General features: G+C 74.4%; 59 protein-coding genes and 2 pseudogenes (1 of these 61 only partly in view). 27 read left to right on the top strand and 34 right to left on the bottom strand.

The window, feature by feature from the left end; all coding sequences use genetic code 11:
• Positions 1-103: 103 nt before the first annotated feature.
• The 4 genes from ACFWIC_RS02550 to ACFWIC_RS02565 all read right to left on the bottom strand — a co-directional run bounded on the left by ACFWIC_RS02550 (position 104) and on the right by ACFWIC_RS02565 (position 3,552).
• Positions 104-334 (bottom strand): hypothetical protein, encoded by a 231-nt coding sequence (locus ACFWIC_RS02550; RefSeq protein ID WP_380515186.1) that lies wholly within the window; start codon positions 332-334, stop codon positions 104-106.
• A 92-nt stretch (positions 335-426) separates the two neighbouring features.
• Complete coding sequence (locus tag ACFWIC_RS02555; protein WP_329878134.1) at positions 427-582, bottom strand: DUF6131 family protein; 156 nt, start codon at positions 580-582, stop codon at positions 427-429.
• A 167-nt stretch (positions 583-749) separates the two neighbouring features.
• The gene (locus ACFWIC_RS02560) at positions 750-3,200 is read right to left on the bottom strand and encodes a SpoIIE family protein phosphatase (protein WP_380515189.1); all 2,451 of its coding nucleotides are present in this window, start codon (positions 3,198-3,200) and stop codon (positions 750-752) included.
• 178 nt (positions 3,201-3,378) lie between these two features.
• Positions 3,379-3,552, bottom strand: a complete 174-nt coding sequence (locus tag ACFWIC_RS02565; RefSeq protein ID WP_329878132.1) for a CsbD family protein — start codon at positions 3,550-3,552, stop codon at positions 3,379-3,381.
• 207 nt (positions 3,553-3,759) lie between these two features.
• On the opposite strand from ACFWIC_RS02565, the gene ddaH reads away from it, so the two are divergent.
• Positions 3,760-4,701, top strand: a complete 942-nt coding sequence (ddaH, locus tag ACFWIC_RS02570; RefSeq protein ID WP_380515192.1) for a dimethylargininase — start codon at positions 3,760-3,762, stop codon at positions 4,699-4,701.
• Positions 4,702-4,729: 28 nt separating this feature from the next.
• A complete protein-coding gene (locus ACFWIC_RS02575) occupies positions 4,730-5,752 on the top strand; it encodes an iron-containing redox enzyme family protein (protein ID WP_380363418.1) in 1,023 nt (340 codons plus the stop codon).
• Positions 5,753-5,780: 28 nt separating this feature from the next.
• Here the strand turns inward: ACFWIC_RS02575 and ACFWIC_RS02580 are convergent, their stop codons facing one another.
• Entirely contained in the window at positions 5,781-5,999 is a 219-nt protein-coding gene (locus ACFWIC_RS02580) for a CDGSH iron-sulfur domain-containing protein (protein WP_380363416.1), read from the bottom strand.
• Between the two features lie 82 nt (positions 6,000-6,081).
• A complete protein-coding gene (locus tag ACFWIC_RS02585) occupies positions 6,082-6,735 on the bottom strand; it encodes a HemK2/MTQ2 family protein methyltransferase (RefSeq protein WP_380515197.1) in 654 nt (217 codons plus the stop codon).
• 489 nt (positions 6,736-7,224) lie between these two features.
• On the opposite strand from ACFWIC_RS02585, the gene ACFWIC_RS02590 reads away from it, so the two are divergent.
• The 4 genes and pseudogenes from ACFWIC_RS02590 (at position 7,225) to ACFWIC_RS02605 (ending at position 8,595) form a co-directional block, all read left to right on the top strand.
• Positions 7,225-7,392 (top strand): hypothetical protein, encoded by a 168-nt coding sequence (locus ACFWIC_RS02590; protein ID WP_329951930.1) that lies wholly within the window; start codon positions 7,225-7,227, stop codon positions 7,390-7,392.
• 123 nt (positions 7,393-7,515) lie between these two features.
• Positions 7,516-7,632, top strand: a pseudogene (locus tag ACFWIC_RS02595) (flavin reductase); the annotation flags it as partial.
• An 88-nt stretch (positions 7,633-7,720) separates the two neighbouring features.
• Complete coding sequence (locus tag ACFWIC_RS02600) at positions 7,721-8,002, top strand: flavin reductase family protein (protein WP_380515311.1); 282 nt, start codon at positions 7,721-7,723, stop codon at positions 8,000-8,002.
• Between the two features lie 44 nt (positions 8,003-8,046).
• Positions 8,047-8,595, top strand: coding sequence for a DUF6328 family protein (locus ACFWIC_RS02605; protein ID WP_380363410.1), 549 nt, complete (start codon positions 8,047-8,049; stop codon positions 8,593-8,595).
• Between the two features lie 198 nt (positions 8,596-8,793).
• Here the strand turns inward: ACFWIC_RS02605 and ACFWIC_RS02610 are convergent, their stop codons facing one another.
• The 6 genes from ACFWIC_RS02610 to ACFWIC_RS02635 all read right to left on the bottom strand — a co-directional run bounded on the left by ACFWIC_RS02610 (position 8,794) and on the right by ACFWIC_RS02635 (position 16,818).
• Positions 8,794-10,041, bottom strand: coding sequence for a beta-ketoacyl-[acyl-carrier-protein] synthase family protein (locus ACFWIC_RS02610; RefSeq protein WP_380515200.1), 1,248 nt, complete (start codon positions 10,039-10,041; stop codon positions 8,794-8,796).
• The gene (locus ACFWIC_RS02615) at positions 10,038-10,304 is read right to left on the bottom strand and encodes an acyl carrier protein (RefSeq protein ID WP_329878117.1); all 267 of its coding nucleotides are present in this window, start codon (positions 10,302-10,304) and stop codon (positions 10,038-10,040) included. Before ACFWIC_RS02615 ends, ACFWIC_RS02610 begins: the two co-directional genes overlap by 4 nt.
• Complete coding sequence (locus ACFWIC_RS02620; RefSeq protein WP_380515203.1) at positions 10,301-11,464, bottom strand: beta-ketoacyl-ACP synthase 3; 1,164 nt, start codon at positions 11,462-11,464, stop codon at positions 10,301-10,303. Before ACFWIC_RS02620 ends, ACFWIC_RS02615 begins: the two co-directional genes overlap by 4 nt.
• Before the next feature lie 152 nt (positions 11,465-11,616).
• Positions 11,617-12,456, bottom strand: coding sequence for an SDR family NAD(P)-dependent oxidoreductase (locus ACFWIC_RS02625; RefSeq protein ID WP_329951925.1), 840 nt, complete (start codon positions 12,454-12,456; stop codon positions 11,617-11,619).
• 110 nt (positions 12,457-12,566) lie between these two features.
• Entirely contained in the window at positions 12,567-13,559 is a 993-nt protein-coding gene (locus ACFWIC_RS02630; RefSeq protein ID WP_380356642.1) for a 3-oxoacyl-ACP synthase III family protein, read from the bottom strand.
• A 172-nt stretch (positions 13,560-13,731) separates the two neighbouring features.
• On the bottom strand, positions 13,732-16,818 hold the full coding sequence (locus ACFWIC_RS02635) for an acyltransferase domain-containing protein (RefSeq protein ID WP_380356633.1): 3,087 nt from the start codon (positions 16,816-16,818) through the stop codon (positions 13,732-13,734).
• A 241-nt stretch (positions 16,819-17,059) separates the two neighbouring features.
• Here ACFWIC_RS02635 and ACFWIC_RS02640 point away from each other — a divergent pair, with 241 nt between their 5' ends.
• Positions 17,060-18,403, top strand: a complete 1,344-nt coding sequence (locus ACFWIC_RS02640; RefSeq protein ID WP_329951922.1) for a hypothetical protein — start codon at positions 17,060-17,062, stop codon at positions 18,401-18,403.
• 372 nt (positions 18,404-18,775) lie between these two features.
• Here ACFWIC_RS02640 and ACFWIC_RS02645 read toward each other — a convergent pair whose 3' ends face one another.
• From ACFWIC_RS02645 to ACFWIC_RS02655, 3 genes are read right to left on the bottom strand one after another with little or no spacing between them, the layout of a single operon-like run.
• Positions 18,776-19,261 carry an NUDIX hydrolase gene (locus ACFWIC_RS02645; protein ID WP_329951921.1) on the bottom strand — a complete coding sequence of 162 codons (486 nt, stop codon included), beginning with the start codon at positions 19,259-19,261 and terminating at the stop codon, positions 18,776-18,778.
• A gap of 43 nt (positions 19,262-19,304) precedes the next feature.
• Positions 19,305-19,580 carry a hypothetical protein gene (locus ACFWIC_RS02650; protein WP_380515208.1) on the bottom strand — a complete coding sequence of 92 codons (276 nt, stop codon included), beginning with the start codon at positions 19,578-19,580 and terminating at the stop codon, positions 19,305-19,307.
• Positions 19,577-19,843: a hypothetical protein gene (locus tag ACFWIC_RS02655; RefSeq protein ID WP_380515210.1), complete on the bottom strand. Its 267-nt coding sequence runs from the start codon at positions 19,841-19,843 to the stop codon at positions 19,577-19,579. Before ACFWIC_RS02655 ends, ACFWIC_RS02650 begins: the two co-directional genes overlap by 4 nt.
• 76 nt (positions 19,844-19,919) lie before the next feature.
• Here ACFWIC_RS02655 and ACFWIC_RS02660 point away from each other — a divergent pair, with 76 nt between their 5' ends.
• From ACFWIC_RS02660 to ACFWIC_RS02670, 3 genes are all read left to right on the top strand, one after another.
• Positions 19,920-20,783 (top strand): helix-turn-helix domain-containing protein, encoded by an 864-nt coding sequence (locus ACFWIC_RS02660; RefSeq protein ID WP_380515212.1) that lies wholly within the window; start codon positions 19,920-19,922, stop codon positions 20,781-20,783.
• Positions 20,776-20,979 (top strand): DUF397 domain-containing protein, encoded by a 204-nt coding sequence (locus ACFWIC_RS02665; RefSeq protein WP_380515215.1) that lies wholly within the window; start codon positions 20,776-20,778, stop codon positions 20,977-20,979. Before ACFWIC_RS02660 ends, ACFWIC_RS02665 begins: the two co-directional genes overlap by 8 nt.
• A 337-nt stretch (positions 20,980-21,316) precedes the next feature.
• Positions 21,317-22,648, top strand: a complete 1,332-nt coding sequence (locus tag ACFWIC_RS02670) for a hypothetical protein (protein WP_380515218.1) — start codon at positions 21,317-21,319, stop codon at positions 22,646-22,648.
• Between the two features lie 387 nt (positions 22,649-23,035).
• On the opposite strand, the gene ACFWIC_RS02675 is transcribed toward ACFWIC_RS02670, so the two are convergent.
• From ACFWIC_RS02675 to rpe, 4 genes are all read right to left on the bottom strand, one after another.
• Entirely contained in the window at positions 23,036-23,914 is an 879-nt protein-coding gene (locus tag ACFWIC_RS02675; RefSeq protein ID WP_380356619.1) for a glycosyltransferase family 2 protein, read from the bottom strand.
• A 218-nt stretch (positions 23,915-24,132) separates the two neighbouring features.
• Positions 24,133-25,092 (bottom strand): pirin family protein, encoded by a 960-nt coding sequence (locus ACFWIC_RS02680; RefSeq protein WP_380515221.1) that lies wholly within the window; start codon positions 25,090-25,092, stop codon positions 24,133-24,135.
• A 157-nt stretch (positions 25,093-25,249) separates the two neighbouring features.
• Entirely contained in the window at positions 25,250-26,191 is a 942-nt protein-coding gene (locus ACFWIC_RS02685) for an alpha/beta hydrolase (RefSeq protein WP_380515223.1), read from the bottom strand.
• A gap of 512 nt (positions 26,192-26,703) precedes the next feature.
• Positions 26,704-27,387 (bottom strand): ribulose-phosphate 3-epimerase, encoded by a 684-nt coding sequence (gene rpe / locus ACFWIC_RS02690; protein WP_329877426.1) that lies wholly within the window; start codon positions 27,385-27,387, stop codon positions 26,704-26,706.
• Positions 27,388-27,798: 411 nt separating this feature from the next.
• On the opposite strand from rpe, the gene ACFWIC_RS02695 reads away from it, so the two are divergent.
• Positions 27,799-28,656: a hypothetical protein gene (locus ACFWIC_RS02695; protein ID WP_329947993.1), complete on the top strand. Its 858-nt coding sequence runs from the start codon at positions 27,799-27,801 to the stop codon at positions 28,654-28,656.
• Positions 28,657-28,937: 281 nt separating this feature from the next.
• Here the strand turns inward: ACFWIC_RS02695 and ACFWIC_RS02700 are convergent.
• Positions 28,938-29,429 (bottom strand): annotated as a pseudogene (locus ACFWIC_RS02700) (DUF4188 domain-containing protein); the annotation flags it as partial.
• A 115-nt stretch (positions 29,430-29,544) separates the two neighbouring features.
• Entirely contained in the window at positions 29,545-30,147 is a 603-nt protein-coding gene (locus tag ACFWIC_RS02705) for a TetR/AcrR family transcriptional regulator (protein ID WP_329947992.1), read from the bottom strand.
• Between the two features lie 209 nt (positions 30,148-30,356).
• Here ACFWIC_RS02705 and ACFWIC_RS02710 point away from each other — a divergent pair, with 209 nt between their 5' ends.
• Positions 30,357-31,163, top strand: a complete 807-nt coding sequence (locus tag ACFWIC_RS02710; RefSeq protein ID WP_380515227.1) for an alpha/beta hydrolase — start codon at positions 30,357-30,359, stop codon at positions 31,161-31,163.
• A gap of 94 nt (positions 31,164-31,257) precedes the next feature.
• On the opposite strand, the gene ACFWIC_RS02715 is transcribed toward ACFWIC_RS02710, so the two are convergent.
• Entirely contained in the window at positions 31,258-32,211 is a 954-nt protein-coding gene (locus ACFWIC_RS02715; protein ID WP_380515230.1) for a helix-turn-helix domain-containing protein, read from the bottom strand.
• A gap of 71 nt (positions 32,212-32,282) precedes the next feature.
• Here ACFWIC_RS02715 and ACFWIC_RS02720 point away from each other — a divergent pair, with 71 nt between their 5' ends.
• Positions 32,283-32,918, top strand: coding sequence for a DJ-1/PfpI family protein (locus ACFWIC_RS02720; RefSeq protein ID WP_329947990.1), 636 nt, complete (start codon positions 32,283-32,285; stop codon positions 32,916-32,918).
• Positions 32,919-33,101: 183 nt separating this feature from the next.
• Here the strand turns inward: ACFWIC_RS02720 and ACFWIC_RS02725 are convergent, their stop codons facing one another.
• From ACFWIC_RS02725 to ACFWIC_RS02735, 3 genes are all read right to left on the bottom strand, one after another.
• Complete coding sequence (locus ACFWIC_RS02725) at positions 33,102-34,088, bottom strand: aldo/keto reductase (protein WP_329947989.1); 987 nt, start codon at positions 34,086-34,088, stop codon at positions 33,102-33,104.
• 90 nt (positions 34,089-34,178) lie between these two features.
• On the bottom strand, positions 34,179-35,060 hold the full coding sequence (locus ACFWIC_RS02730; protein ID WP_380515235.1) for an ABC transporter permease: 882 nt from the start codon (positions 35,058-35,060) through the stop codon (positions 34,179-34,181).
• A complete protein-coding gene (locus ACFWIC_RS02735) occupies positions 35,060-36,082 on the bottom strand; it encodes an ATP-binding cassette domain-containing protein (RefSeq protein ID WP_380356601.1) in 1,023 nt (340 codons plus the stop codon). Before ACFWIC_RS02735 ends, ACFWIC_RS02730 begins: the two co-directional genes overlap by 1 nt.
• Before the next feature lie 104 nt (positions 36,083-36,186).
• Here ACFWIC_RS02735 and ACFWIC_RS02740 point away from each other — a divergent pair, with 104 nt between their 5' ends.
• On the top strand, positions 36,187-36,975 hold the full coding sequence (locus tag ACFWIC_RS02740) for a TetR/AcrR family transcriptional regulator C-terminal domain-containing protein (RefSeq protein WP_329877410.1): 789 nt from the start codon (positions 36,187-36,189) through the stop codon (positions 36,973-36,975).
• Positions 36,976-37,011: 36 nt separating this feature from the next.
• Here ACFWIC_RS02740 and ACFWIC_RS02745 read toward each other — a convergent pair whose 3' ends face one another.
• Positions 37,012-38,727 (bottom strand): serine/threonine-protein kinase, encoded by a 1,716-nt coding sequence (locus ACFWIC_RS02745; protein ID WP_380515239.1) that lies wholly within the window; start codon positions 38,725-38,727, stop codon positions 37,012-37,014.
• A gap of 428 nt (positions 38,728-39,155) precedes the next feature.
• On the opposite strand from ACFWIC_RS02745, the gene ACFWIC_RS02750 reads away from it, so the two are divergent.
• The gene (locus ACFWIC_RS02750) at positions 39,156-39,770 is read left to right on the top strand and encodes a hypothetical protein (RefSeq protein ID WP_380356594.1); all 615 of its coding nucleotides are present in this window, start codon (positions 39,156-39,158) and stop codon (positions 39,768-39,770) included.
• Between the two features lie 393 nt (positions 39,771-40,163).
• On the opposite strand, the gene ACFWIC_RS02755 is transcribed toward ACFWIC_RS02750, so the two are convergent.
• Entirely contained in the window at positions 40,164-40,661 is a 498-nt protein-coding gene (locus ACFWIC_RS02755; protein WP_329947984.1) for a tetratricopeptide repeat protein, read from the bottom strand.
• Positions 40,662-40,798: 137 nt separating this feature from the next.
• Complete coding sequence (locus ACFWIC_RS02760) at positions 40,799-41,344, bottom strand: putative immunity protein (protein ID WP_380356589.1); 546 nt, start codon at positions 41,342-41,344, stop codon at positions 40,799-40,801.
• Between the two features lie 530 nt (positions 41,345-41,874).
• Between ACFWIC_RS02760 and ACFWIC_RS02765 the strand changes: the two genes are divergently transcribed.
• Entirely contained in the window at positions 41,875-42,378 is a 504-nt protein-coding gene (locus ACFWIC_RS02765; protein WP_329877400.1) for a carbonic anhydrase, read from the top strand.
• A gap of 255 nt (positions 42,379-42,633) precedes the next feature.
• Here ACFWIC_RS02765 and ACFWIC_RS02770 read toward each other — a convergent pair whose 3' ends face one another.
• Positions 42,634-43,302, bottom strand: coding sequence for an NADPH-dependent F420 reductase (locus ACFWIC_RS02770; RefSeq protein ID WP_380515243.1), 669 nt, complete (start codon positions 43,300-43,302; stop codon positions 42,634-42,636).
• A 106-nt stretch (positions 43,303-43,408) separates the two neighbouring features.
• On the opposite strand from ACFWIC_RS02770, the gene ACFWIC_RS02775 reads away from it, so the two are divergent.
• Positions 43,409-43,909 (top strand): winged helix-turn-helix transcriptional regulator, encoded by a 501-nt coding sequence (locus ACFWIC_RS02775; RefSeq protein ID WP_380515246.1) that lies wholly within the window; start codon positions 43,409-43,411, stop codon positions 43,907-43,909.
• Positions 43,910-43,992: 83 nt separating this feature from the next.
• Here the strand turns inward: ACFWIC_RS02775 and ACFWIC_RS02780 are convergent, their stop codons facing one another.
• The 3 genes from ACFWIC_RS02780 to ACFWIC_RS02790 form a co-directional block, all read right to left on the bottom strand.
• On the bottom strand, positions 43,993-44,802 hold the full coding sequence (locus ACFWIC_RS02780; protein ID WP_380515249.1) for an alpha/beta fold hydrolase: 810 nt from the start codon (positions 44,800-44,802) through the stop codon (positions 43,993-43,995).
• A gap of 72 nt (positions 44,803-44,874) precedes the next feature.
• Positions 44,875-45,597 (bottom strand): hypothetical protein, encoded by a 723-nt coding sequence (locus ACFWIC_RS02785; protein ID WP_329877392.1) that lies wholly within the window; start codon positions 45,595-45,597, stop codon positions 44,875-44,877.
• A 10-nt stretch (positions 45,598-45,607) separates the two neighbouring features.
• Entirely contained in the window at positions 45,608-45,808 is a 201-nt protein-coding gene (locus tag ACFWIC_RS02790; protein ID WP_329947980.1) for a hypothetical protein, read from the bottom strand.
• Positions 45,809-46,105: 297 nt separating this feature from the next.
• On the opposite strand from ACFWIC_RS02790, the gene ACFWIC_RS02795 reads away from it, so the two are divergent.
• On the top strand, positions 46,106-46,966 hold the full coding sequence (locus ACFWIC_RS02795) for a helix-turn-helix transcriptional regulator (RefSeq protein WP_329947979.1): 861 nt from the start codon (positions 46,106-46,108) through the stop codon (positions 46,964-46,966).
• On the top strand, positions 46,963-47,196 hold the full coding sequence (locus tag ACFWIC_RS02800) for a DUF397 domain-containing protein (protein ID WP_329947978.1): 234 nt from the start codon (positions 46,963-46,965) through the stop codon (positions 47,194-47,196). Before ACFWIC_RS02795 ends, ACFWIC_RS02800 begins: the two co-directional genes overlap by 4 nt.
• Positions 47,197-47,274: 78 nt before the next feature.
• Here the strand turns inward: ACFWIC_RS02800 and ACFWIC_RS02805 are convergent, their stop codons facing one another.
• Entirely contained in the window at positions 47,275-47,898 is a 624-nt protein-coding gene (locus ACFWIC_RS02805; RefSeq protein ID WP_380515253.1) for a hypothetical protein, read from the bottom strand.
• A gap of 137 nt (positions 47,899-48,035) precedes the next feature.
• On the bottom strand, positions 48,036-48,422 hold the full coding sequence (locus tag ACFWIC_RS02810; RefSeq protein ID WP_329947977.1) for a VOC family protein: 387 nt from the start codon (positions 48,420-48,422) through the stop codon (positions 48,036-48,038).
• Positions 48,423-49,012: 590 nt separating this feature from the next.
• On the opposite strand from ACFWIC_RS02810, the gene ACFWIC_RS02815 reads away from it, so the two are divergent.
• The 8 genes from ACFWIC_RS02815 to ACFWIC_RS02850 all read left to right on the top strand — a co-directional run.
• The gene (locus ACFWIC_RS02815; RefSeq protein ID WP_380515314.1) at positions 49,013-49,090 is read left to right on the top strand and encodes a tryptorubin family RiPP precursor; all 78 of its coding nucleotides are present in this window, start codon (positions 49,013-49,015) and stop codon (positions 49,088-49,090) included.
• 95 nt (positions 49,091-49,185) lie between these two features.
• Positions 49,186-50,232, top strand: a complete 1,047-nt coding sequence (locus ACFWIC_RS02820; protein ID WP_329947976.1) for a cytochrome P450 — start codon at positions 49,186-49,188, stop codon at positions 50,230-50,232.
• A 236-nt stretch (positions 50,233-50,468) separates the two neighbouring features.
• A complete protein-coding gene (locus ACFWIC_RS02825) occupies positions 50,469-50,924 on the top strand; it encodes an SSI family serine proteinase inhibitor (protein WP_380515257.1) in 456 nt (151 codons plus the stop codon).
• A gap of 195 nt (positions 50,925-51,119) precedes the next feature.
• Positions 51,120-51,485, top strand: coding sequence for a PadR family transcriptional regulator (locus ACFWIC_RS02830; RefSeq protein WP_329877377.1), 366 nt, complete (start codon positions 51,120-51,122; stop codon positions 51,483-51,485).
• Positions 51,482-52,129, top strand: coding sequence for an HAAS signaling domain-containing protein (locus ACFWIC_RS02835; protein WP_329877374.1), 648 nt, complete (start codon positions 51,482-51,484; stop codon positions 52,127-52,129). The genes ACFWIC_RS02830 and ACFWIC_RS02835 overlap by 4 nt, the downstream gene beginning before the upstream one ends.
• A gap of 254 nt (positions 52,130-52,383) precedes the next feature.
• Positions 52,384-52,749, top strand: coding sequence for a hypothetical protein (locus tag ACFWIC_RS02840; RefSeq protein ID WP_329877372.1), 366 nt, complete (start codon positions 52,384-52,386; stop codon positions 52,747-52,749).
• Between the two features lie 157 nt (positions 52,750-52,906).
• Positions 52,907-53,899, top strand: a complete 993-nt coding sequence (locus ACFWIC_RS02845) for a serine/threonine dehydratase (RefSeq protein WP_380515261.1) — start codon at positions 52,907-52,909, stop codon at positions 53,897-53,899.
• A gap of 144 nt (positions 53,900-54,043) precedes the next feature.
• Positions 54,044-54,119, top strand: the 5' end (the start) of a protein-coding gene (locus ACFWIC_RS02850; RefSeq protein WP_380515263.1) for an alpha/beta hydrolase family protein. The gene runs 1,121 nt beyond the window's last position; 76 of the gene's 1,197 nt are visible here — the first part of the coding sequence; it begins with the start codon at positions 54,044-54,046; its stop codon lies off the right edge, out of view.

Consider the following 54,119-nt stretch of genomic DNA (forward strand, 5'->3'; position numbering starts at 1 on the left):
TCCATCGGCTCTTGGTTCGGGGCCCCCCCGCGGGTCCCGGCCGGTTATCCCCGGGCGGCCGGGGGCGGTGGGGCGGGGCGGCGGCCGGGGCACCGGACGGGGGTCAGTTCCAGGGGTTGGCGGGCTGGTCGTCGATCGCGACCCGGAAGCGGGTGTTGTCGGGGATGGTGCCGTAGGCCCGGAAGGTCCGGCCGCCGGTCCGGGCGGAGTCCGGGCCGTAGTGGCCGTCGTGGTGCTCGGCCTCGCGCCGGCCCGCGCCGAAGGAGGACCGGCAGACGGTGTCGGCCGCGGCACGGCCGTCCCGCCCGGCACGGTCGCCGGGCGGGACGGTCACGGTGCTGCGAGGTCGGACGGGAGCTTCGGTTCCCGGTCGGGGCGGTGCCCCTCACCCCGACCGCTGCGGCCCTCCTCGATGCAGCTCCCCCGTTACCAGTAGTGGCGGCGTCCGCCGACCTCGTGGCCGACTGCGCCCATGATCCAGAGGACCACACCGATGAGAACCAGGACGAGGCCGATGGTCCACAGGATGGAAACACCGGTGACGAACCCGATGACGAGGAGGATGACTCCGAGGACGATCACGACGGTCTCCGTTCCACCCCCCACGTTGTCGCTCTCCGCCGGTGCGGAGGCCCACCCTGCGCCTTTCCCGATCCCTGCCCTTCAATCGGCGATCCCGCCACCGGTTGCGGGGCGGCGGCGCCCGCCGGGTCCGGCCGGGCGGGCGGGCACCGCCCCCGGGTGGGCGCTCAGGTCAGCCGGACGCCGACGACGCAGATGTCGTCGTCCGGGTTGGGGGCCCGGAGCCGGCGCAGCACGTGGTCGAGGCAGCCCTGGAGCCCCGGCGCCCTGTACTCCTCGACCGCCCCGAGCAGCCGCCCGAGTCCTCGGTCGAGGCCCTCGTCGCGCCGCTCGACCAGTCCGTCGGTGAAGAGCAGCACCAGGTCGTCCGGTTCGAGCGTCAGCACGGTGCTGCGGTGGACGGCGGCCGGGTCGGCCCCGAGCAGCGGTCCCGGCGGCGGGTCCAGGTAGCGGGCGACGCCGTCGTGGACCAGCAGGGGCGGCAGGTGCCCGGCCCTGGCCCAGGTCAGGGTGCGGGCGGCGGGGTCGAGCCGGCCGCAGACCGCGGTGGCGACGAAACCGCCGCCGAGGTGGCAGAGCATCCGGTTGAGGAGCTGGAGCAGCCGGTCCGGTCCGGCGTCGGTGAAGGCCAGGCCGCGCAGGGCGTCGCGCAGCTGCGCCATGCCCGCGGCGGCCTGAAGGCCGTGCCCGGAGACGTCGCCGACCACGGTGAGGACCGTCCCGTCGGGAAGGGTGAGGACGTCGTACCAGTCGCCGCCGACCTGGGGGTCGCTCCCGGCCGGCACGTAGCGCGCCGCCACGTCGAGGTTGCGCGCGGGCGGGCCGCCGGGAACGTCCGTGAGCGCGTGCCGGAGCGCCCGGACGGCGCGGTGCTCGACGGCCGTCCGGCGGACCTGCTCGGCGAGCCTGGCGCGGGTGTCGGCGAGCGCCCACTCGGTGTGCCGCCAGGCGGTCACGTCCTGGATGACGCCGCGCACGGCGAGCACGTCGCCGTCCCGGCTCCCGGGGACGGTCTCGGCGATCGCCCGGACCGTCCGGACGGCGCCGTCGGCACGGATCACCCGGAACTCGAACGCGGCGGAGGCGAGCCCGCCCAGCAGGCGTTCCGCGAGGGCCCGGACGGCGGCGCGGTCGGCCGGCGCGACGGCGGCCTCCGCCTCGGCCGGGGCCAGCGTGCCGGGCGCGGGCCGCTCCGGCAGGCCGAGCAGCCGGAAGACCTCGGCCGAGCAGTCGAGCCGCGCCGGGGAGACCTCCCACTGCCAGGTGCCGAGGCCGGCCAGCCGCTGGGCCTGGGCCAGCTGCTGCTCCCGGCGTTCCTGCTCGTCGTGGGTGCGCCAGCTGACCAGGATCCCGTCGAGGAACGGCGTGGCGTGCAGCGTCATCGTGGAGCCGTGGACGGCGCCGCCGACGATCTCGACGTACTGCTCCGCCTCCCTGCGGTAGGGCACACCGGAGGCCGCGACGTCGAGCAGGTGCTGGAAGGCACCGGAGGCGACCATGCCCGGGTAGAGCTCGCCGAGCAACCGGCCGGTGATGTCCTGGCCGGTGCGGCCGGCCAGGTCGACGGTGGCGGCGTTGGCGTGCACGACGCGCAGGTCGGTGACCTTCCCCTCGGGCGCGCGGACGGTGTGCAGGATCAGGACCGGATCGAGGAGGGCGTCCAGCACCGCCCGGAACCACGGCTCCCCGGCGGGCACCGGCCCTCCCTCCCCGCCGGGGACGAGCACCCGCAGCAACTGGGCGGCGCACAGCCGGGCCAGCGCGGACAGGTGGTGCTCGGTGGCCCGGTCCGCGCGGAACGTCCCGGGCCAGCCGAGCTTCATCGCGCCGATCAGCCGCTCGCCGGTGCGCAGCGGCAGTGCGCAGACGGTGTCGCCGGGGACGAGGTCCTCGCCCTTCAGGTCGGGGTACCGCGCGCCGAACTCGGAACGCCTCACCCAGACGGTGGTCCCGCCGCGCGCGGCGTCGGTCAGCGGCAGGGACGTCTGCGGGGGGATGCGCTGCCACTGGCTGAGCTGGTGGGAGGGGACCCCGTGGCTGGCCACCAGCCGCAGCGCGCCGTCGGGCTCCAGCACGGTGAGGGCGACCGCACCGACGCCCAGCGGGGCGAGGGCCACCTCGGTGAGCAGGGCGGCGAGCTCGTCGGGCGACTCGGCCGAGGCGAGCGCGGAGGCGGCCATGTGGTACCGGGCGGCGAAGTCGCCCCGGACCGCGGGAGCCCCGGCCCCGGGCCGGGCCGGGGCCGGGGCGGTCCTCTCCGGCGGGGCCGACGGCCCGGCCGTCGGCGGAGGCGCGGCCGTCGGCGGCGCGGCGCCGGTGGTGTGCCCGTCAGAGGTGTGCCCGTCGGCGTCCGGGACGTGCTCGTCGTGGTCCGGCGGCGCGACGCTGCCGACGAGGTCGGCGGCGAGGTCGGCGAGCTTGCGGTTGCTGTCCTGGGAGAGCCGGACCAGGTGGCCGAACGCCGCGTCCGGGGAGCACGAGATCCGCTCGATCAGGATGCCCTTGGCCTGCTCGATGACGGCGCGCGTGCGCATGGCACGGCGCTGGCCCTCCACCTCACCGCGCAGCCGGTCGATGGTGGCCCGCAGCCGGGCGCTCTCGCTCTCCGGTTCCGACATCCGCGTCCCGCTGGTCCGATCTGCCGAGGCCCCGGTCCGCGCGCGGGCGGCCGGGGCGCGGTGCGAGGCACCGCGTGGAGATTCCAGCGTAGGACGGGCGCGTACTCCTGTCCTTCCTGCGGCCGGGGGCCCGCACCCGGTGACCCGGGACGGGCACCCCGACGACCCGCAGGGGCGGTCAGTGCTTGGTGGCGTCCTTGAGCTTCTCGGCGGACTGCTTGACGTCACTCTTCGCCTGGGTGGCCCGGCCCTCGGCCTTCAGGCCCGGGTCGTCGGTCGCGTTGCCGACCGCTTCCTTCGCCTTGCCCTTCGCCTTCTCGGCGACGTTCTTCATCTTCTTGCCGGCGCTCATGGTGTCGCTCCTCCGTGGTCGGGCCGGCCCTGGTCACGCCGGCGTCCCTGGGCGTCTGCTCCCGTCCGCGGACCTGAAACCGTCCGACCGGCACCGTCTCGGTCCGTCCCGGCCGGCACCGTCCCGGTCCGACTGGACACGCCCGCCGTGGGCAGACGCTCGCCCGGGGGCCGTCGAGGGGCCGTCGAGCCCGGAGGAGTGACCACCATGTCCGACCGAGTACGCACCCCGCGCCGGCGCCGGCTGCTGATGTGCCCGCCCACGTACTTCTCGGTGGACTACGCGATCAACCCGTGGATGGTCCCCGGGCGGCCGGTCGACCGGCCGCGGGCGGTCCGCCAGTGGGAGGCGCTGGTGGGCGTGTACCGCTCGCTGGGGCACCGGGTGGAGTTCGCCGACCCCGTACCCGGACTGCCCGACATGGTCTTCAGCGCCAACGCGGCGACGGTGGTGGACGGCCGGGTGCTGGTCTCCCGCTTCCGCCACCCCGAGCGGGCACCGGAGGCGTCCGCGTTCCTGAGCTGGTTCACCGGCCGCGCGTTCACCGAGGTCACCACGGCCTCGCACATCAACGAGGGACAGGGCGACATCCTCGCCGCAGGCCGCGTCCTGCTCGCCGGGACCGGCTTCCGCACCGAGCCCGCGGCGCACGACGAGGTCCGCCGCCGCCTGGGCCGGCCCGTGATCACCCTGCGGCTGACGGACCCGCGCTTCTACCACCTCGACACCGCGCTGTGCGTGCTCAGCGACACCGAGGCGGCCTACTACCCCGGCGCGTTCGACCGGGCGAGCCGGGCGGCCCTGGAGTCGCTCTTCCCGGACGCCCTGCTCGCCACCCGGGAGGAGGCCGGGCGCTTCGAGCTGAACGCCTTCAGCGACGGCCGTCACGTCGTGCTCCCCTCCACCGCGGACCGGCTGGCCACCCGCCTCTCCGGACGGGGCTTCGACCCGGTCGGCGTCGACATGTCGGAGTTCCGCGGGGCCGGGGGCGGAGCCAAGTGCTGCACCCTGGAACTCGAAGCGGACCGGCCGGTCGGCGCCCGCGACGACGGCGCCCGGACAGGCCGCACCCGCCCGAACGGAACCCGCACCGACCGCACGCGCACCGACGCGGCCCCGCCCGGCACCACCCGCACCGACGCGGCCTGACCGCCGCCCGCGTCCGAAGGAGGTCACCGTGATCGAGACACCCCGACCGCCCGGCCCGCCCGCCGCGCGCGGCCCGCTCTCCGAAGCCGTTCTGACCGCCCTCTCCTCCGGCCGGCCCGGCGGGACGGACCGGCTCCGGCCGCCCCCGGACCGCACGGACGACCCGTGGGGCGAGGACCTGCACCTGGCCCTCTACGTCTGCTACGAGCTGCACTACCGCGGCTTCGAGGGCGTCGACCCCGACTGGGAGTGGGACCCCGAACTGCTGCGGCTGCGCCGCGAGCTGGAACGCCACTTCCTCACCGCCGTACGGGAGGAGACCGGCGAGCCGCCCCCGCTGGACGACCTGCTCGACCTGCTGCTCACCGAACCGCGCACCGGCACCGGCCCCTCCCACTTCCTGCTCGCCCGCGGCGAGCGCCGGCAGGCCCGCGAGTACCTGGTGCACCGCTCGCTCTACCACCTCAAGGAGGCCGACCCGCAGCTGTGGGCGGCGCCCCGGCTGGGCGGGGCGGCGCAGGTGGCCTTCCTGGCCGTCGAGTACGACGAGTACGGCGCCGGACACCCGGACCGGGCCCACTCCCGGCTCTTCGCCGAGATGATGGCGGACTTCGGTCTGGACCCCACCTACGGCCGCTACGTCGACGCGGCGGCCGCCCCGGCGCTGGCGGTGGTCAACCTGATGTCGCTGTTCGGCCTCCACCGGGCGCTCAGGGGTGCGCTGGTCGGACAGTTCGCCGCCGTGGAGATCACCTCCTCACCCGGGTCCGCCCGCCTCGCGCAGGCCTTCGGACGGCTCGGCGCGGGACCGGCCGGCACCCGGTTCTACGAGGAGCACGTGGAGGCCGACGCCGTGCACGAGCAGCTGGTCCGGCACGGCGTGATCGCCCCGCTGCTCGCGGCGGAGCCGGGGCTGGCCGGCGACGTCGCCTTCGGGATCGCCGCGGGTTCGCTCGCCGAGGACCGGCTCTCCGCCCACCTGACGGAGGCGTGGGCCGAGGGGCGCAGCTCCCTCCGCGGCGGGCCGCTGCCGGAGGGGCCGGAGGGGTGAGCGGGTGAGCCGCTCACCCCTCCGGGGGTCACCGCTCCGGGGGGTGCGCCGGGGGCCCCTCGACGGGAGCGGGTGAGCCGCCGGGGCGGTGGCGGCGGTGGCTGGTGTCGCAGAACGGGTAGCGGCGGCTGCGCCCACACGCACAGAGGGCCACCAACGGGCGGTCGGAGCGGACCGTGGCGCCGTCCGGCAGCACGATCTCGACCGGGCCCTCGATCAGCACCGGTCCGCGCTCGACGGGCCGCACCCGCCGCACCCGGTCCGACCGGGCCTGCGGGGCCGGAGGAACCGTCCCGCCGGTCCCCGCCGGCTCCGGCGGTCCGGGCCGCTCAGGCCGGCCACGCACCGCGGATCACCACCAGCTCCTCCTCCCGGTCGCCCGGGTCGATCAGGCCGCGGCTCTCGAACCACGCCGCCCGCCCGGTCATCACCGGCCCGAAGACCTGGCGCCGCCGGGCCACCACCTCGGCCGACAGCCCGGACCGTCCGAGGGCGCGCAGGGTCTCCGGGACGTCGGCGAGCGAGGACTGCACCAGGAGCAGCACCCCGTCGCGCGTCAGCAGGCCGGGGGCCTCCCGGCAGATCCGGTCGAGCAGCAGGCGCCCGTCCGGACCGGCGTCCCAGGCCCGCGCGATGCCCCGCCGGGGGCTCCCGGCCCGCTCGGCGGGCACGTACGGGGGATTGCTGAGCACCAGGTCGAACCGCCGCCCCCGGACGGGTCCGGTGAGGTCCCCGTGGCACAGCCGGATCCGGTGCCGGTGGAGCCAGGCGTTCACGCCCGCGGTCGCCAGGGCCAGCCAGGACACGTCCACCGCCGTCACCCGGGCGCCCCGGTCGGCCGCCGCGAGCGCGAGGGCCCCGGTGCCGGTCCCCAGGTCGAGGCAGCGTGCTCCGCGCAGCGGTCCCTCGCGGGCGAGGCTCTCCGCCAACAGGGCGGTATCGCCCTGGGCCGGGTACACACCGGGTGGTCTGAGCAGCAGCATGCCGCGCGCCTGCCCAGGATCGGCCTGCCCAACCGGACGGCCGCCCGACCTAGGCCCGCCGGGGCCCGCCTAGGCTCGCCGGGGTCCGGCAGGGTCCGGCAGGGCGCTCGTCCGCCGGGCCGGGACCGAACCCGACGGCGCGGGGCCGTGTCGACCGGCGCACCCCGGGTAGACGTGGAGCCCCGGCCACCGGCAACCCGCCGATGGACGTCCTGAAGGGAACCAGAGACCATGACCGTCCCCGTCCCGCCCGGCCCGGACACCCACCCCCCGGCGCCGGGGCCCCCGCTGCCCGGACCGGGTGATCCGACCCCGGGCGGCCCCCGGCCGTTCCCGGCGCCGCCGGACCCGGTGCCCCCGGTGCCGTCGCCTCCGATCCCCGGACCGGGACCCGACCCGGTGCCGCCGCCCGCACCGGCCCCCGGGACGCCCCTGACGCGCTGACCGCGCGGCGGGCCGGACACCGCACGGAACCGAAGGAGGCCGGCCGTGGCGCTCGTACTCTTCCTGATCATCGTCGCGATCGTGCTCGGACTCGTCGGCGTGGTCGCCGACGGGCTGCTCTACCTGCTGTTCGCCGGCATCGCGGTGCTGGCCGTGGCCCTGATCGTCGCCGCGGTCCGGTTCCGGCGCGGGGGCCGGCAGGCGCCGCGCTGAGCCGGGGAACAGAACCGGGGCGCCGAACCGGGGCGCCGAGCCGGGCACGGCCGGGTCCGGGCCCGCCGGGAGGAATCCCGGGCTCGCGACGCGGGCATCACCACCGCGAGAGGAGACGGCACCATGAGCGGGTTCGACGCGTTCACCGCGCTGCTCGACTACCCGGTCCACGTCGTCACCGCGGCGGCCGGCGAGGACCGGGCGGGCTGCCTGGTCGGCTTCGCCGGACAGTGCTCGATCGAGCCGCCCCGGTTCACCGTGTGGATCTCCAAGGCGAACCACACCTACGCCGTCGCGTCGCGCGCCACCCATCCTGGCGGTCCACGCGCTGCCGCGGCGGCGTCACGACCTCGCCGAACTCTTCGGCGGCCGTACCGGCGACGAGGTCGACAAGTTCGCCTCCGTCGCCTGGACCCCCGGCCCGGGCGGCGTCCCCGTCCTCACGGACGCCGCCGCCTGGTTCGCGGGGCGCATCCGCGACCGGGCCGACTGGGGCGACCACGTCGGGTTCCTCCTCGACCCCCTCACCGCCGGTGCCGGAGCCGGCGGCGACCCGCGGGCGCTCTCCTTCCGCGACGTGCAGGACATCGACGCGGGGCACCCCGCATGAACAAGGCCCGGCCGGAACATCCGGCAGCGCCGGAGAGGCCCCCCGTGACCACGGACCGCGACACCGCCGCCCCTCGCTCCGGCCGCGACGAGACGCCCGCAGAGCGGGCGGACCGCCTCTGGACCGACATGCTCCAGGAGGTGCGCGTCACACAGACCGGCGCCCAGATCCTCTTCGGCTTCCTCATCGGCGTCGCCTTCACCCCCCGCTTCGCCGCCCTGCCCGACTTCGACCGCAACCTCTACGTGGCCACCGTCCTCCTCGGCGCCGTCTCCACCGGCGCACTCGTCGCCCCCGTGGCCTTCCACCGCTTCCTCGCCGGCCGCGGCCTGAAGCCCGAACTGATCCACATCGCCGGCCGCCTCATCGCCGTCGGCCTGGTCACCCTGGCCCTGACCATGGCCGCGGCCCTGCTCCTGCTGCTGCGTACCGCGCTGGGTGACACCACCGTCGCCTGGGCCCTCAGCGCCGCCGTCCTGCTGTGGTTCACCACCACCTGGCTCGTCCTGCCCCAGCTGGTGCTGCGCCGGGCCGCCGCCCGCCGTGGGGGCCCCGGCGACGGCCCCGACGACGGCGACGGCCGCAGGGCCTGAGCCCGCCCCCGGGGAGCCGGTCCTCCGGGGCCGCGCCGGTGGTCGATCCGGCACCGGCAGGCAGGTGGTCCGCGACCCTGTCGGACTCGGCCTCGTCCAGGCCCGTCGCGAACCGCGCCAGGATCGCGACCGCCGCCCCCGGAGGCCGATGACCGCCCGGCGGATCGGCCGGTCCGGGGATCGGCCGATCCGGGGTGCTCAAGGCATCCGCGGGCCCGCGGGCACGAAGGCCAACGCCGTGTTGTGGCCGCCGAATCCTGCCGAGATGCTGAGCGCCAGGCGCAGTCGCTGCCGCCGCGGCCGGCCGTGGACGACGTCGATCCGGGCGGTGTCCCGGTCCGGCACCGCGAAGCCCGCGGTGCCGGGCACCGTCTGGTGCTGGAGGGTGAGCACGGTCAGGGCGGCCTCGACGGCACCGGCCGCGCCCATGGTGTGGCCCAGGACCCCCTTGGCGGACGTGACGGACGGGGGGCGGCGGGCGAAGAGGCGCTCGATCAGGCCCGCCTCCGCGCTGTCGTTGAGCCGGGTACCGGTGCCGTGGGCGTTGACGTGGTCGACGTCGTCCGGGCCCGCGCCCGCCTCGGCCAGCGCGTTCCGGACGGCCGCTTCGAGGCCGCGGGCCCGCGGGTGCGGTGCCACGGGGTGGTGGGCGTCGGCCGCCGTCCCGACTCCCACCAGCAGGGCCCGGACGGGCGCCCGCCGGTCCACCGCGTCGGCCCGGCGTTCCAGGACCGTGAAGCCGGCTCCCTCCCCGAGGACGAAACCGTCACGGCCCGCGTCGAACGGACGCGAGGCACGGGAGGGGTCGGGGTTGCGGGAGAGCGCCCGCATCCGGGCGAACGCGGCGACGCAGACCGGGGTGACCATCGCGTCGGTCCCGCCGGCCAGGGCGATGTCGCAGGCCCCGGCGTGCAGCAGCAGCGCGGCGGTGTGGACGGCCGCGGCGCCGGAGGCACAGGCGGTCGCGGTGTGCAGCACCGGGCCGGTCACGCCCAGGTCGATGGCGAGCTGACCTGCCGCCATGTTCGGCAGGAACGCGGGCAGCGCCAGCGCGGAGACGCCGGACGGCCCCTTCGCACCGAACCGTTCCGTCGCCCGCTCGTAGCTGCCCACGCCCCCGGCGGCCGACCCGAGGACCACGGCGACCCGGGCGCCGTCCCAGTCGGCGGGGCTCAGCCCCGCGTCGGCGACCGCCTCCCGCGCGGCGACGAGCGCGAAGTGGGTCGCGCGGTCCAGCCGCCAGGAGTCGCGGCCTCCGAGCAGCGCCCTGGCGTCGAACCCCGGGACCCGGCAGGAGATGCCGACCGGCAGTCCGGTGAGCGCCGGGTCCGGGGCGGCCGTGGCGCGGGCGTCGAGGACGCCCTGCCAGGTCGGGCCGACCCCGGACCCGGCCGGGGTCACCAGGCCGATCCCGGTGACGGCGAGCGGCGGGCGGGCCGCACTCACTCCGGTGCCCCGGGCTGCGCGGTCGACTCGGCGAGCAGCTCGTGGACGCGGTCGACGAGCCGGCCCACCGTCACGTCGGCCGCGGAGTCGCCGTCGTCGTCGAGGCCGACGCCCCAGTGCTCCTGGAGGTTGACGACCAGTTCGACGCGGGCGAGCGAGTCGAGGTCCAGCTCGCCGAGGGCGGCGTCGTCGCCGATCGCGTCCCGGGGGACCTCGAACTGTCCGACGAGCAGGGCGACCAGGTGTTCGCGTACGGGGTTCACGGGGCGCTGACCTCCTTGTCGGCGGGCTCGTTCCCGGGCTCGCCGTCGGGCTGGGTGTCGGGTGGTGGACCGGCGGGTGGTGGACCGGCGGGTGGTGGGCCGGCGGGCGACGAGGTGTCGGGCGACGGGGTGCCCGGCCGGGAGCCGGGCCCTGCGTCGGGCCGGCCGTCGAGCGGGCGCGGGCGGGCCTCCGGGGCGGAACTCCGCACGGGGACGTCGGGCCAGAGCAGGGTGGCGGAGGCCCAGGTGAGGCCGCCGCCGAAGGCGGTGAGCAGGGTCGGCGCGCCCGGCGCGCAGACGCCCCGGGCGGCGGCGTCCGCCAGCGCGAGCGGCACGGAGGCACCGGCCGTGTTGCCCACGTCGCGGATGTTCCCGAAGCGGTGCTGCGCCGCGATGCCCAGCCGGTCGGCGACGGCGTCCAGGATCCGCTGGTTGGCCTGGTGCCCGATGAAGGCCCTGACGTCCCCGGGCCGCCATCCGGTCGCGCCCAGGACGGCGGCGGAGGAGGCGGCCATCCGGCGCACCGCGTGCGCGTAGACCTGCCGGCCGCGCATCCGGAAGTAGCGCTCCTCGCGCCCGAGGCCGTCGCCGGGGGCGGGGAGCCGCGCCCCGCCCCCGGCGACGGCGATCAGGTCGCACCCGCCGCCGTCGCTCCCCCAGTCGGTCTCCAGCAGCGCCCCGGGCTCGGCGACGTCGCCGGGGCGGAGCAGCACCGCTGCCGCCGCGTCGCCGAAGAGCGGTGCCGTGTCGCGGTCGAGCGGATCGGTGATCGCCGAGTACTTCTCGGCCGCGACGACCAGGGGCGCCCGGCAGGTCCCGCTGCGGAGCAGGGCGGCGGCCGTCGTCAGGGCGTAGAGGAAGCCGGAGCAGACGGCCGCGAGGTCGAACGCGGGCACGGTCCCCAGGCCGAGGCGGTGCGCGACCTCCGGCGCGGTGGCCGGACAGGGACGGTCCGGTGTGGTGGTGGCCAGCAGGACCAGGTCCGGCCGCGGTCCGGCGGGCCCGGCCGAGGCGATCGCGGCGCGGGCCGCGGCGGTGGCCAGGTCGCCGGTGCTCACACCGGGCCCGGCCACCCGCCGGCGGTGGATGCCGGTGCGGCCGACGATCCACTCGTCGGTGGTGTCGAGGCCGCCGCGCTCGATGACCTGTCGGTTGGTCACCACCAGCGGCGGGAGGCTGGTGCCGATCCCCCCGATCACCGCCGCCGGCCGACGCACCGTCCGATGCGCCGCCCGGCCCGCGCTCCGGTCCGTGGTCGCGCCGCCCGTGGTCACACCACCCGGGGGCCCGCCCGCGGCGCCGCGCGGGGGCGTCATCGCGCGAGGAACGGGGACGGCGGCTTCGGGATGCCCGCGAGACCGCCGTCGGGGACGGACAGCCCCCCGTCCAGGACGACGGCCTGCCCGGTGAGGAAGGCGGAGGCGGGCGAGGCCAGGAAGAGCGCCGCCGAGGCGACCTCCTCCGGCTCGGCCCAGCGTCCCAGGGGCACGTGGGCGAGCAGCCAGTCGCTGAGTGCGGCGTCGGTGTGGACGGCGGCCGTCATGTCGGTCCGGACCCAGCCCGGACACAGCGCGTTGACCCGGATGCCCGAACGGGCCCACCCCACCGCGAGGCTGCGGGCCAGCGACACCTGGGCCGCCTTGGTGGCGGCGTACACCTCCATCAGCGGCGTACCCACCAGACCGGCCACCGAGGACATCAGCACGACGCCGGCGCCGTCGGACCGGGCCAGGTACGGGTGGGCGTGCCGGCAGACCGCCGCGGTGGCGTTGAGGTTGACCGCGACCACCTCGTCCCACACCGGCTGCGGGAGGAGTTGCAACGGCGCGAGGAGCGCGCTGCCGTCGGGCTCGGCGGGCAGGATCCCGGCGTTGTGGACGACGACGTCGAGGCCGCCCAGGGCCTCCGCGGCGTGGTCGACGAGCACCGCCTGCCCGGTGTCGGCGAGGTCGCCCGGGGCGAGCACGGGGCTGTCGCCGTACTCGGCGACCAGCTCGGCGGTGTGCTTGAGCGCGGCGGCGGTGCGGGCGGACAGCGCGAGCCGCGCGCCGGCCTGGGCGAACGCGACGGCGACGGCCTGTCCGATGCCGCGCGAGGCGCCGGTCACCAGTGCGCGTCGGCCGTCGAGCCGGAACCGGTCGAGGACGGTCATGACGGGGCTCCTCAGATGCTGACGCGCCGCCGGGACGCGCGGGAGGGTCGGGGTTGGGGGCCGGGGGGCCGGAGGGTCGGGATCCGGAGGGATCGGGGGCGCCGGACGCCTCAGGAGGCGGGGGCGCGCAGGGCGGGCGCACCGGTCCAGGTGAGCAGGGCGCTGCCCCAGGTGAGCCCGGCGCCGAGGACGCAGACGAGGAGGCGGGCGCGGTCGGGCAGCAGGCCGCGGGCCGCGGCGTCGGCCAGCGCGAACGGGGCGGAGGCCGCGCCGATGTTGCCGGTGAGGTGCCCGGTGATGTGGAGTCGCTCGGGCGGGATGCCGGTACCGGCCGCGACGGTGCGCAGGAGCAGCGGGTTGGGCTGGTGGGTGATGAAGGCGTCGATGTCCTTGAGGTCGAGGCCGTGTTCGGCGAGCGTCTCCTCGACCATGCGCGGGAAGACCTCGATGATGAAGTCGCGCACGGCCCGGCCGTCCATGTGGATGTGGTGCAGCCCGTCCGCCAGGCTCCGGGGGCCAGCCGGTATCCGGCTCCCGCCGCCCGGGATGAGCACGTGGTGCGCGCCGCGGCCGTCGGAGCGGAGGCGGAAGCCGTGGAAGCCCCCGCCCCCGGGCACCGGGCCCAGCACCGCGGCGGCGGCGCCGTCCGCGAAGAGCACGGCGGTGCCCCGGTGGGAGGGGTCGACGAACTTCGAGTAGGCCTCGACGCCGACGACCGCCGCGTACCGGATGCCCGGGGTCGTGGAGAGCCAGTCGTGGGCGACCTTGGCTCCGAAGAGCCAGCCGGAACAGGCCGCGCTGACGTCCAGCGCCACCGCGTTCACGGCACCGGTCAGGGCCTGGACGCGGCAGGCGGTCGCCGGTCCGAGCTCGTCCGGCGTGGAGGTGGCCGCGACGACGACGTCGAGCAGGTCCGGCGGGATGCCGGCGGCCTCGCACGCGGCCAGCACGGCGGCGGCCGCGAGGTCGGACGCGGCCTCACCGCTCGCGGCCACGTGCCGTTCGACCACTCCGGTGCGTTCGAGGATCCACTCGGCGGACACCCCCGCGAGCCGGCCGATCTCGTCGTTGCCGCGCACCTCCGCGGGCAGGTACGTGCCCATCCCCAGCACGCCGATCGCGGAGGAGGTCCTCCCGGCCACCACGGGCCCCTTGTCCGGTCTCACGGTGTGCTCCTTCTCTGGTCGGCCCGGGGGGCCGGAACGGGGTGTGGAACGGGTGACCGCACGGGACCCGGAACGGGGCCGTGGGGATCACCGGGGGCAGCACGGGGCATCACGGGCCGGTGTCGCGGGTGCAGCCGTCGACGTCACGGGGGCCGTGGGCGTCGAGCAGTGCGGCGGGGTGGTCGGCCCGGTCGAGTGCGGAGAGGGCGAGGCCCCGGCCGGGGTCGAGGGCGTCCACGATGTCCGGGAGGACGGGTCGCAGCCGGTCGCAGAGGGCGTCCGTCGCGGCCGGGAACGCGCGCACGGTCGCGGGCGCGAGCACGCCGGCCGCCAGCAGCGGGCCGGCCAGCCGCCGGGCCCGGCGGAGTCCCGCGAGCGCCGCGAGGTCGTCGGCCAGGGGCACGGTCCACCCCGGGCCGTCCGCGCCGGCCGCCACGACACCACCCGCCGCCGCGTCGGCCGCCAGCCGGCAGGCCAGGACGTCCCCCAGGTCCAGGGCATCCGCCAGCAGCGGGTTCCAGAGGTCCAGCGCCCGGCGCCCGGCCGCGACGCCGGCCGCGTGCGCTGCCGCGAGGTCGTCGGCGAGCCGGTCCTGCAGGGTCGCGACGACGTGCGGCCACCACGCCACGTGCAGGGGCTCGCTCAGATCGTTCGGATCGCCCAGGTCGTTCAGGTCGTTCAGGTCGTTCAGATCGCTCGGCTCGCGGGCCGCGTCCGCCGGACGGACCGGGCGCTCCTCGACGAGGGCCCGCCCGGCGTCGAGGAGGATGAGGGTGTTGTCCCCGCCCGCGTTGTCGAAGGCGCGGGCGAAGCCGAGGTACCCCGCGAACCGGTTGCCGTCGAAGAAGCCGGACACACCGCACCGGTGCTGCAATCCGTCGATCAGTTCGGCCACCGACCGCGTGCTGTACGCCTTGTAGAGGGCGAGCGCCCGGTCGACGCCCGCCCACGGGGAGAAGGTCATCGCCGTCTCCGGCCGCTCGGCCGGCCCTGCGGCGCGCCCGGCCGCCCACGCGGCCAGGGCCGCCCGTGCGGTGCAGCGCAGCGCGTACGCCTCCGCCAACCCGCCGATCACGGCGTGCTGCTGGGGGCGGTACTCCAGGACGGGTACCCCCGGAGCCAGCCGGCCGTGGGTCCGACGGCCGGCGCTGAACCGCCAGGCCATGGCCGCGCTGCGGCCCGCCAGGCCCGCCATGGCCGAAGGCAGGGTGGCCCACAGACCCTGCCCGCAGCTCAGGGTCCGTCGGAGGCGGGCGTCGGGACCGGCCGACGGGTCGTGCAGCACTCCGGCGTCGTCGATCGTGGCACCGTCCGCGAGCCAGCGGTCGACGGGCACGCGCACGCCGTCGAAGCGAACCAGGCCGTAGGGCAGCGGGAGGGCGTCCACGGCGACCGGGGCCGAGATCGAGACGCCCGGCGCGGGCCGGCCCTCGGCACCGGTGATGTCGACGAGGAACGAGAACACCCCGCCGTCCCGGCCCTGTGTCAGCAACCGCGCGCACACCACCGCCTGCTGGGGCAGCCCCGCCGCGGCCACCGAGGAGAACTTCGCGGCGCGCTCGTCCGGGGTGCGGAGGACGAACGCGCGGCGCGCCACGTCGAAACGTGCCTCGGTACGGATGCCGAGGTGGCTGCCGGCCTCGCCGATCTCGGTGACCATGAAGGAGCCCTTGGTCCGGGCGTGTGCCAGCGCCCCGGACGGGTCGGCCTCCTCCCCGCCCAGGAGGACCAGCGATCCGACGCACAGCGTGTAGTGGGAGAGGAACGTCTGGTAGAGCGGCGGATCGGCGAGGACCGTCGCCTCCCCGAGGGCGGCCAGGAGTTCGGCATCGGCGACCACCTCGGCGGCGGGCGGCAGCAGGGCGGCCAGCCTGGTCAACCGTCGGTGGGCGCGGGTGTCCGTCCGCAGGTCGGCGGGACCGCCCCGCGCCGGCCCTCCCGGCTCCTCACCTCCCGCCTCCGCACCTCCCGGCTCCGCGAATCCCGGCTCCGTGTCTCGCCTCTCCGGCTCGTCCCGGATCGGATCCTCCGCCAGCACCTTCCCGAGCTCGTCCCCCCGTCCCGGTGGAAGGAGTGATGTCAGGCGCGCCACGACGTCCGCGGCCCCGCGCCGGTGCCCGTCCCGCTGTCCGGTGTTCACGACGCCTTCTCCCCTCTGCCCGCCCGGCCCGCGCCGGGCGAGGTCCGGCGGGGACGGACGCCCCGGGTCGTCCGCGTGCCCTCCCGTCCCGGCGGTGGGCCACCCGCCGTCGAAGACCGGTGCCAGGGCCACGACGTGCGGCATGGCGAGCCGCACGCTGGTGGTGAGCGTCCGGCCGGTGCCGGCTTCGAGTACCTGTGAGGCTCCGACCAGCGCCGGGCCGATCACCTCGGGCAGCGCGAAGGCGCGGACCAGGCAGGCGGACAGCGCCCGCGGCAGGTCCGTGTCCCGCCGGTGGAACCGCCCGGCGACCGCCGAGTAGACCGGCCGCTGCGGCGGGCCCAGGTGCAACTGCCGTGCGTAGTGGGCGAACGCGCCGGCCTCCCGGGCGAGCGCCGGGTGGTGGCTCATGAACGGCAGCCGCAGCCGGTGGACGACCACGCCCCGGCGCCTGGCCGACGACTCGACCGCGGCGAGACCGTCCGGGCTGCCGGAAAGCACCGTCTCCCCGGCATGGTTGACGCAGGCCACCACGACCGATCCCGCCCCGGGTCCGGCCTCGGCCATCAGTCTGCGGGCCCGGTGCTCCGCCGCGCCCAGCAGCGTCATGCCGCCGCCCGCCCCGGTCAGCAACTGCCCGAGCCGGCAGGCCAGACGGGCCCCGTCGGGGATCGAGCAGGACCCCGCCGCGGCGAGCGCGGGTATCTCGCCGAAGCTGACCGCGAGGATCCGGTCGGCCCGGAACCCGTCCGCTTCGAACGCCCGGTGCACCGCCATCGACACGCCGAACAGGGCGAGTTGGACGGTTCCGGGCGGTTCGCACGCCAGTACGCCCGCGCTGAGCACCCGCCCACCCGCGAGCCGCGGACCGATCGGCGCCACGCCGAACTCGGCGGCGACCGTGTCGGCTTCGTCGAAGACCTCGACGACCGCCCGCGCCAGCGACGGGACACGGGGAAGGATCCGCAGCAGCGGGGTCAGGCTGAAGTCCCCCTGACCGGGGAACATGTGGACCACCCCGCCGGGCGCCGCGGAACTCTTCGGGCCGGTGATCACGGGCGCCGCCTCCACACATCGGGGCGCTCCGGGAAGGACCCGCCGGTACCCCCGATGGTGTCGCCGATCACCGGTCGCACCGAGCCCCCGGCGGCCTCCGGCCCGTCAAGACTTGGGGGCCGTCAATTTTCTTTGTAGTCAAGAACCTTGGGGCCGGGCTGGCTAGCATGGACAGTGAGCGCAGGGGCCTTCCCCGTCGGGGATCCCCGCGTCCGGCCCACGGGACCTCCCAGGGGGAGACATGACCGGCCGCCGCATTCCCAACACCCGTCTTCGCGAACTGCTCGGGGAATCCCGCTGGAGCGGTGAGGAGTTGGCCCGAGCCGTCAACCGGGCCGCCGCCGAGGCCGGGACGAGCCTGGCCTACCGGCGCGCGTCCGTCCACCAGTGGCTCACCGGCGCGGCGCCCCGCAGACCTGCGGCGCACTTCGTCTGCGCCGCCCTGACCCGGCGCCTCGGGCGTACCGTCACCCTCGCCGACGCGGGATTCACCGGAGCCGGGGCGGAGGATCCGACGGAGGTGTCCGACCAGGAGGCGCTCCGCAGCCTCGCCGCGGCGGTGGCCGTTCCGGACCGGCACGGCGAGCTCCTCCCCTACCGCCCGCTCACGGCCGAGGAGTACGTCACCGCCCTCGTCCGGCCGACGAGGGACGGCGCCCCGCACCACCTGTCCGACCACTCACCGAAAGCCGAACCGGACACCGACCCGGACGTGCTCCGGCAGTTGCTGACCGTCTTCGCCACCGTCGACCGCACCCAGGGCGGCGGCCAGGCCCGCACCGCGCTCGCCGGGCTGCTCGGCACCACGGTGGCCCCGATGCTCGGCCGGCCCTGCGGTCCCGTGCGGCACACGCGCCTGCTGGGCGACGCCGCCCGGCTCAGCTACCTGTGCGCGTTCATGCACGTCGACGACGAACTCAACGGCCTGGCCGGCTGGTACTACCGGATCGGCCTCGCCCTCGCCCGCCGCGCCGGCGACACCGCCGCCCAGGCCATGGTGCTCAGGGCCATGAGCACCCAGGCGTACGAACTCGGCCGCCACCGCCAGAGCCTGCGGCTCGCCCGGGCCGCCGCCGCCTGCCCGATCGGCGCGGCGCCACCACGGCTCCGCGCCTCGGTGCTGGGGCAACTCGCCCTCGCCGAGGCCGCGTCGGGCGACGGCGCGGCGTCGCTCCGCCATCTCCGCGACGCCCACGACCTCCTCCCGCAGATCGTGGGCCCGCCACCGCCGATCGGCGACTACCACCGCGCGTCCTGGGACCACCAGCGCGCCCTGGTGCGCGCCGAACTCGGCGACCCCGCCGGGGCGATCAGGTCCCTGGAGACGTCCGCCGCCCGCCGGCCCCGGGCGGAACCCCGCTCCCGCGCCGTCGTCCTCGGCCGGCTCGCCGAGTGGCAGCTGGCCGCCGGGCACGTCGAGGGCGCGTGCGCCTCCTGGCACGCGTTCCTCGACGTCTACCCGCTGTTGTCCTCCCGCCGGATCCACGCGGCCAGGGCGCGGCTCCCCCGCCTCCTCCTCCCCCACCGACGCCGCCCGGCCGTCGACCACCTCATCCAGCGCGCCACCGCCCTACGCCCGTCCTGACCGCCCCCGGACACCCGGCCCGACGACACCCCGCCCGACTACGCCCAGCACCCCGCGCACCCCGCAGGGTCGGCGCACGCGCCCGCGCGCCTTGAGGGGGTGACGGAGCTTCCGCCGGACCGCCCGGACGGCATTCGCCCACCGGGCTCCGCCCGGCAGACGGTCGGCGCCGTCGGAGCTCGTCGACCGCCACGAGCGCGGCGTCCCAAGGGCAGGCCTCCGCCCGTCCCTGGCCCGCCGTGCCGGCTCCTCGTCCGAGAGGGCCGACAACTGCCCCCCGGGGCCCGGTCACCCCGCCACCGACGCGTAGCGATCAACGGCCATCTGCCCGCCTGGCTTCGTGCGCCAGGCGGGCAAGTGCGTTCACCACTCCTACGCGGCCGGGACACCCCGGAGGAGCATGGGCAGGTGGGCGCCCCGGCCGAGGGCGTCGAGGGCCTGTTCCAGCCGGCGGTGCTGGTCGGCTTCCATCAGGTCGCCGAGTTCGGCGCGGTGGGCCCAGCGGAGTTCGACGATCTCCGCCGGCGGCCGGTGGCGTCTCACGATCTCCTCCTGGGTCGGCACGAGTCTGCCGCCCCAGTAGACGAAGTTCACGCCCTCGGGCAGGAGTTGCATGCTCACGTAGTCCACGGCGAGGACGCGGGCGAGCGGGAGGGCGAGGCCGGTCTCGGTCTCGGTGTGGCGTCGGGCGGCGAGGTGCGGGAGTTCGTTGCGCTCGGCGCTGCCGCCGGGGAGCATCAGGCCGTTCTTGTAGGTGGTGCCGATCAGGAGCACGGCACCGTCCCGGTTGAGGATGAGGGCCTGGTGGCCGAGGCGCCGGCCCGGCGGGTCGGTCAGGATCCTGGGCAGGGAGGTCATCACGGGTTCTCCAGCGGAGTAGGTTGCGGGGAGGGATCCGAGCTCAGGCTGACTGCCTGCGGCTCTGGACGTGGCGGAAGCGGCGGCGATCTCGACCGGTGTCTTCCGGCGGCGCCGTGTCCTCGTGGCGGGGAACCCAGACGTCCGGGGCCGGCAGTGCACCGATCATTCCGGTCGCGAAGACGAGGCCGACGACCAGGAGCCACGGGCCCAGGGGTCCGTGCCTGATCGGCCAGCCGACCGCCAGGGCGGCGAGTGCGCTGAGCGCCACGACGACGGCGTACACCAGCGGCGCCATCACCCCGAGTCGGGGTTTCACGTGACCTCTCCGATCGGGGCCACCGAACGCGGCGGGCTCGGGTGCTGCACGTTGACGAAGCGGGGGGCGTCCAGCCGCCGGACGCTCTCCGGTCTGGTGGTCCACTCGCAACCACCCTGCTCGGAGCGGAGGTAGTAGAGCCCGGCCAGGCAGTCCATGCAGACGCCCTCCACCGGCTCGCCTCCCAGCCCTCGCTTGGCCAAGTCGCGGACGATCTCGCCGATTTGGGGACGGTACGCGGGGTTCGACTTCATTCGCGGCATAGCGGCCACTCCCTTCTGTAGTCGGTTCACTACCTGGGGTGGCCAAGATTGACGTACAGTCGGCGATACCTTCAACATGTCGGCTCTGAAGGAAGAGATGCCATCAACCATGAATCGCAAGGAGCTTGACCCGACGCAATCCCCTGCTGCCGCGTTCGGCGCAGAACTCCGCAGGCTGCGCGAGGAGCGCGGGTTGACGCAGCAGCACGTGGCGCACCTCACCGGCTACTCGGCCGTGCACGTGTCCGCCGTGGAAACTGGCCGCAAGCCTTCAACCGAAGCTTTTGCGAGAAGACTTGATCAAGCATTCGGGACGCGAGGTCACTTCGAACGGGAGTGGCGCAAGGCAGGCAGATCTGTGCTGCTCGAAGGCTTCACCGAGTTCCTGCGAAGCGAGGCGGACTCGGTCGCGCTGAGGCTGTTCGAGATCAACGTCGTGCCCAGTCTCTTCCAGACGCCGACGTACGCCGAGGCCTATCAGAACGCCCGCGTGCGCCGAGGTCGCGCGACGCAGCAACAAGCCGATGACCGAATCGAACTACTGCTGCAGCGCCAGAAGCGCATCACCGAGACCGGGCCGCGCGTCCACGCCGTCATAGACGAGGGCTGCCTGCACCGCGTCGTCGGAGGCCCCACAGTCATGGCCGAGCAACTCCGCCACCTGGAGACACTGGCCGCTCACCCTCAAATCATCGTGCAGGTATCGCCGTTCACGCTCGGCGAGGACCGGCCCTTCGCTCACCCGATCACGTTGCTGACCATGCCCAACGGCTCAGTGCTGGGGTACGGCGAAACTCAGCGGCGCGGGTACTTGGAGCGCGACGCAGCAGCACTGGCGGTTTGGGCCGGTGAGTACGATGAACTACAGGTTGAGGCGTTGTCGAGGGCATCCTCAATCGAGTTCATTCGGCGCGTTCGAAGAGGATTTGAGAATGGTTGACCTGACAGCGGCCACGTGGCGCAAGTCGAGCCACAGCGCCCAGGAAGGGCAGTGCATCGAGGTCTCGGTCGACTTCCGGAGCTTCATACCTGTCCGCGACTCCAAGGACCCGCAGGGCCCGGCCCTCGTCTTCCCGGCCGCCGAGTTCGCGGCCTTCCTCACCGCTGTCCGGGCAGGCGAGTTCGGCGAGATCTGACGGCCGGCATGCAGGAGGCCCCCGCTCGATCGAGCGGGGGCCTCCTACGGCTCCCCCCGTAGCCGACGGAGGAGGAGACCCTGGCGCCGGGTTCGAGAGCGCCGCAGCCCCGGGCCCGCATCACCGGCACCACCGGCACCGGGCGCGCCCCGGTGCCGGTGGCTCTGTCACAGGACGGTCCCCGCTCGGTGAACGGATCCCGATCGCCGTTCCCAACTACCTTTCACAGCGCCATTCTTGGACCGGCGACCGGACGTCACGACCCGTCCGGGCGAAGGCGGAACGCCGGAGCGGGCCCGTAGGGCGGGACCCTCCGGGCGCGAGCGTAGGGGGACGGATGAGATCGGTCACGGTCATCGGCGCCGCCGCGGTGTCGGACGAATCCCCGCCCGAGTGGATGTGGAGGGTGATCCGGGGCGGGCAGCACGTCGCCGACGCGCTCGGCATCCCCATCCATCTGACCACCGGGGACCCGTACACCTCCTTCGGGGTGATCGTCATTCCGGTCCTGCTGGTGCTCGTCCTCGTGGGTGTCCAGGCCGGGCCCATCGCGCGCGCCCTCACCTCCCGGGACTTCTGGGACGACACCGGCCGCCTGCTCGGCGTGGCCCAGTTGCTGCTGCTCCTGCTGGCCTACGCGTTCGGATCGGGAGGGCAGGCCCGCTCGTTCGGCGCCGCCGTCGGGAACCTCCTCTCCGGGCAACTGGCGGACCTGCTGCCGATGGCCGTCGCGACCCAGTTTCTGTTGCTCTCCGCGCTCTGGCTGGTGGTGGGCGCGTCCGCCGGAGTCCGCCGTTCGGACCTCACGGCCCCGTTCGACGCCGTCCGGGGCATGGCGCTGATCGCGGTCTTCGTCGTGGCGTTCACCGCCGCCTGGATGGCGCCGCCCCTGGGCGAGGGACCCACCGCCCGGCTGCCCGCGGTGGCGGCGGTCGGCGCCGTCCTCCTCCTGTTCGGCTACCTCAGTGCCGTCAGCCGCGGACACGAGCAGCGGCCGCACATCGTGCGTCGGCGCCGCGAGATTCTGGAGCACAGCTTCCGCAGGCGCGGCGAGGCACCGGGACACGGCCCGGAGAACCGGCCCGAGGACGCGATGATCGCCGCGCTGCTCGCCCGGACGCAGCAGCGGCCCGCACCGTCGGCGGGCAGCATCTGGCGGCCCGCTCCGGCCCTGGTCGTGCGGATGTGCCTGCTCTGGTCGGTGCTGCTCGGTGTGCCCGCCGCAGCCGTCACCTGGGTCTTCAGCACCGGACACTTCCCCCCGCCCGACTTCCGGGGCGTCATGCGCGTCGAGCTGGCCGTCCTGTCCGTCATGGTGCTGATGATGGTGTTCTCGTTCCGGCGCGGGCTCGACGGCCGGATCCGGGTGCCCCGGGCGGTTCCCCGGCTGATCGACCTCAGCCTGATCCTCTCGGTCGGCTGGCTGGGTCTGTCCCGCGCCTGGAGTTCCCCGGTGACGCTCGGCCCGCTGCCGGCCTGGGCGGTGGCGCTGGGGCCGCCACTGGTGATCGCCTCGCTGGTGCTCGTCCTCGGCGTCCTCCCGCACTGGCGGGAGACCCCGCGGCTGGCCGTCGCCCTGACCGTGGCCGTGGTCGCGGGACCGCTCGTCCTACCCCTGCGCTCGGCCCTCGAACACCTGCTGGGCGGCATCGTGAACGTCCTCGGCTAGCCCCCGCCCAACGGGTCCGCCGAGACCATCAACTCCGTTGGGCAACAGATTGGTTGTCATCGCGCGACGAATGTCGCGATCCGGGCCCGGTACTGGCGTGAGGCCCGGTGCGCGGGCCGCGGCTCATCGACCCGGCTCCCGGCCGTTCCCGGGACTCGGTGGCCGAAGCACTGCGGGACGTCCACGGCGTCGGCACCTGCGTGCACTTCCAGCCCGCGCATCGGCCGCCGCGTACCGCCGCATCGAATACCACCTGCCGGTGACAGAGCAGGCCGCCGCCCGGCAGCTGTCCCTGCTCTGCTACCCGGCGATCACCGACGACGAGGTCCAGCACGTCATCGGCGCCCTGCACACCGTCCTGTCCTGACCCGCGCGCCGGGCCGGTGGTCAGAAGATCGGTGGCCGGCCCAGCTGCGCCATGCGGCGCACCGTGCTCCAGCGCATCGGCCGCCGTGGCGGGCACGGGACCCGAACGCCCTCGAAGAAGCCGCCCCACCACGCCTTCAGCCCGTCCATCGGCGGGCGGCGCAGCAGGGTGTAGGCGATCCAGGAGGTGAGGTAGACCGGCACCAGTGGCGCGGGCAGGTGGCGCTTGGCGAGCCAGACGCGGTTGCGGGCGGTCATACGGTAGTAGGCCGCATGGCGGGCCGGGTCGGTGCGGGGGTGCTGGAGGACCAGGTCCGCCCGGTAGTCGATGCCCCAGCCGGCGTCGAGTGCGCGCCAGGCGAAGTCGGTCTCCTCGTGGGCGTAGAAGAACTCCGCGGGGAAGAGCCCGACTTGGTCGATGACGCTCATGCGGACGGCGTGGCCGCCGCCGAGGAAGGTGGTGACCGGGCCGGACTGCATCGGGTCGGACTTGCCGAGGCGGGGGACGTGGCGGCGCTGGGTGAACCCGGTCTCGTCTGCAATGCGGAAGGAGACGATGCCGAGGCGCGGGTCCGTCTCGAAGGCCTCGCGGATCAGGCGGAAGGTGTCACGCCTCGGGAGCAGGCCGTCGTCGTCCAGCACCACCAGCACCTCGGTGCCGCCGAGTTCGCGCAGCCGCTCGACGCCGGCGTTCCGCCCGCCCGGGATGCCGAGGTTCTCCGGCAGTTCGACCGCGTCCACCCAGCGGGGAAGCTGGGGCAGCTCGACGCCCTGGCCGAGGACGACGGTACGCACCCCGCTGTCGCTGCCCTCCTGTGCCCCGACGGAGTCCAGCAGCGCGCACAGCTCCGCCGGGCGATTGCCCATCGTCAGCACCACCACGCCCAGCGTGACGCCCATAGGACCGACTCCACTTCCAGGGAACCTCATGACCACGTCGACACTCCCGCCCGAGCCGGGCCGGACGCTGCGGGAGCTGGCCGAGGCCGGGCGGCTTGCGGGCCACCAGCTGATGGACCGGCCGACGTTGGACTGCATCGCCCGCAACCGGCCGGCAGGCGCGGGTGTCCCGGCCAGCGTGCCACATCGCCCGGCGCCGCTGGTACCGGACGCCCAGGTCAGCGTGCCCGACCCCGTGGTTTCAGGGGAACGGCGGGCAGCTGGGGAGCAGCCAACCGGGCACCGTCGTAGCCGTGGACTTCGCCGAAGCGGGTGCCGGTTTCCCAGTCGTTGCGGGCTTGGGTGATCTCCTCACCGGATCGGGCGATGAAGTTCCACCACATGACGAGTTTCTCCTCGAAGGGGTGGCCGCCGAGGAGGAGGAGGGTGGCGTCGGTGTGGGCGTGGAGGGGGAGGTGGGGGCGGCCGGTGCCGAGGTAGAGCATGGCGCCGGGGTCGAGGCGGAGGCCGTCGACCTCGGTGTGGCCGGACATGGTGAGGACGGCGTACTCGAAGTCGGGTTCGAGGGGGAGGCGGTGGTGGGTGCCCCGGGCGAGGGTGAGGTCGGCGCCGACGAGGGGGGTGTGGGTGGTGCCGGGGGAGGTGGCGGTGTCGAGGGTGCCGAGGATGACGGTGGCGTCGAGGCCGGGGGCGGTGACGTGGGGGAGGTCGGGGTGGTGTTCGAAGGCGGGGTCGGTGTGGCGGTGGGTGTCGGGGAGGGCGACCCAGAGTTGGGCGCCGTGCAGGAGGCGGGCGTGCGGGCGGGGAGATTCCTCGGAGTGGGAGATGGCGCGGCCGGAGGTCATCAGGCCGAGTTCGCGGGGGCGGACGGTGGCCAGGCTGCCGAGGCTGTCGCGGTGCAGGACCTCGCCCTGGTGGAGCCAGCTGACGGTCTGCAGGCCCATGTGCGGGTGCGGCGGCACCTGCATGCCGGGCTCCTCCGCGATGTCGTCCGGCCCGTAGTGGTCGACGAAGCACCACGCACCGACCATCCGGCGCCCAAGGCTGGGCAGCAGCCGGCGCACCACGGTGCTCTCGCCCAGCTGGACGCTGCGGGCGGGCAGGAGTTCCTTCACCGGGCCGGTGCCGGCCTCACCGCCGCAGCTGGTCGCGGCGGGCCTGAGGTCGAGGTTGCTCACGTCGGATCCACCACCGTCGGGGAAGGGTGGGCCGGGGAGGCCGGACGAGGGGTCGTCCGGTCGGCCGTCCGGCCCGGTCTCGGGGTCGTCGGGAACGATCCTCCACCAGGGCCGGGTGATCCTCCACCCGGGCGGCCCGGGCGGCGTGAGCGGCCCGTCAGCCGGCGGGGCGGTTCGTCAGGGCGTGGCCGACGAAGGAGACCACGTCGGGGAGTATGCGGCGCCAGTACGCGGCGTCGTGCGCCCCCGTGGTGAAGCGCGCCTGGACGGTGTCGCCGACCAGCTTGCGGGCGGCGTCGCAGAACGGGTCCTCGGTGCCGCACCAGACGCCGATCGGACGGCCGTGCGGCTGCTCCTGGTGGAGCAGCGGCTCGTGCTCGCGCCAGTCGGCCTCGTCCTTGAAGACTCCGACGGCCCGGGCGTCGCTCCAGGTGCGGAACAGCGCGGGGCTGAGCGCGGCCACCGGGCCGAAGCCCGTGCCCCGGTTGCGGGCGTAGCGCAGCGAGCCGAAGCCGCCCATCGAGATGCCCATCGCGGCGCCGGGGACGCGCAGCCCGCGGGCGGCGAGCCATCCGGGGAGCTCGTCGAGGAGCATCCGCTGCGGGTCGTCGCCGGACGGCGTGCGCCGCCAGTACGTCGCGTCGCCGCCGTCGAGGGCGACCACGGCGAACGGGGGGACGCCGGCCGCGATGGCGGCGACCAGGATCTGCGGCAGGCCGAGCTCGGTCCACGCCTGGGCGGTGGCGCCGCGCCCGTGCAGGGCGATGCAGACCGGCAGCTCGGCGGCGGGCGGGACGGTGGGGCCCTGCGGCACGATCGTGATCATCTTCACGGTGGCGCCGTTCCGGGCCGCCGAGCGCTGCTCCTCGTTGCGGAGCGAGGGGACGACCGCCGGGACCGCCGGCGCCGAGGGCGTGCCGGGCCTGCCGGAGGCGGCTGCGGACGTCGGTCCGGCTCCGGCGCCGGGCGAGCCCGAGGCTCCCGGGGCGCCGGTCGGGCCCGCTCCGGATACCGGGTCGGGCTCGCCGCCGGAGAACGCCAGGGTCGCGCCGGTGCCGACGACGGCGAGGCCGCCGAGCCCCAGTCCGGCCCTCAGCAATCCGCGCCTCCCGAGCGTCCGGGTGCTGCCCGGCAGCCCCGGGCCGCCCGACGCCTCCAACCCGGTCGCCGACCCCGGCGCACCCGCCGGCGGGTCTCCGGCTCCCGGGGGCGGTGCGTCGGCGCCGACGGTGGGCGGCGAGGACGGCGGCGGCGGTACGGCGGCCATGGCGCTCGTTCCGGTTCGTCCACTCCCCTGGTGGTCCAGGTCCACGATTCTCCCCTCCGACAGTCAGCCAGCACTGTACGTCGAGCGGCCGCGCCCATTCGCACCGAACCGGTCGCAAGCCGTCGAGAGGCGGAGGAGAAGTGGTGGAGAACGGTCGGAACCCGGCAGGTCGGGCCCCGGCCGGACGGCAAAGCACCGGAGGCAGAGCGCCGGAGGGCAGAGCGCCGGAGGGCAGAGCGCCGGACCGCCGGGCACCGGACGGCCCGACACCCGGCGCCCGGGCACCGTCGGGCGCCCCGCTCAGCCACCGCGCAACGACAGGTCGGCGACCGCGCAGCACCCGATCAGTGCCCGCAGGCCCACCAGGCGTCCGCCGTCGCCCCGTCCGCCAGCGCCCGCAGCTTGGCGACCGCCCCCGCCGGGTCCTCCGCGCCGTACACCGCCGAGCCGGCCACGAAGACGTCCGCGCCGGCCTCGGCGCAGCGCTCGATGGTGCTCGCGGCCACGCCGCCGTCCACCTGGAGCCACAGCTCCAGTCCGTGCTTGGCGATCAGCTCCCGGGTGCGGCGGATCTTGGGCAGCATGATGTCCAGGAACGCCTGACCGCCGAAGCCCGGCTCGACGGTCATGATCAGCAGCATGTCCAGCTCGGGCAGCAGGTCCTCGTACGGCTCGATCGGCGTGCCCGGCTTGAGCGCCATCGAGGCGCGGGCGCCCTTGGCCCGGATCTCGCGGGCGAGCCGGATCGGCGCGGCGGCGGCCTCGACGTGGAAGGTGACCGAACCGGCGCCGGCCTCGACGTACTGCGGGGCCCAGCGGTCCGGGTCCTCGATCATCAGGTGGCAGTCGAGCGGGATGTCGGTGGCCCGGGCGAGCGACTCGACGATCGGCACGCCCAGCGTCAGGTTGGGCACGAAGTGGTTGTCCATCACGTCGACGTGCAGCCAGTCCGAGCCCCTGACGGCCTCGGCCTCCTCGGCGAGCCGGGCGAAGTCCGCTGACAGGATGCTGGGGTTGATCTGCGCCATGGGGGCTGGTACCTACCTCTTCTTGCCTTCGTGCGAGGGCCTTCGTGCGAGGGTCGTCCTGCGAGGGTTCGGGCACCCGGACCGGGCGCCTCGCCCCATCATCTCGCGCTCCGTCGCAGGGGCGTCACCAACGAGACCTCCCCGTGACCCTCATCACACCCCCGAGGGGGTTATCGTGACCGCCGCCGTGGTCATCAGCCTTGTACGACAACCCCCGTACGGTGCGACACCTGCACCGGTACCACCCCGCCGCGTCCCCGCCGATCCCTCCGCGTACCACCTGCTCCACCCCGCACCGCCCGGTAGCGCCAGAACCACCGGTCCCGCCGGAACCACCAGTACCGCCCGCACCTCCCTGTACCTCCCCGTTTCCCCCGCGCTCCCTGCGCGCCCTCCGAGGAAGGTCTTCCGTTGGCCGATCTGGTCCACCCCGCCCGTGCCCTGTGGTGGCTCTTCGAGCCCGTACACGCCGTCACCTACTTCACGCCGGAGGGCCGCGCCGCGTTCGAGGCGGCCGGGCTCCACGGCGTCGCGCGCGGCTACTTCGGCGGCCGTGCCGCCCCGCTGGGCGAGGTCGACGCGCCGCCGGTGATCGCCGCGTTCTTCAACTTCGCGCCCGCGCCGATCGAGCGCGCCCTCCCCGCGATCTGGAAGCTGGCCGATCCGGACACCGCCCTCGCCGCCCGCGCCGAGGGCGCCTCGGCGGCCCTGACCCGGCTGCTGGAGCACGTGAAGCCGGCCCAGGTGGAGCTGGTGGCCGACCTGCTGGAGACCGCCGTCTCCCGGCTCGACTGCGCCGGGCGCGTCCTGGCCGCCGCCAACGCCGCCCTCCCCCGCCCGGCCGGTCTGTACGGGCGGCTCTGGCAGGCGGCCACGGTGATGCGCGAGCACCGGGGCGACGGGCACGTCGCCGCGCTGGTCTCCGCCGGACTGGACGGCTGCGAGGCCCTGGTGGTGCGCTGCGCCCTGGACGTACGGCGTGAGGTGCTCCAGCCGCTGCGCGGCTGGACGGACGAGGAGTGGGACGCGGCCTCCGCCCGGCTGATCGAACGGGGCTGGATCACCGAACGCGGCACCATCACCGAGTGCGGCCGGATCCGGCACCAGGCGCTGGAGGCGGCCACCGACCTGGCCGCCGCCCGGGTGTGGGAGAACAACCCGCGCGCCGAACTCGACCGGCTCGTCGCGGCGCTCAAGCCGATCTCGACGCTCTGTCGCACCGCACTGCCCCCGATCAACCCGATCGGGCTCCCGGCCGCCACCGCCTGACCCCCGGGTCCGTCCGGTGGGCGCCGCGGCGGCCACCGGACGGACTGCCGCTACCGCGGGGTTCCGTCGCCCGGAGCCGCCTTCTCCGCCGGGCCGGCCCCCGCAGGCGCCTCCGCCACCGGGCTCGCCACCATCGACGCCCCCGAACCCGCCGGGGCCGGCGCCACCGCCGGGGCCGACGCCACCACAGGCGTCTCCGCCACCGGGCAGCCCGCCGCCGGTTCAGCCGCCGGTTCCGCCCCCGCCGCGCCCCCGGGCGCCGTCCGCGCCCCCTCGGGCGCCGACCGGAAGGCGAACCTGTCCTTGGCCCGTCGACCCCGGTTCTCCAGCGGCAGCACCCCGGTGGCGCCCGCCAGCCCGAAGGGCGGCATGTCGAAGTAGATCGACTCGTACGACCCCTCCGGCACGACGTACGTCTCGTGCCAGAGCCCGACGTGCCCCCGCACCCGGCCCGCCTTCAGCTTGCGGTTGACGATCCCCCAGGCCCGGTGGTGGAAGGCGTCCGGCGCGGCCGCGTACCGGTACAGGCTCTCCTTCGACTCCCAGTACTGGACGACGTAGTACGTGCGCGGCGAGGCGGTCAGCAGGATGCGGCCGCGCAGCCCGCGGCCCGGGTCCCCGGCGAGTTCGTAGAGCATCCGGAACATCGCCAGCATCACGGGGCCCCAGTGGTGGACGGCCCAGAACCGGTTGATCCGCATGCCGATGAGGAGGACCACGGTGTCCCCGGTCGCAGCGGAGGTGGTGTAGCCCGGCCTCGGTTTCGCGAACACGTCTGCCCCCGGTTCCCCGCGCCGTCGGCGCAGTCGTCGGCCCTCATGTGAGCAGTGATTACATCAGCGCGCACCAACCCGGTCAACCCTCTGCGCAAGCACAACAACCCTGCGTTCAGGGCAGGTTGGCGACGCCCCGGCCGAAGGTGTCCAGCACCTGCGCGGCCAGCTCCTCGGCCTTCTCCGCCGGCAGGTACCCGTCCGCGATCATCTGCGCCAGCCCGTAGACCAGCGCCTGCCCCGCCAGCCCCACCAGGGCCGGATCACCCGGCCGCAGCCGCCCGGCCTCCTGGTCCGCGACGATGACCTCGGTGTACGCCTGGTCGATCCCGGACAGCCGCTCCCGCAGCTCCGGGTGCCTGGACGCCGCGAACACCCGCGACCGCACCAGCTCGAACCGGTGCGGGTACCGGATCGCGTACCGGACGAAGCCCAGCCCGACCGCCCGCAGCGCCGCCCCCTCGCTGCCCTCCACCTCCGCCCACTGCCACCGTTCGAAGTCCGCCAGTACCCGGTCCGCGACCGCCGTCAACAGCGCCTGCCGGTCCGCGAAGTGACGGAACGGCGCCCCCGCCGACACCCCGGCCCGGCGCGCCACCTCCCGCATGCTGATCTTGTCCTGCCCCTGCTCGTCCAGCAGGTCGAACGCCACCCCGACCAGCGTCTCGGGCAGCGCCCCGTGGTGGTAAGTCCCCCGCCCCGCGGGCCTCTCCGTCATGTCCGCAGTGCTACCAGCTACCCACCGGGAGGTCCAACCGGCCACCGGCGACGGAGCGGACGCTCGCCGCCCCGGTTCGACGGCGCACGGCGGTGGCCGCCTGCCGCGGAGTACCCCGGAAGGCGGCGCCCCCCGATCGTTGGTGCAATGGGAGGTAGTGCACTTCAGGGCGGGATCCGATGATCACCAGCCATGTCAGGAGCCGCACCATGACGTCCCCCTCCCCGACCCCGGTCATGTTCATCCACGGCCTGTGGTTGCATTCCACGAGCTGGGAGCCCTGGGCGGACCTGTTCCGCCAGGCCGGGTACGAGCCCCTCACCCCGGAGTGGCCCGGCGTCCCCGACACCGTCGCCGGGGCCCGTGCCGACCCGGAGAGCCAGGCCGGCAACGGGCTCGCCGAGATCTCCCGGGAGCACGCCCGGATCATCCGCGAGCTGGGCACCAAACCGATCCTGGTCGGCCACTCGGTCGGCGGGTTCATCGCCCAGCACCTCCTCGGCCAGGGCCTGGGCGCGGGAGCGGTCGCGATCTGCCCCGGCCAGATCCGCGGGGTGAAGGCGGTCGGACCGGCCCAGGCCAAGTCGACCTTCGCGTTCCTCAGCCACCCGGGCAACACCGGGCGCGCGGTCTCCCTGGACGCCGAGCAGTTCCGCTACGCGTTCGCGAACGCCGTCAGCCAGGAGGAGTCCGACGAGCTCTTCGAACGGTGGACCATTCCCAGCCCCGCCCGGCCCCTGTTCCAGCTGGCGCTGTCGAACCTCGCCCGGAACTCGCCCGCACGGGTCAACACCCACAACAGCAACCGGGGACCGCTGCTGCTCCTGTCCGGCAAGCTCGACCACACCGTGCCCGACGTCCTGACGCGTTCCACGTTCAAGCAGTACCGCAAGTCCGACGCCGTCACCGAGTACCGGAGGTTCGACGACCGCGGGCACTCGCTGATCGTCGACAGCGGCTGGCCCGGCGTCGCCGACACCGCCCTCGCCTGGCTCAGGGAGAAGAACCTCACCTGACCCGCTCCCGCCTCCCACCGCCGGCGCCGGCGCGGGACGGCAGCCGCGCCGCCCGACGCCACCCAGCACCGCTCCCCACCACCAAGCCAGCCGCTCAGCACCGGAACTGGCGCCGGTAGGTCGAGGGGCTGACGCTCATCGTCTCCCGGAAGTGGTGGCGGAAGCCCGCGACGGTCAGGCCCACACGACCGGCCACCGCGTCGATAGGCCGGTCCGTGGACTCCAGCAGCTCCGCGCCGGCCCGGACCCGCTGCCGGGTGATCCAGCGCCCCGGGGGCAGACCGGCCACGGCGGCGAAACGCCGTTCGAACTGCCGTACCGACAGGTGCGCGACACCGGCCAGTTCACCGGCGGTGAGACGCCGGTGGAGGTTGTCCAGCACGTACCGCATGGCGCTGCCGATCGGGTCGTCGGACGGCGCCGGACTCACCGGACGCTCCGCGAACTGCGCCTGCCCGCCCTCGCGGTGCGAGGCCACGACCATGCGGCGGGCGACGCGTGCGGCGATGTCGGGGCCGTGGTCCCTGCGGACGAGGTGGAGACAGGCGTCGATGCCCGCGGCGGTGCCGGCGGCGGTGACCACCGATCCGTTGTCGATGTAGAGCACCGACGCGTCGACCGTCACCTCCGGATGGCGTTCCTGGAGCAGGGCGGCGTGCCGCCAGTGCGTGGTCGCCGTGCCGCCGTCCAGCAGGCCCGCGGCGGCCAGGGCGAACGCGCCGCCGCAGATGGAGACCATGCGCGCGCCGCGCGCGTGCGCGTCCCGCAGCGCCTTCAGGACCACCGGGGAGACGTCGCGCCGCACGTCCGGGACCCCGGGGACGATGACGGTGTCGGCGTGGCGGAGGCGGTCCAGGCCGTGGTGCACCACGATGTCGAAGCCGCCCACGACGCGGTGCGGCCCGGGCACCTCGGCGCAGACCTCGAACCGGTACCACCGGTCCACGTCCAGCTCCGGCCTGGAGACCGCGAACACCTCGGCGACCGTGGCGAGCTCGAACGGTGCCATCCCGTCGAAGGCGAGGCAGGCGATCCGGTGGTGGCGCACGACGGGATCCTAGCGGTGCGTGCCGTTTCCGGCACTCGTCGGGTGCCTCCACGAGGTCCGAGCCTTGGGGCATGCAACCTGACGCCCCTGCTCCCCTCACCTTCGGCATGCTCGTGTTCGACGAGGTCGAGGTCCTCGACGCGGGAGGCCCCTTCGAGGTCTTCAGCACCGCCGGCCGGCTGGCCCGGACGGCCGACGACGAACCGCTGCTGCGCGTGGTGACGGTCGCGGCGGCCGACCGCCGGGTCCGCGCCCGCGGCGGGCTGACGATCGTGGCGGACCACACCCTCCGGGACGATCCGCCCTTCGATGTCCTGGTGATCCCCGGCGGCGTCACCACGGCCGTCGAGGCGGACCCGGACGTCGTCGACTGGCTGGACCGGCGCCGGCGGACGTCGGCGCTGACGTTCAGCATCTGCACCGGGGCCTTCCTGCTGGCCGCCACCGGGGCGCTGGACGGCCGACCGGCCGCGACCCACTGGGAGGACCAGGAGGAGCTGGCCCGCCGCCGGCCGCGCATCGACGTGCGCACCGACGAACGGTGGGTCGACGACGGCGACATCGTCACCTCCGCGGGGATCAGCGCGGGCATCGACGCCGCCCTGCACATCGTGGGCCGGCTCTTCGGCCGGCAGCTCGCCCTTCGGACCGCCCGCCAGATGGAATACACCTGGCGGACCGACCACGCGTCCGAGGTCCGCACCTGAGGCACCCGCGCCGAGCCACGGCGCACCGGCCGTATCGCCCGGCCCTCCTGGGCGCGACCGGGCCACCCCGCGGGCACCTGCGGCCTGCGGGGTGGCACCGTGCGGTCCGCTGCGCGCGCCCGAACGGCCGACGACTCACGGCCGACGACCGACGGACGCGGCAGCCGGACGCAGCCGACGGGCCTACCAGGCGTAGTCCTCCGGGGCCGGCTTGTGGCCGGGGAAGAGGTCGTCGAGCCGGGCGAGGAGGTCGTCGTCGAGCTTGACGTCGAGGGCGTGGACGGCGGCGTCGAGGTGGGTCAGGGTCCGGGGGCCGACGATGGGGGCGGTGACGGCGGGGCGGCTGAGGAGCCAGGCGAGGGCGAGGTCGGCGGGGTGCTCCCCGATCTCGTCCGCGAGGTCCTCGTAGGCCTGGATGCGGTCGCGGTTGGCGTCGAGGATCTCGCCGGCGTGCTGGAGGGCGCCGCGGACCAGGCCGCCCTCGCGCTCCTTGCGCAGGGCACCGCTGAGGACGCCGCTGCGGAGCGGGGACCAGGGGAGGAGCCCGAGGCCGTAGTGCTGGAGGGCGGGGACGACCTCCAGCTCGATGGTGCGGTCGAGCAGGTTGTAGAGGGACTGCTCGCTGACCAGGCCGAGGAAGTGCCGGGCGCGGGCGGCCTCCTGGGCCTGGGCGATGTGCCAGCCGCCGAAGTTGCTGGAACCGACGTAGATGATCTTGCCCTGGGCGACCAGGACCTCCATCGCCTGCCAGATCTCCTCCCACGGGGTGTCCCGGTCGATGTGGTGCATCTGGAAGAGGTCGATGTGGTCCGTGTTGAGCCGGCGCAGGCTGGCCTCGACGGCGCGGCGGATCGCCAGGGCGGAGAGTCTGCCCTCGTTCGGCCAGTCACCCATCGGGGCATAGGCCTTGGTGGCGAGCACGGTCCGTTCCCGTCGCCCGCCCCCCTGGGCGAACCAGCGACCGATGATCTCCTCGGTGCGGCCCTTGTGGTTGCCTTCGGCGTCACGGCCGTAGCCGTTGGCGGTGTCGAAGAAGTTGATGCCCCGCTCGTGGGCGTTGTCCATGATCAGATGGGCGTCGGGCTCCTCGGTGTGCGGGCCGAAGTTCATGGTGCCCAGGCAGAGTCGCGAGACGGTCAGGCCGGTGCGGCCGAGGTGGGTGTACTCCATGGGGCCCAACCCTCCGACGCACCGGCTGTGGTGTCCAGCACATTTCGTATCGTGACACCCGGGTACCGCAGGTTTCGCACACCCGGTCGATCACCGGCCGTGGGTGGCGAACTTCCTTACGGCGAGCGGACCGCAGAGCGCCAGCAGGGCACCGCACCAGAGCACGGCGGCGAGACCGGCGTGCTGCATCGGCCAGGCGGAGCCCGGCGCGGACGGGTTGCCGAAGAGCTCGCGGCCGGCCTGGACCACCGCGCTCATCGGGTTCCAGTCGGCGACGGTCCGCAGCCAGCCGGGCATCCCGCCGGTCGGCACGAAGGCGTTGGTCACCATCGCCAACGGGAAGACCGCGATCGCGAGTTGTCCGGCCGCCTCCTCCTTCCCCACGGCCAGGCCGAGCAGCTGGCCGAGCCAGGTCATCGTGAAGCGGAAGAGCAGCAGCAGCCCGAACGCCGTTGCGGCGTCGGCCGGTCCGCCGCGCATCCGCCAGCCGACGGCGAGTCCGACGGCGGCCAGGAGCGCGAGGACGAGCGCGCTGATCAGCAGGTCGGCGAGGGCCTGGCCGAGCAGCAGGCCGGTGCGCGAGACCGGCATCGAGCGGAGCCGGTCGGTCACGCCGCGGCCGACGTCACGGGCGGCGCCGATCATGGTGGGCATGATGCCGTTGACCGCCACCAGGGCGAACAGGCCGGGCATCAGGAACTCCCGGTAGCTCCCGGCGCCGGCGCCACTGCCACCGACGCCGCCGGACGAGGAGTCCGGGATCCGGACGGCACTGCCGAACACGTAGCCGAACACCACCACCATGACCACCGGAACGGCGAGCGAGACGGCCAGCAGCCCGGGCGAGTGGCGGTAGTTGAGCAGGACGCGGAGCATCGACGACCAGGTGTCGGACACCAGCCGGACCGCGGCGGGCGGGATCACCGGAGCGGGTGCGGCGGGCCGGGCGGGCGGCGTCGTCGCGGCGGCCATCAGGCGGCCCTCCCCTCGGTCCCGGCGGCGCCCTCGACCGCCGCTCCGGAGGCACCGGCGGCGCCTCCGGAGCCCCCGGTGAGCGCGAGGAACACGTCGTCGAGCGACGGCGGGCGCAGCGCGACGTCCAGCGCCACCACCCCCGCCGCGTCCAGCTCCCGTACGAGCCCGGGCAGCAGCACCTCCACACCCGGCCGCGAGACGGCCTCGACCGTCCGTTCGACGTGGTCGACCCGCACGTCACCCGTCCCGGCGAGCGCCGCCAGGACCACGGCGGCCCGGCCGAGCCGGTCGGGGTCGGCGAGGGTGACCGAGATCCTGCTGCCGATCGCCGCCTTGAGCCGCCGGGGCGGCCCGGTGGCGATGGCGGCGCCGTGGTCGACGACCACGACGGTGTCGGCGAGCCGGTCGGCCTCCTCCAGGTACTGGGTGGTGAGCAGCACGGTGGTCCCGCCGTCCGCCAACTCCCGCACGAAGGACCAGATCTGCTGCCGGCTGCGCGGATCGAGGCCGGTGGTGGGTTCGTCGAGGAAGAGCAGGGGCGGCGCCGTGACCAGGCTGGCGACGAGGTCGAGCCGGCGCCGCATGCCGCCGGAGTAGGTGCGGACGAGCCGGTCGGCGGCCCCGGTGAGGCCGAAGTCGTCGAGCAGCCGGTCGGCGCGGGCCCGGGCGGCGCGGGCGCCGAGGTGGTGCAGCCGGCCGAGGAGGCGCAGGTTGTCGCGGCCGGTGATGCCCTCGTCGACGGCCGCGTGCTGGCCGGCCAGGCCGATGCTGCGGCGGACGGCCTCGGGCTCGCGGACCACGTCGTGGCCGGCGACGAGGGCGGCGCCCCGGTCCGGGGCGACGAGGGTGGCGAGGACGCGGACGGCGGTGGTCTTGCCGGCGCCGTTGGGGCCGAGCAGGCCGCAGACCGTGCCCGCGGGGACGACCAGGTCGAGGCCGCGCAGGGCGCGGGTGGCGCCGAACCGTTTCTCGACGCCGATCATCTCGACGGCGGTGGTGGACCGACTGGTGTCGGACATGGCTCTTCCCTCTCACTAGGTACAGCGTACGCAGAAGCGAGCGTGAGCGCATCGTACTACGTACGCCGTACGTATCTAGAATGGGGAACCGAGGTGATCAATCAGTGCCGACCAGCAATCCGCCGTCCGGACACCGGACCGGCGAACGACCCGCGAGCCGACCCGAAAGCCCCGGCGGCAGAACACCCGCCCCCCTGCCCGCCGAGGCACCCGAGCTGATCTGGCTGCGCCCCGAGCGCACCGGACGCGGCCCCCGGCCCGCCCACAGCCGCGCGTCGATCGCCGCCGCCGCGATCGTCGTCGCGGACGCCGAGGGTCTGGACGCCGTCTCCATGCGCCGGGTGGCCGCCGCGCTCGGAGCGGGCACGATGTCGCTCTACAACTACGTGCCGAAGAAGGAACACCTGCTGGACCTGATGCTCGACGCCGCCGTCGGCGAGTACGACTACAGCACCCTCACCCCGACCGGCGACTGCCGCGCCGACCTCCACAGGCTCGGGCACGAGCAGCTCGCCGCGCTGCGCCGGCACCCCTGGCTTCCCGCCCTGGTGATCGCCCGCCCGGGCCTGGGCCCGAACGCGCTGCGCTACACCGACCACTTCCTCGCCGTCACCGAGCCCAGCGGCCTGGACGGCGGCACACGCATGGAGGCCCTGGCGCTGCTCAACGGGTTCATCTGCCAGTACGCGCAGTACGAGCGGACGGCGGCGGCCGGCGCCCAGTGGCAGACCGACCTCGTCGGCTACCTCGCCCGCGCCGCCGGGAGCGGCGAATACCCGCACCTGGCCGCCGCGTTCGCCACCACCGGGCCGCCCGCGAGCGACCTGGACGCGACCTTCGACCGGGCGCTGAACCGGGTGATCACGGCCGTCCTCGCACCACCGGAGGAGTAGCCGCGCGCAGCGGCCCGCCCGCACCCTGCCGGGGCGTCAGCTCCGGCTGCGGGCGGGCCGATGACGGCTTCCCGGGACCACCAGCCAGAGCAGCCAGGCACCGGTGCCGAGGATCAGCATGTTGACGGCGATCTGCCACGGGAGGGAACCGAAACCGGTCTCCCAGTAGCCGAACCAGTACTCCAGCAGCGACCCGGTCAGCCACCAGAGCCCCACGTCGGCGACGACGGCCACCGCCCAGACGGCCATCGGGTGCCAGCGCGGACGCGGGACCGCGTGCACGAGGGCCAGCGCGGCCGTGACGCCGAGGGCGACCGGCACGAAGTCCCGGTCCACCAGGTCCAGGTAGTTCCACGGCAGGGTCGACCCGACGATCCAGATCAGCGCCATGCAGCCGATGAAGCGCACCAGCATCGCCGACGCCGGATGCGGCACCGGACGGTCGGCGGCGGCGGGAGCCGGGGTCGCGGTGGGGGCGGTGGCGGGAACAGGTGTGCCGTGGCCCGGGGCCGGCGCGGAGTAGCCCTCGGCGGGCGCGCCGTAGCCCGGGACGGGCGTCCCGTAGCCCTGGTTCGGGCCGCCGTAGCCACCGGGCACGCCGTAGCCAGCGTAACCACCCGGCCCGCCGCCGTGACCACCGCCGGAACCACCCGCACCGCCGCCGTAACCACCCCCGTAACCGCCTCCGTAACCACCGAACGCTCCGGTCGGCGCGCCGACGGCACCGTCGAACGGCTGCGCCGGCGGGCCCGCCGTCACCGCCGGTACGGCGGACGGCTGCGCCGGGACCCACGCCCCGCCCGCCGCCCGGGACTGCCACCCGCCCGCCGGCGCCCCTGACGACGCGCCGGACGACGGCGGCGACGGCGACCCGCCCAGGGCCGTCGGCGTCGGCTCCACCGGCCGGACCGGCCCCGTCACCAGCCCCGCACCGGCCCGTACGACCGACTCCAGCGCGGCGAGCGCCTGCTCCGCCGTCGGCCGCTGCGCCGGGTCCTTGGCGAGCAGCGCGCCCAGCAACGGCGTCAGCCCGCCCGCCCGCAGTGGCGGGCGCGGCTCCTTGGTCACCACGGCCACGCACAGCGCCCCGAACGTGTCCCCGCTGAACGGCGTCTCGCCTTCGACCGCCGCGTACAGCGTCGTGCCGAGCGACCACAGGTCGTTGGCGGGCGCCGGCGGCCTCCCCTCCAACTGCTCGGGGGCCATGTAGGCCGGCGTGCCGATCACGGCGCCGGTACGGGTGAGCGCCGTGGTGGCGTCCGCCATGTGCGCGATGCCGAAGTCGGTGAGGATGACGCGGTCGCCCATCAGCAGGACGTTGTCCGGCTTAAGGTCTCGGTGGACGATGCCGGCCGCGTGGGCCTGCTGGAGCGCCTTGACCATCGCCACGCCGATCAGCGCGACCCGTGACAACGGCAGCGCGCCGTCCCGCGAGATCGCGGCGGCCAGCGAGACACCGGTGACGAACTCCATCACGATCACCGGTGCGCCCTCGTGCTCGACGACGTCGTGCACGGTGATGATCCCGGGGTGGTTGAGCCGCGCGGCGGCCCGCGCCTCGCGCAGCACGCGCTGGACCAGTTGCTCGCGTTCGGCCTCGGTGACGCCCTGCGGGAGCAGCACCTCCTTCACGGCGACGTCACGTCCCAGGGTGGTGTCCCAGCCGCGCCAGACCCGCCCCATGCCGCCCTGGCCGATCAACTCCCGCAGCTGGTAGCGACCCCCGACCAGTGCCCCGTTCACCCCTGTCACGGAGGTCACCCTAGCGGCACCGAAGCTCCTCCCCGGGTCCGCGTCGTCAAATCGTTTCCGCCCGCGACCACTGCCGCGTACGGTGACGTGTCGAGGATCGTGGGCGCGGCCTGCCGGAGGTCGAGCTACCGCACCCGGCCCGGCCTGCGGAGGCCGAGGGTCCGCCGATGCCCGGACCGGCGGCCCGCGGACCTGCATCGTGACGATGAACGGCGTGCTGGTCCTCCCCGGCCGGGGCACCGCTACGGACGACCGGCGCGAACTCTCCTCCGGGGAGGGCTTCCTGGGATTCGCCATTGGCTCCCGGCGGGCTCCGGGGTGGTGCCGGATTCCAGCAGGGAGGGCACATCGACGTCTCGGCACCGGAGACTTCGTGTGCTGCCCCTCAGCGTGCCCTCTCTATTTGCCTCCTGTGTCAGGCTGGGGACGTGCTCTCCGACTCCGCCACCCCCGACGACTGGCACACCCCGGCCGAGCTGACGCCACTCGACGGCAACGAGGCGTTCCGAGGCATGGGTGTCGGTACGGTGCTGGACTTCTGGCGCTACGCGATGCCCGACCTCCGGACCAACACCACCCGGGGCTTGCTCGCCGAATTCCTGGTCCACAGGGCGGTCGGCGCCGTGGCACACACCACGGCGTGGGAGAGCTTCGACGTCCTGACTCCGGACGGGCTCAAGGTCGAGGTCAAGACCAGCGCCTACCTCCAGGCCTGGGGCCAGCCCCGGCTGTCGGAGATTCGCTTCTCCCGGCTGCGCGGGCGCGCCTGGAATCCCGAGGACGGTGGCGCCGCAGAGCAGTCCTACAACGCCGACATCTACGTCTTCGCTCTCCATACCGCTCTCACCCACGCCGACTACGACCCGCTCGACACCGGCCAGTGGGGCTTCTACGTCGTCTCCCGCCCTCTCGTGGAGGCCACCGGACAGGCGAGCCTGGGCCTGGCCTCCGTGCGGCGGCTCTGTGGCGAGCCCGTCGCCTACGAGGAACTCGCGGATCGGATCGCGACCTGTGCCTGCCAACCGCTCCCGTTCACGCCCTGACGCCGCCTGTCCGATCTGCGGGAAGGATCCGGCCCGGAGGTGCGGACCGCTGCCGCCCTGGTCCGGTCCTGCACGCTCGGCTCCTGCACGTGGACGACGGCAGTCCTTCGGACGAGCATCGCGGCAAGGTCCCCGCATCTGCCAGTTCGGCGGGCACGTCTCCCGGCCGGGAAACGTGCCCGCCGGGGGCCGACGTGCCGTCGCGGTCGGGGTCGACCGCGAGGCCGATGACGCCGAGGTAGCCGTCCCCGCTCTCGGTGATCTTGAGCAGCGTGCTCGGCCGGTAGACGCCGTCGCCGTCGCTGAACGTGTCACGACCGCTGTGCGCCGCGAGGAGCGCGCCGAGGCCGATGCTGGTGATGCCGGCCAGTGCCGCCCGGAGCCCCGCCGCTCCTACGGGGTCTCGTCCAGGTGGTCGGCGTAGTACCCGACCGCCCGACGGTACTTCCGTACGCCCGGGTCCGCGCTGGTCTCCCCCGTCACCTGGAGCAGGGTCCGCACCGCCTCCCGCGATTCGCCGACGTTGTACAGCGCCATCGCCAGGAAGGTCCGGAGCGCGGCGTCCCCGGGGAACTCCTCCAGACCGCGGCGGAGCGTCCGAAGCGACGACTCGTAACGGCCCAGCACCCGGTAGGTGCTGCCGAGCCCCAGCAGTGCCCCGTGACGCTCGCTCTCCGACAGACCCGCAGCGCCCAACGCCCGTTCGTAGCAGGGGACGGCCTCCGCCTCCAGGCCGAGGGCGTCGTGCGCCCATGCCGCCTGGTACGCGATCGCGGCGTCCTCCGGGTAGCGGTCCGACAGGGCGATCAGTTGCTCGCACGCCTGCCGGGTCCCCTCCTCGCGCAGCCGCACCGCCTGTGCCAGGGCCGTCCCGTGCTGTTCGTCGTCCATCCGCCGCACGCTGCCACGGCGCCACCCGGACCGCAACACCTCCGGGCCGGTCCCCCGGCGGATCGCCGGACCGGGGTCCTGGACGGGGCTCCCGACGGGGAGTCCGGGCGGCCCGGCGGCGGCACCGCACCTCGCGGTCAGGTGCGCAGGGCCTCGTCGAGGCGGCGGCGGAGTACGGCCGGGCGGGTACGGCCGGGGGTGCACTCCGGGAACCGGCCCACCAGCTCGCGGACGGCCGGCGGGGCGTGTTCGATCGCCCAACGGATCTCCGCGTCACCGACGTCGGTGGCGGCGTCCGTGGTGACGTCGCCCCCGTCGGCCGCCGCGAGTTCGCACGCGAGGGCCGCGTGCGTGGCGGGCTCCAAGGCGTGCTTCACCTGGTGCGGAGTCGCCAGCGGGTGGATGTAGGGGGACGCCGCCGCGTAGCCCGCGGCCCGGGCGGCGGCCGCGGCGGCGGGGTCGTCGACCTCGCGTGCGGCAGCGAGCGCCGCGTGGGCCTGGGCGCGCAGGAGCGCCGTCCGCTTCCCTTCGCGGGCGAAGGTGCGGACGCCCTCGATCGCCTCGCGCGGACGGGTGTCGGCCGGGGCCTTGGCCTCGAACAGCGCCAACGCCCGTTCGGCGCAGTCGGCGGTCCAGAGCCCGAGAAGGCGACGGTCCTCGTCGCTGATGATGACCTCGTTCATCCGTTCATCCTGCCGGTTCCGCCCTCCCGTGTCGCCCGGGTTGTGCGGACGCGGCCGACCACGCCGGGCTCTCTCCGCTCCGGGGCCCCTCCCTCACCGACCGTGCCGTGTCAGGGTCGGCGAGGGAGGGGCACGGCGCGGCCCCGCAGGGCCCCGTGAGGCCGCGTGAATCCAGCACGAGCCCGCGTGAGACCACGGGCGGAACTGACGGACGGTCACCGAACGTCGACGCGGTCACGGCGTCCAGGCCGGTCGGCGATCCGCGGCCGGGCCGCGAACTCCCCTCGTTCGGGTGGGGTTTGGGCATTGCCGTGGCGCCGCGCCCGTGCGGCGCACTACCGTCGCCGTATGACCGAGCTTGTCCGCCGTCGTCATGTGGACTACGGCTACATCGCCGGCGCGGGCTGTCCCGCCGGCCGCTGACCGCGCCCGCCTCCTCCGGCCGCACGGTCCGGGCGTCGAGGCCCGTACGCCTCCGCCCCGTGGTGCCCTCCCCTTCCCCGTTCGCATCCTTCCCTCAAGGGACACCCATGACCGCGTTCAACTCCGCCACCGAGCACTACCTCCACAACAACAGCGCCTACGCCTCCGGCTTCGAGGGCCCGTTGCCGCTGCCCCCGGCCCGCCGGACCGCCGTGCTCGCCTGCATGGACGCCCGACTGAACGTCTACGGCGTCCTCGGCCTGAACGAGGGCGACTCGCACGTGATCCGCAACGCCGGCGGCGTCGCGACCGACGACGCGATCCGCTCGCTGGCCATCAGCCAACGACTCCTCGGCACCGAGGAGATCATCCTCATCCACCACACCGACTGCGGCATGCTGACCTTCGGGGACGACGCCTTCCGGGAGTCGATCCGCGAGGAGACGGGCGTCAAGCCGCCGTGGGCCGCGGAGGCCTTCGCCGACCTGGAGACCGACGTGCGGCAGTCGATCGCGCGGATCACGAGCAGCCCGTTCGTCCCGAAGACGGACGCGGTGCGCGGCTTCGTCTTCGACGTGGCCACCGGCAAGCTCGCGGAGGTCGTGCTGTAGACCGTGCTCCGGGCCCTGCCCCAGGTCGTGGAGCCGGCGGTGCCGTGCCGTCGGTGGTGCCGTGCCGTCGGCGGTGCCGTGCCGTCGGCGGTGCCGTGCCGTCGGCGGTGCCGTGTCGTCGGTGGTGCCGTGTCGTCGGTGGTGCCGTGTCGTCGGCCTGCCGGGCGGACGGGCCGGATCGAGCTGCCCGTGCAGGGCTCACCTCCCCGAAGCGGTGAGCCCTGCACGGGCCGGCCCCGTCCCCGCCGTCCCGGATCAGACCTGCTCGTCGTCCACCGCGCCGGGCGCCAACGGCGGTGCCGGGAAGGCGTGTCGGGCCTCGCCGCCGTCCCACCACACGCCGATCGCGAACACCGCCGCCGCCTCCAGCAGTGCCGCCCGCTCCAGTCCCCCGCAGCGGACGGCCGTACAACCCATCGACGCGACGAGCTCGGTGACCAGTTCGGCCGCGGCCGGCGCGTCCGCGCAGAAGGGCACGGTGAGCGGCACGCCCTCGAAGGCCGGGCGCGGCATGGTCCAGATGCTCTCGTGGCAGATGCCGAACACCTTGGCCACCCGGGCGCCGGGCGCCGCGGCCGCGAGCCGGACCGCCATGGAGTCGCCACCGCCGGCCGTGGTCAGGACCGGGCCGCCCGAGCCGGGGGCCATGGGCACGGTGCAGTCGAGGACGGTCCGGCCGGCCAGGTCCCCCGCAAGCCCTGCCACCACCCCGGCCGCGACCTCGGCGGGCAGGGCGACCAGCACCGCCTCGCCGAACCGTGCCGCGTCCGCCGGGCCGCCGCTGCCGACGGCCCGGATACGGGCGGCCGTCCTCGCTGCCGCGCCGGGGTTGCGCCCGCCCACCACGACCTCGTGTCCGGCCCGCACCCAGGCTCCGCCGAGGCCCGCCGCCATGGCGCCCGTTCCGAGAATGCCGATCCGCATACCGTGCTCCCCACCACTGTCCCGATGGCGGCCGACTGCCGCACCCCGGACCCTAGGCGGGCCGATACGCACCATCCGGTAGGCAATGGACCGGCAGGATGTGCGTATGGGAGACGCCGAGAGCCTGCGCAGCCTGCACGGACCGGTCGGGACCGTCGGAGTGGCCGGGACGGCCGGGGCTGTCGGGGCGGCCGGGCCTGAGGGACCGGACGACCTCGGTGGAGACGTGTTCGCGGCCGACTGCCGGGCCCGGATCGCCTTCGAGGTGATCGCCAACCGCTGGGACAGCGTGGTGGTCTACGTTCTCGGCGAGCAGGGTCCGATGCGCCCGCGCGCGATGCTCGCCCGGATCGGCGGGATCAGCCCGAAGGTGCTGAACGACGCGTTGCGGCGGCTGGAGTACAACGGGCTGGTCGAGCGCCGGCGCTACGCCGAGAGCCCGCCCCGGGTCGACTACACCCTGACGGCGGCCGGTGCGGCCCTGATCGAGCCGATCCGGGCGCTGGGCGCCTGGTCCGCCGTCCACAGCGACGCCGTCCTCGCGGCGCAGGAACGCTTCGCGACCGAGGATGCCGACCGCGCCGCCCGGCGCTCCCCGCCCGCGTGAGCCGACGCCCCACGACCGGCCCGCGACCGGCCCACGACGCCCCTGGGGCGTGAACCCCGCCCCGCACGCCCCCACCGTGCGCCTCACCCCAAGACGCGCGGCAGCATGACCCGCACCCATTCCTCGGGTTGCGACAGATGCGGAGCGTGACCGGCGCCGTGGTAGAGATGGCGTTCGGGCTTGGGCAGCGAGAGATCGATCAGGTCCAGCACCTCGCCGTACATCGGCTGGCTGTCGTCGCTCTGGGTGAGCAGCACGGGTTCGGTGAAGCGGTTCAGCGCCGTGAGGTCGAGGTCGAGCGCGTCGGGGTCGCGAAGCTCGTCCAGGTACGTGGGCGCGTTGCGGATGTACGTGTGCCGGACCGGCGCGGGCAGCTGCTCCCACGCCCCCGGGCCGAGGGCGATGGTGTCCACGTACAGCTCGGCCGCCGCGGCCGACTCCGCCTGCTCCAGCAGCTCCCGGACGGCGCTGATCCGCTCCGCGAAGGCCACCCCGATCGGACGAAGCTCGGGGTCGGCGAGCAGCACCCCGGTGGCGGGCGGTTCGTGCACGGCCACGCCGCGCAACAGGCCCGGCCGGGCGGCGGCCAGGCGGAGGGCGACGAGCGAACCGTAGGAGTCGCCGCAGACGTACGCGGGCGCGAGCCCGAGGCCCCGGATCAGGCCGGCCAGGTCGGCGGCGTCCTCGTAGACGGAGCCCTGGGTGAGGAGGTCCTCGCTGCGGCTGTGCCCGCGCCGGTCGTAGGCGACGACGGTCGTCTGCTCGGCGAGACCGGGCAGGACGCGCGCCCAGCTGTCGGCGTCGGTCCACGACCCGTGGACCAGGACCAGGCCGGGCCCGGCTCCCCGGGTCTCGTAGTACAGCGACACCCCGTTCACCCTGATCTCGGCCATCGCGAGCCTCCCGACCTCGGTCGTGCTCCAGCCCCGCCCCACCCCCCAGCGTGACACACCCGGTCGAACCGGTCAGATCAGCGGACCGAAGACCCCGCGTTCCCAGTGGCCGAGCCAGGACGCGGTCACGGAGTGCTGCGTCTGGCCGTCGGTCGACTCGTCGTACGGGAGGACGGCGGTGGGCGCGAACCAGCCCTCACCCGGGTCGATGCGCAGGCGCAGGACCCGCAGGGGGCGGCGGAGGGTGACGTAGAGGCCCAGGTCGGAGGTGGCGGGGCGGTGGCTCTCGTAGCGGTCGTGGACGGTGCGGCAGACGGACTTGATGTCGGTGTCGGCGAGGAGGACGTACCGGCTGCCGGGGCCGAGGTTGACGCAGAGGCGTCGACGGGCGGTCTCGCGGTCGGCGTACGCGAGGCTCTGGTGGTTGTCGACGTGGAGGCCGGGACGGAGGCCGGAGTCGGGACTGACGTGGGTGACGGGCAGGCCGGGGGCGTCGCAGGTCTCACCGAGGGTGACGGGGAAGGGGTCGCCCAGCCCGTACACCAGGGTGGCGAGGGTGCGGATGTCGACGACCGAGTCGGGGAGCCGGAAGAGTTCGACCAGCCCGCCGTCCCGGGTGAGGAGGCCGGGCGCGAACCGCTCGGGGTAGCCGGCCGGAAGCGGTTCCCAGGCGCCGTCGGGGAGGACGACGGAGCTCTCGTACCCGGGCTGGAAGGTGAGGCGCCGGACGCCGGCGATCTCGCAGCGCGCGTGGAGGCGGCCGGGGTCCTGGAAAGCGATGGCAGCGGGGTGCATGGGGCGGGTGTCACTCCCTGTCGTGGCGGCGGGTGTCGAGGAAGTCGTCGGACCAACGGGTCTCCCGGTTCACGGCAGTGGCGAACGTCATCCACCGGATGAGGCCGGCGGAGGGCGGATCGACGAGGGAGAAGGCGAGGGAGGAGGCGAGGGACCCGAGCCCCGCGGCGGCGACCTCGACCGGGGCAGGCCGGTCGCCGCTTCTGGACATGGGGTCAACTCCGGATCTGCGGAGGTGGATTGACTCGCTCGTCGAGCAGGACCCGCACCCACACCCGCTTGCCGACCCCCCGCCTGATCACGACACCGAAGCCGAAGGCGAGCCGGCGGACCATCGATCGCCGGACGCTCGGTCAGAAGCATTCTCATACAGTCACGTTGAGTGTGGGTCTCCTTGATTCGAAAACACAACAGAAAGCCGAAGAAAATAGGTGGATCTTGAGGGCGCTTGAGTGCCGCCGCAGAACAGAGCAAGACTGTTCATCAACATCCGAAGGGAGGGACCCACTTGACCACTGACCTCTCCGCGATCCGGCAGATCAGACTCGGCGACGAACTGCGAGCCCTACGACTGGATCAGAACAAGAAGCTCCTGGAGGTGACGCGCGGACTGAAGGGCTGGAGCGCCGCCAGGCTCAGCAAGATGGAGCGAGCCGACCAGCCTGTCGGTCCCCAGGACCTCGCCACACTCCTTGACTACTACGGAGTCGGAGGAGCGGACCGCGAGTACTACGAGAACCTCCTCGGCAGCGGCCCGCCCAAGCAGTGGTGGCGCAACCTCGACTTCGCGAACTCCATCACGGCAGCCTTCGCCGAGTACCTGGCACTCGAGGCCGACGCCTCGCACATGCTGGAGTACTTCCCATCCGCCTTTCCAGGGCTTGTCCAGACTGAAAGCTACGCGCGGGAGATGATCGCCGCCGGCCTCAGCGCACCCAATGACGAGCAGATCGAGACCGCAGCCGAAGTTCGAATGATGCGGCAGCGTCGCCTGGCCGACGAGAATCCGCTCGATCTGGAGACCTACTTCGGGGAGGTCACGCTCCTGGTCGCAGGCGACCGAGACACGCTCATCGCGCAGATCCGCCACACCATCGAGGTTGCGCAGCGTCCGAACGTCACGATCCGGATGGTCCCTCTGAGCGCCGGACGCCAGGGGATCCTGACTTCAGGACTCGTACTCATGAGATTCCCCGACGACCTCGAAAATGGCTTCGTATTCATCGAAGCCGTCGGCGGTACGCTCCCGCGTAGAACGGGACGCGATGTACGCCGTGCCGAACGGGCCTTTGCCCGCGTCAAGGCGTGCGCGCTGTCACCGGAGGAGACCATCGCCGCACTTGAGCGCAGGCTGGAAGAGATCACGTGAGCGAGAAGCACGACCCGTACGACCACAACCCCGCCGACGCCGTTTGGACAAAGTCCCCGTTCTCCGGCGACGACAACGGCTCCTGCGTGATCATCGCCCGCTTCCCCAACGGCGATGTCTGGCTCGGCGACGACAAGAACCCCGACCGCCCCCACCTCGCCTTCGACCAGGCCGAGTGGGCCGCCTTCGCCAAGGCCATCACGAGCGGCTCCCCCGACTTCACCGCCTGACCGACGGCCGAAGGCCCTACCCACCCCGGCAGGGCCTTCGGCGGCGCCGGCCCCTGCCCCGACCCAACCTGCGCCGACTCAACCGACGCCGAAGGAGGCGACGACGCGGGCCGGGGCACGGAAGGCGTTGCCGTCGACGGGGGAACCCTCGACCGTGAACGTGACCGCCGTACCCGGGCCCGGCCTGTCGTACCGCCAGGCCGGCCCCCTGAGGGCCGGGCCGCAGAGCCCCTCGGGCAGCTCGCGTTCGTCCGGCCCCAGACCGTACGAACTACCGCCGTCGCCCCTGTCGAACAGGGACGTCCCCTTCGTGACGAACCCCGCACGGCGCAGGTGGTCCGGCATCCGGTCACTCAGGAAGGAGACTCGGGCGACGCCGGCCCTGGTGAAGTAGTGGATGTCCGAGGCGTCGGCGGGGAGCGCCGTTCCCCCGGCCGAGATGACCGGCGGCAGCATGGTGTCACTGCCCTTGCACGCCCGGGTGTCCCCGAACGGGTGGAACAACTGGTCCTGGAGCACCCAGACGACGCCTCCCGCCACCAACCCGACGACGGCCACCACGAACGCCAGGTACGACAGCGGCCCCACCCACCCGGAGGCCGGACGGGGCACGTCCTCCGCGAACTCCGACCAGGCCCCCTCCTCGTCGAGCCCCTCCGGATCGGGCAGAAACCCCGGATCCTCCCCGCCCTCGGACCGCATCAACTCCCCCTCCGTACACGTCCGTCCGCAGCATAGTCCGGACCGACGCGCACCCGGCGGGAACCCCCGGAACGCGCCACGCGCTCCCCCGCGCGCACGGGAAGTCGGACCCGCCGACTTCCCGTGCCGGCCGGTCCCTACGCGTGGTGGGTGATCTGGATCAGGTTGCCGCAGGTGTCGTCGAGGACCGCGACGGTGACCGGCCCCATCTCCTGCGGCTCCTGGGTGAACCGCACCCCGAGCGCGCGCAGGCGCTCGAACTCCGCGGGCACGTCCTCGACCGCGAACGAGGCGGCCGGGATGCCGTCCCTCACCAGCGCGGTCTTGTACGGCTTCACGGCGGGGTGGCCGTCGGGCTCCAGCAGCAGTTCGGTCCCGTCCGGGTCCTCCGGCGAGACGACGGTCAGCCAGCGGTCCGCACCCACGGGGACCTCGGTCTTCTTCACGAAGCCCAGCGCGTCCGTGTAGAAGCGCAGGGCCTTGTCCTGGTCGTCGACGAAGACGCTGGTCAGGTGGATCCTCATGGGGTTCTCCGGGACATCGGGCCTGAGCCACCGTGCCACGGCGCACCCAGGGAGGCTTAGGCGTTCCGACCATGAAACCGGGTGTCCCGGCCCCGCCCGGCCAACGACACGGGCCGCCCCGGCCGACGACGCGATCCCCCCGCCGCACCGGCCCGCGCCACTTGATCGCGTACTGCCCAAAGGGGCATACCTAACGTTCGGTCGGGCAGCGGGCCACCCCGACGCCGAGTCGGCGACATGCTGCCGCAATGCCCCGTTCACGTTTCCGCGGGCTGCGGGCGCAGCGTCTCCGACCAGCGCTGTCGCGTGCACCTCACGTCGCAACAACCACCCCCATCGGCAGAATCCGCCCGAATCGGACCATCTCCCCCATTCCTCCACCAACCAGATCCCGGCGAACTTCAAACATGCAGCCTCGCGGCAATCGGCAGATGGAACCGCCCACTTGACGCTAAATCCCGACGAAGATTCACTTCTGGGCGACGGGAAGCGGGCCTCGGATTCCACGGGATCCGCAGGGCTTTCCACCGCGACCCGTCGAGCACCGTTCCATGAATCGCCCGGTTCGCCGGCTGTCGAAGGGATTTTCCATGAAGCTCGTGCATTTCGTGAGGAAGGCCATGCCGGAGAAGAGCCTGAAGGCCTACGCCTGGTACCGCTGGATCTGACCGTCCGGCCCCCTTCCTGATTCGTGCCCGGCGGACTCGAACCCGCCGGGCACGATCCGTTCACGAGCCGGCCGCTCACCCCTGGAGTGCAACCGATGTCCCTGTCCAGCACGGGAAGAAACGCCCGGGTCACCGTCTTCGCACCGCGGATCGAAGAACTCCTCCGCACGCACCGCGGGGCGGACCTCTTCCGCCTGGAGCGCGACACCGTCGGGGTCGCCGGCGCCGACCTGTTGGACGGCCTGCTCCGCGCCAGGCCGGCCAACCCCGAGGAGCGGCCCACCTTCAAGCCCGTCCTGGGGAGGCAGATCGGCCGGACGGACGCGTCGGCCCTCATGCAGGCCGTGTCGTCCGACGTCCGGGCCGCGCTGAAGAAGCCCCTGGACGAGACGGACGACCTCACGGGGAGGTGGCCGCACGCCCCCCACGTCCACCTCCGGGACCTCGTCTTCGGTCGGGAGAGCCTGCGTTTCAGAATCCTCGTGGACCGAAAGCTGGAACTCACGCCCAAACTGACCTGGATGGCCGTCGCGGCGGGCACCGCCATGCTCGGAAAGCCCGGGACGGAAATCCCGCTCTCCCATCTGGCGGCCCGGGTGATGGAGGCCGATTCGTACGCCGACCGGCGCTACGCCATGTATTTGTACCGGCGGGTCGCCGCTCCGATCTGCTTCACCGTGGCGGCACTCGTCACGAACGCGGTCTGGCTGGGTTCCCCGTTCGACGACGACGTACCGAACCGGGACATCCTGTGGGAGACGCTGCGGCTGCTGCCCCCCTCCTGGAACATTCTCCGGGTGGCCTCCCCCGAGTTCCACGCCCTGGACGACCGGATCGGGGTGCGGGACGACATCCTGATGCTCCCGCTGCTGAGTCACCGCGACCCCCGACTCTGGGACGCCCCCGACGAGTTCCGCCCGCAGCGGTGGGCCGAGCTCGACCCCGAGAGCCACCCCGGGTACCTCCCGTTCGGGCACGCCAACGAGCGCTGCTGGGGGCGGCACATGGTGCTGCCGCTGGCGGAACGCCTCCTCGACATCGTCCGTCGCGACGGGCTCGTGGTGAGCCCCGACCAGACCGTCGGGAAGGTCGAACTGGACGGCCTGCTGGAGGTCTCCGGCGTCCGGATGGTCCGCCGCTGACCCGGTCCGGACCTGATCCGATCCGATCCCCGGTCCTGCGCCGGGGCGCCACCCGGCCGACCGTGAACTTCCGCCCCTCCGGCCCGTCCTGCCACGGGCCGCACGCCGAAGGCGCAGCCCGAGGCTTCGCACCAGGACTGCGCACCAGGACTGCGCACGGGACTGCGCGCCGGATCGCGGGCCACGCACGCCGGGCCAGGGGTTACCAACGTCCGCACACGCTCGTTTCCCGGGGTGTGAAGACCCGAGCCTCCGCCTCCGCCGCCGTCGCGGCCGTCCTGCTGTCCGTAGGCCTCACCGCTGCCGCCGTGACCGCGACGACGACCGCGACCGCCGCCGAAGTCGACACCGGAGCCGCCGCCGCAGCCGATGTCGAAGCCGTCACCAGCCTCCGTCTGACCGTCACCCACGGCGCGACCCCCGTCGCCGGCACCCCGCGCCTCGCCACCCTGGAGTGCCCGCCCGGCAGCGCCACCACCCATCCGGACCCGGTCACGGCGTGCCGCCTCGTCGACGCGGTCGACGGCGATCTCGACCGCCTCGACGTCGACCCCGGCATCTGCACCGCCGAGTACGACCCGTACACCGTCACCGCCTCCGGCACGTACCGGGGCCGGCCGCTCTCCTTCCGGCGCACCTACGGCAACCGTTGCACCCTGGCCCACACCACCGGCGCCGTCTTCGCCTTCTGACCCGGCGGGCGGACCCTCCCTCGACGGCCCCGGCCCACGCCCGCCACGGGCGGGGCCGGGGCCGCCGCACGTCTCCCCCGGCCCCGGACCGAACCCGCCCCGGCCCCTCCGCCGGGCCCCTCCGTCCCCCGGGACCGCGTCACCCACCTGCGGATCCTTGCTTCGCCTGCTATCTTGCTGTGCATGGTACCTGGTATGACAGACCCTGACGGGGCCGGCGCAGCCGACGGGTCGGTGGCCACCCAGCTGCGCAAGGGAGTGCTGGAGTACTGCGTGCTGGCCCTGCTCCGGGACGGCCCGCGCTACGGCGTCGAGCTGCTCCAGGAGCTCGGCCGGTTCCCGATGCTGGCGACCAGCCAGGGCACGATCTACCCCCTGCTGTCCCGGCTGCGCCGCACCGGCCTGGCCGACACCTTCCTCCGCGACTCGGCCACCGGCCCGTCGCGCCGCTACTACACCCTCACCCCCGCCGGCCGGAGCGCGCTGGAGGAGTTCGCCACCCTGTGGCCCGACTTCCGCACGGCCGTCGACCACGTCCTCACCCCGGGAGAGCAGTCATGAACACCCCGATGGAGCACCCGCTGGTCCTGGCCTACCTCGACGAGATCACCCGCCGCACCACCGCGTTGCCCGCCGAGCGCCGCCGCGAACTCCTGGCCGACCTGCGCGAGCACGTCGAGGTCGCGCTCGCCGAGCACGGCCACGGCCACGGCCCCGTCGACGACGGTGCGGTGCGGCAGGTCCTCGACCGGCTGGGCCGCCCGCAGGAGGTGGCCGGCGCCGCTCTCGCCGAGGAGGGCCAGGGGCGGCCCGAGCCGGAGAGCGCCGTCCGCACCCACCTCACGCTCGGCCTCGTCCTCCTCTCGCTGCCGCTGCTGGTCGTCCCGGCCGTCGGGCCCGTCCTCGCGACGGCTGCCGCCGTCACCGCCCTGGTCAGGATCTGGCGGTCCCCCCAGTGGGACCGCCGGGAGAAGAGGCAGGCGACGCTGCTGCTGCTCTCACCGGTCCTGGTCACGCCCCTGGTCGCGGGCGCCCTCTCGATGTCCTCGATCGGCCTGGGCCCGCTCGCCGTCCTCGCCGCCTGCCTGGTCGGCGCCTGCCTGCCCGGCATCGCCGTGATCCGGCTGGCCCGCTCCGCCGCCCTCCTCCGCGCCGACACCGGCCGAAGCGGCGGCGGCAGCAGCGGCAGTGCCGTGACCGTCTGACCCCCGGCCGCCCCGCCACCGCTGTCGCGCCCGCCCGCCGACGCGGCCCCCGCGGGCGAACCGGTGCAGCCGGTGGACGCGGACGACGTGGTCATCGGCGCGGCGGAGCTCGGTGAGGTCGTCCGGCACGGCACCGACCGGGCCACCGGCCGAACCGCCCGGGGGCGCGGCCCTTCAGGACCCGCCCGACTGCCGCCGCGATCACGGCCTGTGGAATGCTCTTCCCTTCCACCACACCGGGGACAGGGGAGGCCATGGCGGTAGCGGAGCTTCTGCAGGACCACGACGAGCGGGCGTGGCGGAACGCCCACCGCCGCCACCGCTGGGGCGTGAACCTCCTCGGGGTACTGGCGGTCGTCGGGTGGATCTGGGCGATCGGCCTCGCCTTCCTTCCGGTCGCGGCGGGCAGTAGCAGCTCGACCGGCTGCGGGTCGCCGGCGCTCGTCGACGACTCCCCGCGCACCTACTCCCGCGAGCGCTGCGCCCGCGTCATCGACGGGCGCATCCGCGGGGCGGTCGGCCTCACGGTCCTGACGGTCCCGCTCTCCGCGGCGTGGATCTGGGGCGCGGCCACCCTCCGCCTCCAGCGCCTCGCGGACACGGCCACCGCCGAGCGGTAGCCCCCGGGGGACGACAGGGCCCGGCGGGACAGGGCACAGCACCGGCACCGGCACCGGCACCGGCACCGGCACCGGATTTCCCCGACGCCGCGGCGGCTGCGAGGCTGGACCCGATCCCCCCGCCACCGGCCGACCGTTTCCCCACAGGAGCAGCGACGTGCACGACCTTTCGTACGACGACATCAAGTCCGCCGCCGACCGGATCGCGGGGCACGTGCGCCCGGTCGCGATAGCCCCGGGGCCGGACGGGGTGTGGCTGGCGCTGGAGCACCTCCAGCACACCGGCTCGTTCAAGGCGCGGGGCGCGCAGAACTTCCTCCGGGCCCACCGCGAGGCCGGCACCCTCCCCGACGCGGGGGTCACCATCGCCTCCGGCGGCAACGCCGGCCTGGCCTGCGCCTGGTCCGCCCTCCGCCAGGGCGTGCGGGCCACCGTCTTCCTGCCCGCCAACGCGCCGCGCGTGAAGGTCGCCCGGCTCCGCTCGTACGAGGCCGACGTCCGGCTCGTCGGTACGGAGTACGCCGAGGCGCTGGCGGCCTGCGAGGAGTTCGCCGCCGCCTCGGGTGCGCTCGCCAGCCACGCCTACGACCACCCGCTGATCGCCGCCGGGGCGGGCACGCTGATGGAGGAGATCAAGCAGCGGATCCCGGACCTGGACACGGTGGTGGTCGCGGTCGGCGGCGGCGGGCTGTTCGCCGGGGTGGCGACCGCCGCCCGGCAGCACGGCGTCCGCACCGTGGCGGTCGAGCCGGAGAACTGCCGCGCGCTGGACGCCGCGATCGCGGCCGGCGCGCCGGTGGACGTCACCGTCGACTCGGTCGCCTCCGACTCGCTCGGCGCCCGCCGCGCCACCTCCCTGGCCGTGCGGGCCGCCCGCCGGGGCGACGTCCGCCCGGTGCTCGTGCCGGACGGCGGGATCGTCCGGGCCCGCCGGGCCCTGTGGGACGACCACCGCCTCGCGGTCGAGCACGCCGCCGCCACCGCGCTCGCGGCCCTGCCCGCCGCCTCCGACCCGGCCGCCGGTCCCGGCACCGCCGCCTACCGGCCCGAGGACGGCGAGAAGGTCTGCGTCATCCTCTGCGGCGCCAACACCGACCTCCGCACCCTCACCGACGACGAGCGGGACGGGACCGACGGTCCGGTCAAGTAGCAACACCCGTCCGGCAGTTCACGTCGGATCGGCACGCGGGGTCGAGGGGTGTGCGCCCGGACGGGTCGGGTGCGCCACCCCTGCCCCCTGTCGCCTTCCGGAAAATTTAGGTAAGCCTTGCCTATGTTCTCTAGGATGCGATCCATGAAGAAGATCATCCGCACGTTAGCGGCCGTCACCGTCGGCCTGATCCTGGCCGCCCCCGGTGTCGTCGCGGCCC

This window comes from Kitasatospora sp. NPDC127035, from assembly GCF_042726075.1.
GTDB lineage: Bacteria > Actinomycetota > Actinomycetes > Streptomycetales > Streptomycetaceae > Kitasatospora.

Coding starts and splice junctions, on each gene's coding strand:
- ACFWIC_RS02840 (WP_329877372.1), top strand. CDS start 52,384: ATGGCGGTAGCGGAGCTTCTGCAGGACCACGACGAGCGGGCGTGGCGG.
- ACFWIC_RS02815 (WP_380515314.1), top strand. CDS start 49,013: ATGAAGCTCGTGCATTTCGTGAGGAAGGCCATGCCGGAGAAGAGCCTG.
- ACFWIC_RS02755 (WP_329947984.1), bottom strand. CDS start 40,661: ATGGACGACGAACAGCACGGGACGGCCCTGGCACAGGCGGTGCGGCTG.
- ACFWIC_RS02705 (WP_329947992.1), bottom strand. CDS start 30,147: ATGACGGAGAGGCCCGCGGGGCGGGGGACTTACCACCACGGGGCGCTG.
- ACFWIC_RS02665 (WP_380515215.1), top strand. CDS start 20,776: ATGGTTGACCTGACAGCGGCCACGTGGCGCAAGTCGAGCCACAGCGCC.
- ACFWIC_RS02660 (WP_380515212.1), top strand. CDS start 19,920: ATGTCGGCTCTGAAGGAAGAGATGCCATCAACCATGAATCGCAAGGAG.
- ACFWIC_RS02670 (WP_380515218.1), top strand. CDS start 21,317: ATGAGATCGGTCACGGTCATCGGCGCCGCCGCGGTGTCGGACGAATCC.
- ACFWIC_RS02765 (WP_329877400.1), top strand. CDS start 41,875: ATGACCGCGTTCAACTCCGCCACCGAGCACTACCTCCACAACAACAGC.
- ACFWIC_RS02785 (WP_329877392.1), bottom strand. CDS start 45,597: ATGCACCCCGCTGCCATCGCTTTCCAGGACCCCGGCCGCCTCCACGCG.
- ACFWIC_RS02625 (WP_329951925.1), bottom strand. CDS start 12,456: ATGACCGTCCTCGACCGGTTCCGGCTCGACGGCCGACGCGCACTGGTG.
- ACFWIC_RS02830 (WP_329877377.1), top strand. CDS start 51,120: ATGACAGACCCTGACGGGGCCGGCGCAGCCGACGGGTCGGTGGCCACC.
- ACFWIC_RS02725 (WP_329947989.1), bottom strand. CDS start 34,088: ATGGAGTACACCCACCTCGGCCGCACCGGCCTGACCGTCTCGCGACTC.
- ACFWIC_RS02770 (WP_380515243.1), bottom strand. CDS start 43,302: ATGCGGATCGGCATTCTCGGAACGGGCGCCATGGCGGCGGGCCTCGGC.
- ACFWIC_RS02735 (WP_380356601.1), bottom strand. CDS start 36,082: ATGTCCGACACCAGTCGGTCCACCACCGCCGTCGAGATGATCGGCGTC.
- ACFWIC_RS02775 (WP_380515246.1), top strand. CDS start 43,409: ATGGGAGACGCCGAGAGCCTGCGCAGCCTGCACGGACCGGTCGGGACC.
- ACFWIC_RS02810 (WP_329947977.1), bottom strand. CDS start 48,422: ATGAGGATCCACCTGACCAGCGTCTTCGTCGACGACCAGGACAAGGCC.
- ACFWIC_RS02835 (WP_329877374.1), top strand. CDS start 51,482: ATGAACACCCCGATGGAGCACCCGCTGGTCCTGGCCTACCTCGACGAG.
- rpe (WP_329877426.1), bottom strand. CDS start 27,387: ATGGCGCAGATCAACCCCAGCATCCTGTCAGCGGACTTCGCCCGGCTC.
- ACFWIC_RS02720 (WP_329947990.1), top strand. CDS start 32,283: ATGCAACCTGACGCCCCTGCTCCCCTCACCTTCGGCATGCTCGTGTTC.
- ACFWIC_RS02675 (WP_380356619.1), bottom strand. CDS start 23,914: ATGGGCGTCACGCTGGGCGTGGTGGTGCTGACGATGGGCAATCGCCCG.
- ACFWIC_RS02780 (WP_380515249.1), bottom strand. CDS start 44,802: ATGGCCGAGATCAGGGTGAACGGGGTGTCGCTGTACTACGAGACCCGG.
- ACFWIC_RS02640 (WP_329951922.1), top strand. CDS start 17,060: ATGACCGGCCGCCGCATTCCCAACACCCGTCTTCGCGAACTGCTCGGG.
- ACFWIC_RS02585 (WP_380515197.1), bottom strand. CDS start 6,735: ATGCTGCTGCTCAGACCACCCGGTGTGTACCCGGCCCAGGGCGATACC.
- ACFWIC_RS02710 (WP_380515227.1), top strand. CDS start 30,357: ATGACGTCCCCCTCCCCGACCCCGGTCATGTTCATCCACGGCCTGTGG.
- ACFWIC_RS02805 (WP_380515253.1), bottom strand. CDS start 47,898: ATGCGGTCCGAGGGCGGGGAGGATCCGGGGTTTCTGCCCGATCCGGAG.
- ACFWIC_RS02790 (WP_329947980.1), bottom strand. CDS start 45,808: ATGTCCAGAAGCGGCGACCGGCCTGCCCCGGTCGAGGTCGCCGCCGCG.
- ACFWIC_RS02820 (WP_329947976.1), top strand. CDS start 49,186: ATGTCCCTGTCCAGCACGGGAAGAAACGCCCGGGTCACCGTCTTCGCA.
- ACFWIC_RS02630 (WP_380356642.1), bottom strand. CDS start 13,559: ATGGGCACGTACCTGCCCGCGGAGGTGCGCGGCAACGACGAGATCGGC.
- ACFWIC_RS02655 (WP_380515210.1), bottom strand. CDS start 19,843: ATGCCGCGAATGAAGTCGAACCCCGCGTACCGTCCCCAAATCGGCGAG.
- ddaH (WP_380515192.1), top strand. CDS start 3,760: ATGTCCGACCGAGTACGCACCCCGCGCCGGCGCCGGCTGCTGATGTGC.
- ACFWIC_RS02760 (WP_380356589.1), bottom strand. CDS start 41,344: ATGAACGAGGTCATCATCAGCGACGAGGACCGTCGCCTTCTCGGGCTC.
- ACFWIC_RS02645 (WP_329951921.1), bottom strand. CDS start 19,261: ATGACCTCCCTGCCCAGGATCCTGACCGACCCGCCGGGCCGGCGCCTC.
- ACFWIC_RS02565 (WP_329878132.1), bottom strand. CDS start 3,552: ATGAGCGCCGGCAAGAAGATGAAGAACGTCGCCGAGAAGGCGAAGGGC.
- ACFWIC_RS02560 (WP_380515189.1), bottom strand. CDS start 3,200: ATGTCGGAACCGGAGAGCGAGAGCGCCCGGCTGCGGGCCACCATCGAC.
- ACFWIC_RS02730 (WP_380515235.1), bottom strand. CDS start 35,060: ATGGCCGCCGCGACGACGCCGCCCGCCCGGCCCGCCGCACCCGCTCCG.